Raw genomic sequence first — 43,873 nt, 5'->3', positions numbered from 1 at the left:
TTCAACAAATCTACAATTAAGTTTTTTTTTAAAATTTTTTGCCCCCCCCTCCCGCCACCCCCCCCCCAACCCACCACAACCTACACGCAACAAAAATTTGGGGGGGGGCCCCCGCTTACGCCGCGCCCCACCACACCTATTCGATGGGCGAAGTTACTCCGAGTCGTGATCTGTTTCCAGGACCTTGACCAGTTCCTCCAGTGCCTCCTCGGCGCCTTCGCCTTCGGCGCGCAGGATGACGGTGGTACCGTATTCGGCGCCCAAACCCATCAGCGAGAGGATGCTTGAAGCGTCCAATGCGTCTTCGGCCGGCTCGCCCTCCAACGCGATGGTCACTTCTACCGGGGCTTCGGCGGCTGCCTCAGCGAAGATTGCCGCTGGGCGGGCATGCAGCCCAACGCGGCTTCCAATGATTGCTTGACGTTCTGCCATGGGGTTCTCCTTTGACTAACAGATGGTGTGTTGGGTGATTCGGGCTAGTTACAGCCCGAACCGGTCTAGTTCCGGCAATTCGGCGCGGACCAGCCGACGGGCTTCAGCGGCCGACTCGGCATCCAGCGCCAGCGCCGCTAAACGTTGGGCGGTCGGCAGGTCCACCGTGCGCAGCACCGCCGCGACCGGGGACAGCGCCCGCTTGTTCATGGACAGGGTCCAGACCCCCAGCCCAACCAGCACCACGGCCAGGGCCGGGTCTGCCGCGGCTTCGCCGCAGACACCTACCGGCTTGCCGCCGGCGCGTTGTGCTCCGTCGGTGGTGGCTTTCACCAGGTGCAGCACGGCTGGCTGCCAGGGGTCATTAAGTTCTGCCATGGACCCCAGCTGGCGGTCGGCCGCCATGGTGTACTGCGTCAGGTCATTGGTTCCCAAGGAAACGAAGTCGCAGCGATTAAGGATGCCGCCAGCCAGTACCGCGGCGGAAGGCACCTCAATCATGGTGCCAGCGGTGGGCAGGCCAGCTTCGGAAACCATGGAGGCAAAGGCTCCCGCCTCCGCCGGGGTGGAAATCATCGGGGCCATGGTCCAGACCTGGGCCTGATGCTCACTGGCAGCCTGGGCAATTGCCGCTAGCTGGCGGGCCAGTACCCCGGGGCTGGTGCTGTCGGTTCGGTAACCACGCACCCCGAGCGCGGGGTTCGGTTCGGTGGTATCGGTGAGGAAGGGCAGCGGTTTATCCGCGCCGGCGTCCAACGTGCGGACCACCACCTTCTTTCCTCCGAAGGCTTCGAATACCGCACCGTAGGCCTGGACCTGCTCCTCATGGGTGGGCTCGGTATCCCGGCCCAGGAAACAGAATTCGGTGCGCAACAGTCCAACACCCTCTGCTCCCGCGGAGGCCGCGGCTTGGGCGTCCGCGCCGCTGCCGACGTTGGCGAGCAAGGGGACCAGGTGACCGTCGGCCAGGACGCCGGTGCCGTCAAACTCGGGCAGCGGCTCGCGGTTCGCATAGGTTACCGCCAGGTGTTCCTGCTCGCTCCCGGGATGGGTGATGACCGTTCCGCTGATCCCGTCAACAAACACCTGCATCCCGTCATCCAGGGCGGTGGTCCCGCTGGCCGCCACGATGGCCGGCAGGCCCAGCGAGCGGGCGATGATGGCGGTATGAGACTGCGGGCCGCCATCCGAGGTGACCAATGCCAGCACCTTGGCCGGGTCCAGGGTGGCGGTATCGGCCGGAGCCAGGTCCACCGCGGCCAGCACAAATGGCTGATCCGAATCCGGGATGCCCGGTGCAGGGACTCCGCGCAGCTGCGCCACGATACGAGCCCGCACATCCAACACGTCGCTGGCGCGTTCTGCCATGTAGCCGCCTAGCGCGCTCAGCTGGGTCGCTACCGCATCGGCTGCCTCCCAGATGGCTGATTCAGCGCAGGTGCCGCCGGAGACCAGCTGGTTGGCGGATTTGAGCAGGCTGCGGTCGCTGGCCATCAGCGCGGTGGCCTTCAAAACGTCCCTCGCGTCCCCGGTAGCGGTCGCCGCCCGGGCCTTGAGCTGCGCGGCGACGCTCCCGGTGGCCTCTTGCAGCCGTTGGATCTCATCCTGCGCGGTGCGTCCCGCCGGCAGCGGGGCTCCATCGGTTGGCGCAATGATGGGATCCGGCATCCGCAGCACCGGCCCGATCACCCGTCCTGCGCTGACTCCTACCCCATGGTAAACAAGCTGCTGCGTGCTCATGCTGCAACTCCTGCCGATTGCGCGGTTGCCGAGGAGGCCTGGGCGACCGGGGTTTTACGGACGAACTTCTTGAGGATGATCACCAATAGTGCTGAGATCACCGTACCAATCACGGTGGCTAGCAGGAAGAGCGGCCAGGTGTTGTTCATGGCGAAGAAAACAAAGATTCCGCCGTGCGGGGCCTGGCTGACCACGTTGAAGGTCATGATCAATGAACCGGTGACGCCGGCGCCGACCATGGACGCCGGGATGACCCGCAGCGGGTCGGCCGCGGCGAATGGAATGGCGCCCTCGGAGATGAAGGCGGCCCCCAGCAGCCAGGCGGCCTTGCCGTTTTCACGCTCTGCCCCGCTGAACAGCTTCGGAGCGATGACGGTGGCTAGGGCCATCGCCAGCGGAGGCACCATGCCAGCGGCCATCACGGCGGCCATGATCATCAGCGGCGCCGGGTTTTCAACCAGTGAACCCGCACCCAGGCCGGCCACGGCGAAGGCATAGGCCACCTTGTTGACCGGTCCACCAAGATCTACGGCCATCATCAGGCCCAGAATCAGCCCCAGGCCAGCTGCCGCCACACCGGACATTCCCGAAAGCCAGTCGTTCAGGGCCAGGGTCAGGCGCGCAATCGGTCCGCCGAGCACCAGGAACATCAATCCGGAAGCGATCAAGGAACCCAGCAACGGCACAATCACCACCGGCATCAGTCCGCGCAGCCAGCGTGGTACGGCCCAGGAATTGATCCAGCGGCAGGCCAGGCCGGCAATCACGCCACCGACGATTCCGCCGATGAACCCTGCGCCCATGAACCCCGCCACCGCGCCGGCGGTGAAACCCGGGGCGATGCCCGGGCGGTCAGCGTACGCATAGGCGATGTAGCCGGCCAGCGCAGGGACCAAAAAGCCCATGGACAGCGAACCGATCTTGAAGGCCACTGCACCCAGGTAGGCGCCTAGCCCGGCATCTGGCAGATTCCACAATGAATTGTCGCTGAGGTAGCCGTCCGCCACATCAGTGATGGCGTAGCCGCCCAGCAGGAAGCCCAGGGCGATCAGCAGGCCGCCGCCGGCGACAAACGGGATCATGTAGGACACACCGGTCAGCAGCGCACGCTTGAGTCCCGCGCCGAAGCTTTCACGTTTGGTGTCCTGGCTGTCGGCGGCTTCGTCCGAGCTTGCCGCCGGAACCCTGCGAGCGTTCGGGTTCGAGGAGGCTGCCACCGCATCGGTGAGGAGCTTGGCTGGCTCGTCCACACCGCGTTTGACCGGAACCTGGATCACCGGCTTGCCGGCAAAACGGCCGCGATCGCGTACATCCACGTCCACGGCGAAGATCACCGCGTCCGCGGTGCGGATCAGCTCCGGGTCCAGCGGGGTGGAGCCTGAGGAGCCTTGGGTTTCCACCGCGAAATCGATGCCGAGCTCCTCGGCGCTTTGCGCCAGCGCGTCGGCCGCCATGTAGGTGTGGGCAATGCCGGTCGGGCAGGCGGTGACGGCAACAATCTTTACACGCTTCACGGCAGCTGGTGTGCTGGCCGCACCGCTCGTCGCAACGCGGCTGGCGGCCGGGGTGTCAGAGGTAACCTCGGTGACCAGGTCGACAATCTCTTGATTGTTTTTGGCCTCGCGCAGCGCGGCGGTGAAGCTCTTTTTCACCAGTGCGCGGGCAAGTTTGGAGAGCAGCTTCAGGTGGTCCTTATCCGCTCCTTCCGGGGCGGCGATAAAAAAGATGAGATCCGCAGGTCCGTCTTTGGCGCCAAAATCCACCGGGGTGGCCAAACGGGCCATGGCCAAGGTCGGTGCGGTGACCGCGGCTGACCGGCAGTGTGGAATCGCGATGCCGCCGGGCACCCCGGTGGCGGTTTTCGCTTCGCGTGCCAGCGCATGTTCGGCAAGTTCCGCCGCGTTCGTGGCGCGGCCCTGCGCGGTGATTTGCTTGGCCAGGTGGGTGATGACGTCGTTGGTGGTGGTGCCCAGGAAGGCATCCAGGGTGACGAGCCCGGGGGTGATCAGATCACTCATGAGTGGGATCCTTGTCTTGGCGTGAGAGCGGTGACGGCAACAGCGTCCGTGCGCAGGTGATGGCGGGTGGGAATGGTTGAGCCGGGCAGCGATGCCGCGGCCGTTCCGTAGGCGATGGCCAGGCGCAGCTTCTCAGCCGCGTCCGCTCCCGCCGTATCTGCCAGCAGATAGCCGGCCAACGATGAATCTCCGGCGCCAACGGTGCTGCGCACCGTGATGGGGTCGTGGATTCCATGCCAGGCGCCGTCCCGGGTGGAAAGCACGGCACCGGCGGCTCCCAGCGTGGCGAGCACCGCCTGCGCTCCGCGTTCCAGCAGCATCGCACTGGTGCGGGCGGTGAGCTGGGGCGAGGCCTCGAGCTCCGCCTCGCTGACCGTAGAGCCGGTGAGTTCGGCCAGCTCTTCGGCGTTGGGTTTGAGCAGATCGGGTACGTGCAGCGGTGAGTGGGCGAACAGCTGGCGCAACGGGGCGCCGGAGGTATCGACCGCGATCTTGGGGCACCGCGAGCCGAGGTGCTCACGCAGCCGGGCGGTCAGCATGGCGTAATAGTCATCCGGCACCCCCGGAGGAAGCGAGCCGGCAAGGACCAGCCAGCTGGTTTCGGTACTGGCCAGTTCGGCAATGATCAGTTCTTGGAGCTGGGCCAAGGCCTCGGCACCGAGCACCGGACCGGGCTCATTGATTTTGGTGGTGACACCCAGGTGGTCAACCAGGGTGATGTTGGTGCGCAGCGCCGCGGCGATGGGCAGCGAACGGTGCGGGAGGTTGTCGACGGCCAGCGCCTGGATGAGCGGGTCGCTGGCATCACCGGGCAGCAGGGCGAGGGACTTCTCACCGGCGGCAATGATGGCGCGGGTGACATTCACTCCCTTGCCGGCCGCCTGCAGGTGGCTGGACTCGGCACGTTGCACGGTTCCCGGGCTCAGCGCGGCGGCCAGTTCCACGGTTTTGTCCAGTGCGGGATTACAGGTCAGGGTGATGATCATGCCACGATCACTTCAACATCTGCGGCTTCAAGCGCGGCGGCAAGCTCGGTGCCGGGCTGGCTGTCGGTGACCAGGGTGTCGATTGCATCCAAGGAGGCGAATCGAACCAGGGTTTCCTGATCAAATTTTGAGCCGTCGGCCAGCAACACCACACGGCGGGCGCTGGCGACCAACGAACGTTTGACCGCTGCTTCCAGCGGATCCGGGGTGCTTAGCCCGAAACTCGGGTGCAGGCCGTTGGTGCCGATAAATGCAATATCAGCCCGGTAGTTCGCGTATTCCTGGGCGGTCCGCGCACCGCTGGCCGCCCCGGTAATCCCGCGGACGCGTCCGCCGATCAGTTCCAGGGCAATCTCTTGGCTCTGCACCAGCACCGAAGCGATGGGTAGTGCGTGGGTGATCACCAGCAGGCCGCTTCCGGCGTTGGTTTTGAGCATCCGTTCGGCCAGGATTTCGGTGCTGGTGCCGGCGTCAAGAATGACCGAAGCTTCGGAGACCGGGATCAGGTTCAGAGCCCGCTGCGCGATGCGCGCCTTGGCATCGGCATGGATGGCGGTGCGTACAACGTAGCTTTCCTCGCGGGTGCTTGCTTCACTGGTAGCTACCGCGCCACCGTGCACTCGACGCAGGTGGTTTTCGGATTCAAGCTGCGCCAGATCACGGCGCACGGTTTCCCGGGTGATGTCGAATCGTTCGGCAAGCTGCGCGACGGTGACTTTTCCGTCGGCGGCCAGCTGTTCAACGATCAGCCGGTGTCGTTCTTCGGCGAACATTTCTGCCTCCGCTGGGTTTCATGACCTGCAACACATCAATCTGTGTTTAGATGACTTTATGCCCGATTGTGTGGGTAGGTCAAGTGAAAAGCCGAGGAAGTTTTGGATTTATCTGTGTTTGAGTGGGTTTTGCTGGCTATCTGAGGTTTTTGATGTATTGCACAGTGAAAGCGGCTCAGCGAATCTGATTGCGGCGGCTATACGCCGTGGAGCTGTTGAACTCTTGGCCGTCAAACAGTTCGTCGACGGTCACCGGGGTGTATCCCTTGGCCTTCAGCTGCTTGATGAGCTCGGGTACGGCCTTAACGGTGCTCTGGTGGATGTCGTGCATCAAGATGATCGAACCGTCGCGGACCTGACTCATTGCAATGCTTGCAACCTTGGCGGAGTCGCGGTGCTGCCAATCCAAGGTATCCACATCCCATAACACCAGCGGCGCATCGATTAATGAATCAACCTCGGCGTTATGCGCGCCGTAGGGAGGGCGCACGGTGCCGGGGTAAACACCGGACACATCCTTGATGATGGAGGCGGCTTCATCGATTTCGTGGGTAATCTGCGAACGGCTCAGGGTGGTTAGCGAGGCGTGGTCTTGGGTGTGGCTGCCTAGCTGGTGCCCTTCAAGCACCATGCGGCGCAAGGCGTGGGGATACTTTCCCGCATTCTGGCCCAACAGGTAAAACGTCGCCGGGACATCCGCCGCCGCCAGCGAGTCCAGCAGGGTTTCGGTGTAGCGGCCGGGCCCGTCATCAAAGGTCAGGGCCACGCATTTGGCCTGATCGCAATGCACCTCGGGGCGCGGATGCAGGCGTAGCGGGCCAGCTGGTGCGGTCACCGCGGCGACAGGTTCGACGTCTTGGGCCGGCGCGGCCGTGGAGCCTTGGAGCCGCGAGTTATCCTGTCCGGGGGTGAGGTAGGAAGCGGCCTGTCGCGCGAAGCTTGAGTCGGCTCGGGAGTCTGAGCCGCAGGAGGTTAACAGCAGTACTGAGGCAAGGCAAGTCAATGCAGCGAAACGGTGAATGGGGGAGGGCATCTAACCACCATCCCGCGTTGGGCCCGGCGTTTTCAAACTGAGGGGCCAGCTCACGGCAAACTCCACCCAATCGTTATGAAAACCCGCGAAAAACACCGGAAACTCGCGGAAAAATGTGCCTCAAGTCTCAGCGTGGCGTATTGCTGCTAGCCGCGCACGCGCTGCGTGCCGCGATTAAGGAGGTACACCAGATAGATTCCGCCGATGCAGACGGTCACAACTCCAACCGGCAGCTGGATTGGGGCGAAAAGCCTCTGGGCCAGCAAGTCGCCCACGGCAAGCAGGAACGCGCCGGTCAGTGCGGTGGGGATCAGGTTTAACGAACCCCCGCCGACAAGTCGTCGGGCCAACTGCGGGGCCACAAGCGCAACAAAAGCGATTGGACCGGCCAAGGCTGTCACTGCGGAAACCAGGAGAACTGCCAACGTCACCAGCACCAGTTTGGTCCGTTCGACCTTCATGCCCAGGGCACTGGCCAAATCGTCACCCATCTGAAGCATCTGCAACGACTTCGACCCGATCAGCACCGCGGCCAGCGAACCCAAAACAACGACGCTCACCGGGATGACCCCGGCCCACGTCACACCATTCAAGGTTCCCGCGCCCCACACGGCCGCGGCCATCGCCACATCGAGTTCGGCGCGCAACACAAGGTAGTGGTTGAAGGAAGCGAGCACCGCTGAGATGCCGATTCCCACCAGTATGAGGCGGAATCCATGGGTCCCGTTGCGCCAAGCGAGGAGGTACACCACGAATGCTGTCAGCAATCCCCCGGTGAGGGCACCCAAACTGGTGGCGAGAAAACCGCCGCCGAGGATTGTCAGCACCAGCAGTGCGCCGGTATAGGCGCCAGTGGAAAACCCGATGATGTCCGGGGAGCCCAGCGGGTTGCGTGTCAGGGTTTGGAATATCGCACCGGATACCGCAAGGCCGGCGCCAAAAACCAGTGCGGCGGTGGCTCGGGGCATACGCCATTGCCAGATCACCGTCGTTTCAAGTCCTTCGCCGCCGCCAAAGAGGATCTGAATCACGCGCCACGGGGTAATGGTGTATTCCCCGCCGGAGACTGCGAACACCGTGGCCAGCAGGGCCGCAAGCGCCAGGGCTAGGCCGACTGCACGGGAACGGGGGTGGCGAACGAGGCGTCGGTGTCCAATCGCTGAAACACTGCTCACAGGGCCACCGCCTTGGGGCTGCGGGCCAGCATGATCAGCAGCGGAGCACCGATGAACGCGCAGACCACACCGGCCTGCAACTCGCCGGGAAGCATGATGCGACCGAGCATATCGGCAATAAGCAGAAGCATGGGCGCCAGCAAACAGGTGTAGGCCATGACCCAGCCGGTCCCGGACCCCGCCAATCTACGTGCAGCGTGAGGCGCCATGAGCCCGATGAAACCGATGGCTCCCACTGCGGCGGTGGCGGACGCGGCAAGCACGGTAAGCGCCACCAAAACCAGAACGTGGGTGTTGCGGACGTTGATGCCCAGGGCCGTGGCCGCATCATCGCCCAGTGCCAGCCCGTCGAGGGACCGCGTGCAGAGCGCGGCAATCAGGATGCCGAGCAACGTCAGTAGTGCCAAGGGGAAAATGACCGAGGTGTCTCGACCTTGGAGGGAGCCGATCGTCCAGGCGCGCAACTGGTCGAATGCCTGCGGCCGGACCAATGAGAGGGCCGTTCCGAGGCCCGTGAAAATCGCCCCGATAGCCACCCCGGACAAGACCAGGCGCACCGGGTCTGAAGAGCCTGCCCGGGGGCGTCCAATCAGGTAAACCAATGCGGCCGTGAGCAGGGCGCCGAGGAACGCGAACGAGACGTATCCGGCAAAGCCTGAAACTCCCAAAAATCCGACGGCCGTCACGATGGCTAATGAAGCGCCGGCATTAACGCCAAGGATGCCAGGTTCGGCCAGCGGATTGCGTGTTAATGCTTGGGCGAGCAGCCCGGCCACTCCAAGGCCGGCACCGGCGAAAATCGCCAGCAGTGCGCGGGGTAGTCGTGAGGAAAGGATGAGGCTGCGCTCAACAGATTCTTGCGGGTTGGCCAGGGCCGAAAAAATGGTTTCGAGGCTCAATGAGCGCGAGCCTACGGTCAATGAGAAGGCGGCGAGGGCCACCAGAAGCGCCGCTAGCACCCCGAGAACCGCTAGGTGTTTGCTCGGGGATTTGCTTGACTGCAAATCCTCTGGCGAGGCTAAAGTCTTCACGGGGATAGGGGCCGCACTTTCACGCTGAGAATGGTGACCGAACCATATTATCGCGACTGTTCTGGGAGTCGACGTAGCGCAACCAAGCCACGGAAACGAATACGGTATATTAGCGTTGTGAATTTATTAAAAACTCGTACCGCATGGAGTCGAGCCTTGCTCGGCGCCACCGCCACTGTGCTTGTGGCGGTCACCGCTGGTTGTGGCGCGGCCACCAACTCAACTGATTCCAACGCTGGCAACAAGGACGTCGCTATCGGCGGTCAGAGTTTTACGACTGCAGATGAAGAAACGGCCAAGTTCGGTTCGGACGCCGAAGCCGGCCAGTTCCCGCGCACCGTGACCCATGCCAACGGAACCACCGAAATCCAAGCCAAGCCGCAGCGTGTGGTGGTGCTGGATACCGGCGAACTGGACGCCGTGTTGTCTCTGGGGATCACCCCGGTCGGCATCCCGGCGACTGAAGGCGTGAACTCTGTTCCGAGCTACCTGGCGGACCAGGTTAAAGATGCGAAGACCGTGGGTACCATCCAGGAACTCAACTTGGAGGCTATCGCCGCATTGAACCCGGACCTGATCATCGGTTCGCAGTTGCGTGCAGACAAGCTGTATGGGCAGCTCAACGAAATCGCGCCGACAGTCTTCTCGATCCGCCCAGGATTCCCTTGGAAGGAAAACTTCTTGCTAGCCGGTGAGGCACTGGGAGAGGAAACTGCCGCGGTTTCGGTATTGAATGACTATCAGGCCAAGGCAACGGCGCTGAAGGAAGACGTCCAGGGCGACCCGAAGATCTCTTTGATGCGTTTTATGCCTGAAAAGATCCGACTCTACGCGAACAAATCGCTGATCGGTGTCATTCTCAACGACGCTGGGTTCACGCGTCCGGAGAACCAGGACATCGAAGACCTGGCCGTGGAAATCTCCGCTGAGAACCTCGCCGAGGGAGACTCGGATTGGCTGTTCTACACCTCTTACGGAACACCGGAAGCTACGGGGGAAAAGGCGGCCGTTGAGGGGCCTCTGTGGGGTCAGCTGCAGGCGGTTAAAGATGGACAGGCCATCCGCGTGAATGATGACGTCTGGTTTTTGGGTCTAGGCCCGACCGGCGCCAACCAGATCCTGGACGATCTGCGCAGCTACCTGGTTAAGTAGCCTCAATTCATAAATGGCAAAGCGGTGCCGCCCTTCGAGATGGAAGGACGGCACCGCTTCTTTGGGCCAGGGGCTGATTAGGCCAAGAGCTGGCGCTTTGACGAAATCACACCGGTGTTGAAACCGGCCAGGCGCAAACCTCCGTGGAAACGTGCGTGCTCGATCTTCACGCAGCGATCCATGACCACGTTCAGGCCCGCCGCTTCAGCACGGAGGGCTACTTCCTCATGCCAGGTTCCCAGCTGCAACCACAGGGTTTTGGCCCCGACGGCCAGCGTCTCATCCAAGACACCGGGAATGTCGTCGTGCTTGCGGAATACCTCAACCAGGTCCGGGGTCTCCGGCAGGTCTGCCAATGACTTGTAGACCGGCTGGCCAAGAATCTCATCCAGCACCGGGTTGATGAAGTACACCTTGTACTTGGAGGAAGACAACAGGTACGTCGCCACAAAGTAGCTGGCCCGGGAAGGTTTGTTCGAGGCGCCGACAATGGCGATGGTTTTGGTTTCGCGCAGGATGTTCAGGCGCTCTGCGGCTCCCGGACCCTGCCAGGTGCGTTCAGCGGTGCTCATTAGTTGGCTCCCTTCGAAGCGGCGGGAACGGCGCAGGAAGCACCGTCATAGGTGGGTGCCGCAAAATCGGCGTCCAGTGCGCCTTCCTGCGAGGCGGCCAGCGCCTGGTCCAGGTCCCACAGGATATCTTCAACGTCCTCAAGGCCAACCGACAAGCGGATCAGGTCTTCGGGCACACCGGCGGCAATCAGCTGCTCACCGCTGAGCTGCTGGTGAGTGGTTGAGGCCGGGTGCAACACCAGGGTGCGGGCGTCGCCGATGTTCGCCAGGTGGCTGGCCAGCTGCAGGGCATCGATGAATTTCGCCCCGGCTTCGCGCCCACCCTTGACACCGAAGCTGAATACCGAACCGACACCCATTGGCAGCAGCTTTGCGGCGTGTTCGTGCTGCGGGTGGGATTCCAGGCCGGCGTAGTTCACGTAGGTGACACGTTCGTCGGCTTCCAGCCAGGCGGCAACCTGCTTGGCGTTGGCCAGGTGGTTGTCCATGCGCTGCGGCAGGGTTTCCAGGCCCTGCAGCAACTGGAACGCGGACTGGGCCGGCAGGGCCGGTCCGAAGTCGCGCAGCTGTTCGCTGCGCAGCTTGGTCAGGAAACCGTATTCACCAAAGTTGGCCCACCACGACACGTTGCCGTAGCTTGCCACCGGCTCGGTCATGCTGGGGAACTTTCCGTTGCCCCAGTTGAAGGTGCCGGACTCGATGACCACACCGCCAAGGGTGGTGCCGTGCCCGCCAATGAACTTGGTGGCCGAGTGAATCACAATGTCGGCACCGTGCTCGATGGGGCGCAGGATGTAGGGAGGAGTCAGGGTCGAGTCGACCACCAGCGGGATATCGTGGCGGTGAGCGACCGCGGCCAGGCCGGCGAGGTCTGCAATGTCACCCGACGGGTTGGCCACCACCTCGGTGTAGACGGCCTTGGTGTTTTCCTGGATCGCAGCCTCGAAATCGGCTGGATCATTGGAATCAATAAAGGTGGTGTTGATGCCGAAGCGGCGCAGTGAGACATCCAGCTGCGTGATGGTTCCGCCGTAAAGCTTTGAGGAGGCCACAATGTGGTCCCCGGCCTGGGCCAGGGCGGCAAAGGTGACAAATTCTGCGGCCATGCCGGAGCCGGTGGCTACCGCGCCGATGCCGCCTTCCAGCGAGGCCATACGTTCTTCGAACGCCGCCACGGTGGGATTGCCGATACGCGAATAGATATTGCCGTACTTCTGCAGGGCAAAGAGGTTCGCCGCGTCGTCGGCGTCCTTGAAAACGAATGAGGTGCTCTGATAGATCGGCACCGCGCGGGCGCCATGTTCGGCATCAGGGGTGCCGCCGGCGTGTAGTGCGCGGGTGCGGAATCCAAACTTGTGGTCTGCCATGGTGGCTTTTGACTCCTTGTCGATACGTCCTTGGCTTCCGTGCGGGGCACGGATGCCATCGAGGCAGGAATCCCGGTTTCAATGTCGCTTCAACGCCAAGCTTGGCGAAAAGCAGCTCCATCGTTTCTGGCGGTAGCACCGTATCCACCGGCTGTGGCAGGTTGCTGCGGCGTCATCGAACCAGATCTCTCGGCCGCTCGGGATGGTTGTAACAATCTTCGCAACATGACCGAAAATGACCCAACTATGAGTCGTAACGTTGCGTATTTCTTTTTTCACCGGAGATTATTCGATAGTGTTCGGCTGCGCCTATGCTCGAGGCATGGAAACCGCACTGGCACTGGTACGACATGGGCAAACCGACTGGAATGTTGCTGGGCGCCTGCAGGGCCGAACGGACATTGAACTTAATGAAACCGGACGGGATCAGGCCCGCCGGCTTGGGCGTTACCTGCGCAACAAGAATTGGGATCTGGTTCTGGCCTCCCCATTGGGGCGTGCCCAGGAAACCGCGGCGTTGATCGCGGAGCAGACCGGTGCCCAGACCGGTGTTGCCGTGCCCGAACTGATTGAACGAAGTTTCGGGCCGCTGGAGGGCCGGATCATGGGTGGGGTCAGTGACGAAGAAGCCGCCCTGGTGAATCACGAACTGGAGACCCACGCCGCCATCTTGGACCGCGCGCTGCCGGCGCTGGTTGACCTTGCACAGCGTTATCCGGGGCAACGAACCCTGGTTGTCAGCCACGGAGCGACCATGCGTACCGTTCGCGATGCCTTGGCAGGGCAACGGATTGATCAGTCGGTGGAAAACGGCGAAATCATTTCCATTGATCTTCAGCGTCTGCACCAGTTGCACCAGCAACGCCAGGGCGCCCAAGAGACGGCGGAAGTATCGCGCTAAGTATCCACCAGTTTTTGGCTATCCCGCTTGCGGCCAGTGGGGTCTGACGGGTCGCAAGCGGTGAAACGCCGAAGGGCGGGCTTCCTTCGGGAAGCCCGCCCTTTTGGGTGATTGCAGTGGAATTAGTTCCAGAAACCCAACGCGAATTCGGCAATGATCGTGGCGAGGATGAATGATGCAGTAATCGCGACCAAACCGACCGGGACAATCTTCCAGCCGATCTTCTTAAGCAGCCCGATATCCTTGCCCAGGGAGAGGCCCGCGCAGGTCAGTACCACGGTAGTGATGGACAGGAATGGCACTGCGCTGAGGGTCTGAACAAAAAAGTCGGCCACCGGTGAGATGGGGCTGCACAGGAGCGCAACTATAGTTGTCAGCCAAATCAAAGATGGAATCTTGTTTTTGGTCAACTTGGCTAGGTAGGCGCCGACGACGATCAGTGCACAGATCACCACGTAAGAGAAAACCAATTGGAAACTGAAGCCTTCGGAGATGCTCGCAGTGGCTATTCCCATGATCGAAAGCACCGGCAAGGAAACCCAGAGCGGCACATTCTCCACCGCGCCAACCTCTGAGGCGTCCTGCGCGAACTGAGCGTTGTCTTCTTCAAGTTGAGTCAGGGCGCGATCTTGATCTGGCAAGGTGCCTTCTTGCTGCGCTACCGTTGCCGCCGCTGCCTTGCGTTTGGCGCCCGTGAGGACGTTGTACACCTTGTTAGCCAGCGGCAGTGCTACAAACATCCCCACATAAGTTCCCATAATGGTGGTGATGAGGTTGGAGACGGCTGCCATGGAAAGAATTGCCTGCTCGGCATCAGGGTAGACCGCCGAGATGCTCGCGGCGGATGCGGCCATCATGGAACCTGAACCGACACCTGCGCCCATCGCCATAGCCAAGGGATCAAAAATTCCCCAGCTGGCTACCACGGAGGTGACCAGCGAAATGTAGATCGCACCAAAAATGGTTCCGAAAACATACATGGCCAGCACACCACGGTATTCGTCCGAGTTTGACCCGAATCGGGCTGAAACCATCGCGAAGGACGATTCGCGGTCAATGGAGAAGGTGGCGCCCACGGTAGAACGTCCCATTTTCAGCAGGACAGCCAATGGCAAGGCAAGCACGATGGTGCCGAGCATATGCCCGATTTCTTGCAAAAACAGTGCAGGCCCAGCGGAAATCAGTTCAGGAATATGCGGGCCGATGTCTGCGGCAAGTCGAACCACCAGCAAGAGCACCGCAATGGCCGAAAACCCGGCAGCAATCTTCTGGGAATTAATTGATACTGGTTTGACCTTCTGAAGCGTCAGCACCGCGCCGATGATGAGGCCCCAAACCATGGGGAATATCAGCAGGGTGCCAATCCCAATATCAAAGGTCTTTTTGCCGATGATTTCGGCTATGACGGTAACCAGCAGCGCCAAGGCAGAAATTGGCAGCGCGTGCTTCGCGCCGATCTTGGCGGTGGGTGACAAAGTTTTCATGTGGTGTCCTGTTGCAAAGGGAGGGGTGCTATCCGCGTGAGTAGGCTGCGAAGATGAAGCGGTCACGGTCAGCAAGCACTGCAGCGCCGACGGTCGCAGCAAGTGACAACCCTGCGTCGGTCATGACCTTGTAGGCGGCTTCGGTATTCGCTGAAGCAGTGAACCCTGCCGAATGCACCGGCGCGGTAGCGCCCGGTACGGCGAACATTGGGTGGATGGAGGGGATGACCTGTGAAATGTTTCCCATGTCGGTCGATCCTCCGGAGCTATCGCGAGGATCTACGGGGCTGACGTCATTGCCGCGGGCGGCCATAGCGTCGTTCCAGAACGAGGCAAGCAGCTCATCTTGGACAACCGGCTCATACAGTGGTTCGGTCGCCTCGAATTCGAGTGTCGTGCCAGTAGCCAAGGCCGCACCTTCAAAGCAGCGGCGCACCTTTTCCAGCGACTGCTTGTACTCTTCGAGTTCGAATGCACGAACCTCAAAGTGAACTACCGAGAAGTCGGGAATGATGTTGGTGACGTGCCCAGCTTCCTCGATGAAGGAAGCGACGCGGTGGGTGTCGGGCAGCTGCTGGCGTAAAAGTCCGATGGCTACCTGTGAAAGCGTTGCCGCGTCGGCAGCGTTGACTCCACGGTGCGGCATTGCTGCCGCATGAGCTGCCTGGCCGGTGAACATCGCTTTGAAGCGGCCCACTGCCTGGGTGCTGGTTCCCAATGGATTGCTGGTACGCCCCTCATGCATCGGATGGGCCATCAAAGAAAGCCCTACGCCGTCAAAAGCGCCGCGCTCAAGCATCAGTACCTTGCCCCCGCCGTGCTCCTCGGCCGGAGTGCCGATTGCTTTGAGGGTAATACCTAGCTCATCAACCAGCGGTGCAAGCGACAGTGCGGCACCAATCGATGCGCCTGCGATCAGATTGTGACCGCAGGCGTGTCCGACCTGAGGGAGGGAATCGTACTCAATGCAGATGCCGACCACCAGATTTCCGGTGCCGACGCTTGCCTCAAAAGCGGTGGGTAGATCGCAGATGCCCTCGGTGACCACGAAACCCTGTTGGGCAAACATGGCGGTGAGGTTGGCGGCGGCTCGGTGTTCCTGGAAAGACAACTCCGGATGCGCATGAATGTCCTTGGCAAGTTCTTCAATGAGCTCGCGCTTGGACTCCCAGTTTGCCGAGAGCGCTTCAGAGAGCTCAATGTTGCCGGTGATCAGTTGTGACAAGGAAATACCCCTTTAGGATTCGTAGAGTTCTAGTTCGTTCCACAGTTCGTGGACATTGATCAAGCGTGGTCGGATGGCCCGAGATTCGTGGTTTTCCATCCCGGCGAGCAGGCCGTAGGCTACCGAGACCGCCGCTGTGGCCGATTGGAAGGTGAAAACCCCTTCGCTGGGCACTGGCAGGACATGATCGCTGTACTTGGCCAGGGTGCTGGTCGTGAGGTCGGTGATGGTGATGATTTTGGCTTTCGAGGTCGCCGCGATGCGTGCGGCGATTGTGTACTCCTTGAGCGGACGCCAGAGGTGAGAGATCAGCAGGACGTCGCCTTCGGATAATGTATTCAGGATGGCCGCCAGGTGGACCCCGGTACGTTGCTCGAAACTCGCTGGATAACCCATGACCGAAGCCAAATGGGCAAAAACCATTGAAGGTGCTGCGTGGGAGCCCTGGCCGAGGCAAATGATACGTTTTGCGTTGCAGAGAACCTCGATGCACTCGGCGACTCGTTCAGCGTCGATAAGGTTTCGTGTGAGCTCCAAATTTTTTGCGTCATGGGCCAATGAATCATGGACCGGCGACTCCACGACCACTTGTTGGCCGAAATCGGCCTCGCGGGAGATATAAACCAAGAATTGTGCACGCAACTCGCGCTGCAGATCGGGCCAACCGGAGTAGCCCAATGTTTGAGCGGTTCTTACCACCGTTGAACTATTGACTGCAGAGCGTTCCGCAACTTCAGCAAGTTCCGCGTAGGCTGCAAATTTAGGGTTCAGACTCAGGCTGTCGACCACTCGTTGCTGGGACTTGGTGAGCCTGACGTTGCTGAAGAGTTCACCGTGCCAGGGTGTTCCCTGCATCAGCTCTGGTTCGGTGCTCATATGTCTACCTTCCACGGTCGCCCGGTTGTGATCTGGGGCATATCGAATCTCTCAAAATGCAATAGTAGATGCAAAAATCTAGTTTTGCATCAGCTGTTGCAGAAATTTCGGTATCGCGAACCTCTGATGATTCGCGCATTGGCGATTTTTTGAAGACCCTAGATTAAATCTGCGCTTGCTCATTGGGCTTAGGTAGTTGTTCTCGAATCCGTGAATCGATACCGTTGGTTCGAAAAAATTTTGCAGAATCTCTGCGTTTGTTTGGCGCACAGGGTGGGCGCTCGGTGCTGGGTGGAGGCACGAGAGGTTTTGACTGATCTGTTTTCGTCTCGCTAGCGAGCATCAGGGGTATCAAAACTTTGGATTGAGATGGGGTGCAATGGAAAATATCCGACCCCGCATTGCGTGTGGACCAGTCCAGGGGTGTTTGAAATGCAAAAAACTTTGAACTCGACCTCACAAAGTGGGCCTGCGGTACGTTTACCTTGTGGGAGCGCATCAGTCCTAGAACCTTCAGGAGCATCATGCAGATACCGTTCGAGCGGATCGTTCAGCAACATGGATTAACTGTGTTGCGAGTTTGCCGCGCGCTGCTTGATGAGCATCGTGCGCAAGATGCGTGGTCTGAAACCTTTTTATCGGCTCTGAAGTCCTATGCAGAGCTCCCGGACGGTGCAAATGTCCAAGCGTGGCTGGTGAGAATTGCTCATCGCAAGGCCATTGACGAACTGCGCAAACATCAACATGAGGTTGTCGCTGACGCGCTTCTTGAGAACGAACCTAGTTCGGAGCCCTTGCCGGAGACTCGCATCGTGAACGGTGAACTGTGGCAAGCGGTTAAGGTCCTGCCGAACAAGCAGAGGTTTGTGATCGCCTACCGCTACCTCGGAGGTCTGAGCTATGCGCAAATTGCTGAGATTCTGTCCGGGACCGAAGCCGCGGCCCGTCGGGCAGGTAGTGACGGAATCAAGAATCTGCGTTCAACATGGAAACACGCACAGCTGTTGGAGGAGATGTCATGAGCGAAAAAAATGCCGCCACCCTGGCGACGCAAGATGAGGGGTCTGTGCTTCAAGAATTGAACAAAAAATTTGTTCAGGATGCTCATGACCAAGGTTTGGTCGAGATCTCTTATCGCATTGTTGAGAGCCCTATTGGTCGATTATTGATTGCTACCACCGAAGCCGGGCTGGTCCGTGTCGCGTTTGAGACTGAAGGCCATGAATCGATCTTGGATACGCTGGCGCAAAAGATCGGGCCACGGATTTTAAAGGATCGCGGAGCGTTGGATGATGTTGCGCGGCAGCTTGACCAGTATTTTGACGGCTCGTTAAGGAACTTCAGCCTTTCTCTGGATCTGCGGCTTTCGACAGAATTCCGGCGACAGGTCCAGGTTGAGCTCGGAAACATCGCCTATGGGCAGACACTGAGTTATGCCCAGATGGCGCAGCAGGTTGGTAAACCCAAGGCAGTGCGGGCGGTGGGAACTGCCTGCGCGACAAATCCGCTGCCCATTGTGCTTCCGTGCCATCGGGTCCTGCGATCCGACGGTTCGTTGGGAGGCTACCTCGGTGGGCTCGACGTGAAATCTCGGTTGTTGCATCTAGAGAATCCGGACTACCTGGGTACGGGAGCAACACTCTTCTGACAGACAAAAACCGGCCATGAAGGCCGCCTTTACTGCCGTGGAGACGGTCTGGAAATCCAATATTCAATTTATCTTATAACCACCAGATTCACACTGTGACTGGTGGTTATTCGTTTGCACTTGGTTGTTGCCACTCTGTCACGCGCCCAGTTTGAGGTGCTGCGGTTTTTGCCGTGGCCCGGCGCCCGAATAGTGATGCACCACCGAGACTCAAAAAAGAATTCAAAAACCCCTTGCGTGATATGTGATCACAAATTACAGTTGATGTGAGCGCCGTTACAGTAGGTTTTCCAGGGACCGCCGTGAATGACGCACCGTTGTCTCGTTGGCACACGGACCGCACCTCGGTGCAGATTCCGCGCTGCTGTAGCAATGCACTTTCAGCGTTGCCGCTTACCTCCAAACTCCGCGCCGTCATGGCGTGTACTTTGTCATCCCTGAAACCAAGGAGCAGAAAACTGATGAAGGACGTAATTATCGTCGGTGCCGGACTGGCAGGACTATCCGCTGGATGGCGGTTGCGTCATTGGGACACCTTGCTGCTCGAAGCAGACGAGCGCGTTGGCGGTCGAATCAAGTCCGCACGTCGGGGGGCCTACTGGCTGAACTGGGGTGGGCACGTCTTTGCAGGCGAGGGCTCATCAACCGAGTCGCTGCTCAACGAGGTAGGCGTTACCGCGGTAAACATCCCGGGTTCGCTTCAGGGAATGTCGATGAACGGAAAGTTCCTCAAGAGCGGGCACATCGCAACCTACCCGCTGCGCCTGCCAATGAGCTTGGGTGACCGGATTGCTACCTTCAAAGCCGGGCTCAAGGTCGTTTCCGGGGTTGCCAAGTACACCTCGGTGGTGCGCAAACGCGCCGGCGAATCCGGCGCCACCCGCCAGCAGCGAATCTACGACTTTGAAAACAAGCGCAGCTTCCAGGACTTCATTGGCGACCTGCCCGAAGACGCGGCATCCCTGTTCAAGACCACCGTGACCCGCTCGGCCGGTGACATGGACCAAATTTCCGCCGGCGCCGGCATCGGCTACTTCAGCCTGGTGCTTGGATTCGGGCAGGGCCTGAGCAAGGGTATTGTCGGCGGCCCCTCGACGCTGACCGAGAGCATCGCCGCGGCCCTGGATAACCGGATTCAGCGCGGAGCCGTTGTCCAGGAAGTTGTCCACAAAAAGAACTCAGTGGTCGTTCGGTACCAGCAAAACGGGCAGACACACGAGGTCGAAGCCCGCACCGTCATCCTGGCGACCACCGCAGATGTATCGCACCGGGTCGGTGTGGACCTGCCGGAAAACCTTCGTGATGCGCTGAGCCAAATCAAATACGGACCGCACGTGAGCACCGCGTTTTTGACCAACGAAACCTCGGCGCGGCCATGGGATGACATCTATGCAATCGCCGCTCCAAAACGCTCCTTTGCCATTGCACTGAACCAGGCGAGCATTGTGCGCGGATCCGAGACCGAGCGTCAGCCCGGTGGCAGCATGATGACGTTCTCCCCGGCAAGCCTGGGCCGGGCACTGCTTGAAAAGAGTGAAGAAGAGGTCATCCAAACCCACCTGAAGGATCTTGACGAGGTCCTCGGCGGCAAGTTCGCCGACTCGGTGATCGAAGCGAAAACCGAACGCTGGAAGAACGCTTCGCCGTATTCCTTCCCGGGACGCGCCAAGCTGCAGTCCACCTTGATGCGCGGTTCGGATCGGGTCTTTTTGGCCGGCGACTTCATGGGAACGCTGTACACCGAAAGCTCCATTACCTCAGGATTCTCTGCCGCTCAGGACGCCGCCAGCGTGCTGGCCACCCACCGCCAGAGCCCGGAGCGCACCATCCGCGAGGTGGCCTAGCCAGAGAAAGTCCGCAGAAGAATCCGGCGTTTGCACGCGGGGACTTGTGCTTGAGCACGACCATGCAATTTTCATGTAGGTAGTTCCATATTTTCTGTACTCACCATCTTTGAAGAGAAAAATAAGGAGGGGTTACGATGGGAAGCTTTGACTTCGCAGAACTCCTGTCCCAGGTCTCCGATGCCATTTGGGGTCCGATGGCCTATGTTGTTCTAGGCCTCGGCGTGGCGTACTCGGTCGCCACCAAGGGCGTGCAATTCACCCGGATTCCAGACATGCTCCGGCAGCTTCGTGAAAACGACGGCAGCCAGGGAGGCCTGTCCTCGTTCCAAGCGCTGGTCCTGGCGCTCGCCTCACGTGTCGGTGTGGGCAGCATTGCCGGCGTGGCCACCGCGATTGGCGCCGGCGGCCCGGGCGCGCTGCTGTGGATGGCGGTCACCGGCCTGGTCGGCTGTACGGTTGGCTACGCGGAGGCGACCTTGTCCCAGGCCTTCAAACGCCAGGTCCTGGACGAGGATCGGCGCAAGGCCAACGAGGATATCGGTGGTATGCCGTACTACATCAAGTACGGGCTCAAGCTTCCCAAGATCGGTGCCTTGGTCGCGGTGCTGGGTGTGATTGGCTACGGTGTTGTTTTCCCGGGGTTCCAGGTCAATACCATTGCCGCGAGTGCCAAACTCGCCTTTGACGTACCGACCTGGGTTCCAGCAACCTTGGTCACCGCGTTGATCGCCGCCGTCATTTTCGGCGGCACCACCCGCCTGGTGAAGGTTACCCAGTTCTTGGTGCCGGTGCTCGCCATTGGCTACCTGCTGCTGGCCCTGACGGTGATTGCGCTGAACATCCAGCAAGTTCCCCAAGCCTTCGCGCTGATCGTGCAGTCGGCACTGGGAATCCATCCAATGCTCGGCGGCATCGCCGGCGCGGCCGTGGCCTGGGGAGTGCGCCGCGCGGTATTCGCTTCCTCCAACGGCTTGGGTGAAGCGACCTTCGCCGCCGCCGCTGCCCGCACCTCCCACCCCGCCAAGCAGGGACTGGTGCAGACCTTCAGCATCTACATCGATGTTCTGCTGATCTGCATGGCAACGGGCCTGATGATGGTGGTCTCCGGCAAGTTCAACGTGTCGGACGGCTCCGGAGGATTCTTCATCAACAATGTCCCGGGGGTGGATGCCGGAGCGAACTGGGTTCAGGAAGCCATTGACACCGTGATTCCCGGATGGGGTGCAGGATTTATCGCCGTTGCGGTTCTCCTGTTCGGTTTCGCCTGCCTGCTTGCCTACTTCTACGTGGCAAATTCGAACCTGCTGTACCTCTTGAATGGTCGCAATGGACACGGCTGGAAGCTCGCGCTGAAGCTGGGAACAATGGCCATTGTTTTCATCGGCTCCATCGCCAACGCGAAGCTGATCTGGGCCGCCGGTGATATCGGACTGGGCCTGATCGCGTGGGTCAACCTGATCTGCCTGGTCTTCCTCTTCCCAACGGTGCGCAAGATCCATGCAGACTACGAACGCCAGCGCAAGCTCGGATTGAACCCCACGTTCAACCCTCTGGAGCTGGGCATCGACGGTGCGGATTTCTGGGTCGAATCTGGCGAGAAAGATCGTGTCAGCAAATCCTAAACAATGAAACGGATACTCCCGCAAGGTGCGACCATTAGGCAGCTAAGCCTGTGGCCGCACCTTGCGGGGGTAATTTTGTCTCAATTCCGATCGATAGAATGACATCATGACGTTGAACAAACTTGAGCCAGGTGCCCTGGTCGCGGACCAGGTCTTCGATGCAATTCACCAGGGGATCATCAACGGTGATCTTGTGGCCGGAGCACGGCTGCGCATTCGAGACCTTGCCGACCAGCTGGGCACCAGCGTCATGCCCGTCCGAGATGCGATTCGGCGTCTGGAAGAAAGCGGCCTGGTTGAAACGGTTCCGTACCGCGGCGCCGTGGTTCGCGCCTTCACCGCCGGTGAACTGCTCAACGTCTACGCGGTCCGACGCCTGCTGGAGATCGAAGCCGCGAAGCTCGGGGTGGTGAACCTGACCGAATCCGACGTTGCGGTGCTGCGTGATCACTATGAGTCCATGACCGCCGCGCTGAAACTGGGCGACGTGGCTGCCTGCCTTGCCTATGACGAGAAATTCTTGAGCACCATCTACCTGGCCTCGGGGAACCCGGTGTTGTTTGAAAGCATCGAACGCTTATGGATTCAATGCCGTGCCTATAAACTCATCGGCGCGCGCCGCGCTGTTGCCGGAGGCAACTCCCAAATGCTGTGGGAGTATCAGGCGAAAATGCTCGATGCTGTTCAGGGCAGAGATGTGCAGCGGATGGCTGAATTGACTGATCAATCCATCCTTGCGGCGATGGAACGTATCCGGCAGGCGCTGCCTTCGGCCGCGGAGGCCTAAACCTCCGGGGTTGCTGGCAGTTGAGGGTTTGAGCGGGTAGGTAATTTTCTTTACGGAGAAGTTCCGTAGCCTCTTGTGTGATTTGTGATCACATATTACTCTTGAATGAGACCGCCGTTACATTAAGCGCATCGGTGGTGCTCCCACTATTGGCTACCTGCCAGGCTCGGCAGAACCCGACAGGTAGCAGAGAACTGATAAGCCGGATCATTCTACGGCTTTCCCCCACGCCATATTCTCGGCCAATCCTTATCCAAAAGTTGAAGGAGACCCCACGATGTCTGTAAACCTCCACGGTATTCTCACCGCACTGATCGCCCCATTCGCCGCTGACGGAAGCATTGATGAGCCAGCGCTGAAGGCACTGGTCGAGCGCAGCATCCAGGGCGGTGTCGACGGCCTGGTGACCTGTGGGTCCACCGGCGAATTCAGCGCCATGACCCACGAAGAGCGCAAGCGCATCGTTGAGGTCGTTGTCGAAGCCGCCGCCGGCCGGGTGCCAGTGGTAGCCCAGACCGGTGCCACCACCGCCCGCGAAGCCATTGAGCTCACCCGCCATGCCGAGCAGGTTGGCGCGGACGTGGTCATGCTGGTGACCCCTTACTACGAACCAATTTCGGTTGAAGAACTGGTTGACTACCTGAAGACCGTCAGCGCCTCGGTGTCGGTACCGGTAATGCTTTACAACATCCCGCCAGCTACCGGACTGAACCTGGACCCGGAGCTGGTTGCACGGTTGGCCACCGAAATCCCCAACGTCCGCTACATCAAGGACTCCAGCGGAAACATGGAACAGGCATTGCAGCTGATCCACCACCACGGGGACAAAATTGAAACCTTCATCGGCTGGGACGCACTGACCCTGGCCGGCCTGGTTGAAGGCGCGGCGGGAATCGTCGCCGGCGCCGCCAACGTGGTTCCAGAAGAGCTGGCAGCGGTGTACGCGGCCGTCAAGGCAGGGGACTTGAAGACCGCCCGCGAAGAATGGAACCATGTCTACCCGGTGATCGACGGTCTGCTGACCGAACCGTTCATCCCAGCGATCAAGTACGCGCTGAGCCTGAAGGGCGAAAACTACGGCGAGCCACGCCTGCCAATCCACCCGGCCAGCGAGCAAACCGCGGCGCGGATCAAGGGCCTGCTGGACGACCTGGCCAGCACCACCGTGCCCGCAGGCAACTAGGAAACCTGGGAGTCCAGATGCAGACCGCACATACTTTTGAGATTCGCCGCAGCGCGCAGAGAACCTCCTTCAACCCGGAGATCCTGCCACCGGGCAAGATCTTTGTCGACGGAGAATTCTCCGCAGGCACCGGGACCGCTTCATTTACGGTGGTGGATCCCAGCACCGAACAGGACATCCTCACCGTGCCGCGGGCAAGCGTCAACGACGTGGACCGGGCCGTGGAAGCCGCCAAAAACGCATTCACGCTCTGGGGACGCACCGTACCGGCCGAACGCTCAGCGGTGCTGCTGAAGATTGCGGACCGGATGGAAGCCAACCGCCAGGTCTTGGTCGATCTTGAGTCGTGGAACACCGGCAAACCCGCCGCCGTGGCCGAGGACGATGTCGATTCGGCGATTGATTCATTCCGTTTCATGGCCGGCGCACTGCGTGCCGGGACCACGCTGGCGGCCGGTGAATACGCCAAGGACCACACCTCGGTGATCCTGCGCGAACCGTTGGGTGTTGTCGGGGCGGTGACCCCGTGGAACTACCCGTTGCTGATGGGTGTCTGGAAGATTGCGCCGATCCTGGCCGCCGGGAACACCCTGGTGCTCAAGCCCTCGGAGACGACCCCGCTGACCACCCTGAAGCTCGCCGAGCTGACCGCAGACCTGCTGCCGGCCGGCGTATTCAACATTGTCACCGGACAGGGATCGGTCATTGGCGACCGGCTCTCGGCGCATGAAGACATCGCGATGATCGCCCTGACCGGTTCGGTGGGCAGCGGCCAGTCGGTGGCCGCCGCGGCCGCGCCGACCGTCAAGCGGGTCCACCTTGAACTGGGTGGCAAGGCCCCGGTCGTGGTGTTCGAGGACGCGGACATCGAGGCGGTAGTCGCCGGGCTGCGCACCGCCGGGTACTGGAATTCAGGCCAGGAATGCGGGGCCGCCTGCCGAGTGCTGGTTCACGAATCGATTGCCGAAGAATTCACCCGTGCCTTGGGTGAGTCTGTTGCTTCCTTGGTCCCGGGTGAACCCGGCGCGGGTCAGGACGTTGAAATCGGCCCGATGATTTCAAAGGCGCACTATGACCGGGTTCTTGAGCACCTGCGCAAGGCCGAAGAAGAAGGCAATGAATTTGTCACCGGCGGGCATGCGCTGCCGGGTACCGGATTTTTTGTGGAACCAACGGTCATCAAGGCCGCGCAGGGCGCCTCGTGCACCCAGGAAGAGATTTTTGGCCCGGTGATCTCGGTGGAGACCTTCGCCGAAGAAGCCGAAGCGATCTCCCGCGCCAACGAGGTTCCCTTCGGCTTGGCGGCCTCGGTGTGGACCAAGGACGCGCAGCGCAGCCACTACGTTGCCGCCCGCCTGGATGCCGGCACCGTCTGGGTCAACGCGCACCTGGTGCTAGCCACCGAAATGCCATGGGGCGGGTTCAAGGGTTCGGGTTACGGCCGCGACCTGTCGGCCTACGCCCTGGATGACTATTCGCGCACCAAACACATCATGCACAACACCGCCCGCTGACCCGGGTAAATCACAAGTATCACACCGCTGGCCGCAGCTTCCTTGGGGAAGTTGCGGCCAGTGCCGTTTTGCCGAACGGTTCCACTGCACAAACAGGCTATAAAAGAGTTGGCCCCCGATTCCATTGAGGAATCGGGGGCCAACTACCGTGGGCTAGAAGCTAACGGCTAGGAAGTTCCTAGCGTGCCAACTCGAAGCGGTCTGCGTCCATGAGCTTGGCCCAGGCGGCGGCGAAGTCCTTGACGAACTTCTCCTTGGCGTCATCCGAAGCGTAAACCTCGGCTACCGCACGCAGCTCGGAGTTCGAGCCGAAGACCAGGTCCACGCGGCTGCCGGTCCAGCGGCCGTCGGTGGTGCTGTAGCTGCTCTCATCTGCCGATGGGGTCCATTCCAGGCCCAGCTCCAGCAGATTCGCGAAGAAGTCGTTGGTCAGCGCGCCCGGGGTATCGGTGAAGACACCCTGGTTCGAGCCATCCCAGTTGTTGCCGACCACACGCAGGCCACCGAGCAACACGGTCATCTCCGGAGCAGACAGGCCCAGCAGGTTCGCGCGGTCGATCAGCAGGTACTCGCTTGGCAGGTTCAGGAAGCCCGAATCGTAGTTGCGGAAACCGTCGGCAACTGGCTCAAGCCAGGCGAACTGCTCCACATCGGTCTGCGCCTGGGTAGCGTCGACACGACCCGGGGTGAAGGCAACCTCAACCTGCTGGCCGGCGGCCAGGGCCGCCTGCTCAACACCGACGTTACCGGCAAGCACCACAACGTCGGCGAAGGACGCCTTGATCTCAGAGGTGGCGTTGAACTGGTCAACGATCTCTTCAAGCTTGGCGATGACCGGCTTGAGCTGCTCCGGCTGGTTCACCGACCAGGAAACCTGTGGTTCCAGGCGGATACGGCCGCCGTTGACGCCACCGCGCTTGTCCGAGGAACGGAAGGTCGAAGCGGCCTTCCATGCGGTGGAGATCAGCTGCTGCACCGACAGGTCGGAGTCGTTGATCAGGGTCTTCAGCTCGGCAATCTGAGCTGCACCCAGGGTGACCTCAGGTGCTGCCGGCAATGGATCCTGCCAGACCAGCTCTTCAGCCGGGACCTCGGCACCGAAGTAGCGGGACTTCGGGCCCATGTCGCGGTGGGTCAGCTTGAACCAGGCACGAGCGAAGGCGTCAGCGAACTTGTCCGGGTTGGCCTTGAAATCCTTGGAGATCGGGCCGTAGATCGGATCGAAACGCAGTGCCAGGTCGCTGGTGAGCATACGCGGTTCGCGGTGATCCAGCGAGTCGAATGCTGGCTGGACCAGGCCGGCGCCGCCGCCGTTGACCGGGCGCCACTGCTTCGCGCCTGCTGGGGATTCGAACAGTTCCCACTCGTAGGCGAACAGGATGTGGAAGAACTCGTTGTCCCAACGGGTTGGGTGGTAGGTCCAGGTGACCTCCAGGCCGGAGGTCACGGTGTCCGCGCCCTTGCCGGTGCCGTGGCCGTTCTTCCAGCCCAGGCCCTGCATCTCCAACGGAGCGGCTTCCGGATCCGGACCGATCTTGTCATCGGCGTGCGCGCCGTGGGTCTTGCCGAAAGTGTGGCCGCCGGCAATCAGCGCCACGGTCTCTTCGTCGTTCATGCCCATGCGGCGGAAGGTTTCGCGGATGTCGATGGCCGAGGCCAGCGGATCCGGGTTGCCGTCCGGGCCCTCAGGGTTAACGTAGATCAGACCCATCTGCACTGCAGCCAGTGGGGCTTCCAGGTCGCGCTTGCCGGTGTAACGCTCGCTGTCCAGCCAGACCTTTTCCGGGCCCCAGTACACGTCGTCGTCGGCTTCCCAGACGTCCTTGCGTCCGCCGCCGAAGCCGAAGGTTTCAAAACCCATGTCTTCCAGAGCCACGTTGCCGGCAAGCAGAATCAGGTCGGCCCAGGAGATCGACTGGCCGTACTTCTTCTTCACTGGCCACAGCAGGCGACGAGCCTTGTCCAGCGAAACGTTATCTGGCCACGAGTTCAGTGGAGCGAAACGCTGCTGGCCAGCGCCGCCACCGCCGCGGCCGTCGTGGGAACGGTAGGTGCCGGCGGAGTGCCAGGCCATACGGATGAAAAACGGTCCGTAGTGACCGAAGTCTGCTGGCCACCAGTCGTGCGACTGGGTCATGATCTCGACCAGGTCGGCTTTGACGGCAGAGAGATCAAGGGCGCTGAATGCTTCGGTGTAGTTGAAGTCTTCATCCAACGGGTTCGAGACCTGCTGGTTTTTTGCCAGAATCTTCAGATTCAGCTTGTTTGGCCACCACTCGGTGTTGGCGTTGCCCTGGGTCGGGTGCACACGGCCCGCTCCAACTACCGGGCACTGACCTGCTGTCGTTTCAGACATATGCTCTTCCTTCTGGTTTAAGGGGGTGGGACAGCATCCATCAACTGCTTTCGAAGCCAGCCGACGGGGCTTGGGAACTAATGGGTGCTTCTCAGCTGCTCTTGGCCTGGCAATCCGGGCAAATGCCCCAGTAGATCACTTCTGCTTCATCTATATGGAAGCCGTGGTCATCCGAGGCATGTAAACACGGGGATGCTCCGACCGAACAATCGACATCCGCAAGTTGTCCGCATTGGCGGCACACCACATGGTGGTGATTGTCGCCGACGCGGGTTTCATAACGGGCAATGTGTCCCTGAGGCTGGATCTGTCGCACAACTCCCAAGCTCGTGAAGAGTTTGAGCGAATCATAGACGGCCTGGTGGGACACCTGTGGATGCTCCCGATGCACTGCCGAAATAATGGTTTCGGTGTCGGCATGCGGGTGTGCAGTCACCGCCGCGAGTACCGCAACACGGGGTTGCGTCACTCGCATGGATGCCTCTTTCAGCACCTGCTCGATCCCTGCCTTTGATGTCATGTTCCAAGCATGCCTGCTTATTTTGAATGAGTCAAGATAAGAATCGGGATGTTGTGGGTTACTTTTTGGTGAACTTGCACCCCGGGCCATGTAGACCTCATTGACTAGTATTTATGTGGCTAAGTGAATATATGGAAGTTAGGCTTGCTGGAACGCTTGAAATGCCTGCGGTGCGGGCGTGTGCCGAGTGCGGGGCTGCTTGCGTCCGGCGGAGCCGAGGAAATCTTCATTAAAGTAGAAGTAATTCGCCTCTAATGAAGCCTACGCGCCTTGCGAAATTCTCCCATAAATATCGGGCGTTATTCTAGGAAAGTAAACTCATTTACCGCACCAATTGATTATGAAATCATGCTGGCGACGAAGGTCACAAATTTTGTGGGAACCCCTGAATGCACGGGGCTGGATCGCGCATCAAGCCTCGGGTTTCGGGGTGATAATTTCTCAAAGTTTGACCTCGCAACGGATCTCGCCAATGATGGAAAGGCCCGAAATGGGTCCACTTGAATCAAGATTCGACGATAATTATCCGCCATAATACTCAGTCTGTCAGTAGACTACGAAGAGCAGCACCAGAGCTGAGATCGTGTGTAGCTGGTCGATCTTGGATTCAACGAACCGAAGCAATCAAAGCAGTCCTCAACCAAATGCACTGGCCGGATGGCGTTCCCACGCAGGGAGCTTGCGCCCCCGAGAGTTAGGTCGCCGTTAACACGGCGCCTGCCTGGCTGGTGGGGAAAGAACGCAATGAAGCAGAGTGACCAATCTATTGAAGAGATCGTTGGCGAGCTGCATTCAGCTCGGCAGCAAAAACCGAAGAAGTACAAACTAGAAGGAACCGACCCCTGGGTCTTCGGCATTGCCGGTGTACTCGTGGTGGCCTTTATTATTTGGGGTTTTGCGACCCCCGAAGGCCTGGGCAGTTTCGCTGATGCGGCCCTCGACTGGGTTATCACCAACACCGGCTGGCTGTTCATCATCGCGGCCTCGGTCTTCGCACTGTTCGCCATCGTGGTCGCGGCCAAAAATTTCGGGCGTATCCCGCTGGGTAAAGACAACGAGAAGCCGCAATTCAGCACCGTTTCATGGATCTCCATGATGTTTGCAACCGGTATGGGCATCGGCCTGGTTTTCTACGGTGTCGGCGAACCGCTGTACTTCTACCTCTCACCGCCACCTGGCACCGTTGAGGGGCAAACCGACGCGGCGCTGAGCACCGCCATGGGTACCACCTTGTTCCACTGGACCCTGTTCCCGTGGGCCATGTATGCCATCGTTGGACTGGGAATGGCCTACGGCAGCTTCCGGTTGGGGCGGCCCCAGCTTTTCTCTTCGATGTTCACCCCGATTTTCGGCGACCGCGCTATCCATGGGTGGGGCGGCCGGGTCATCAACATTTTGGCGATCATGGCGACCCTGTTCGGCTCTGCCTGTTCCCTCGGTCTGGGGGCGCTGCAGATTGGCGGCGGAATCCAAGCCACCGGCATGATGGAAAAGGTCGGTTCAGGCGTCCTGGTGGTCATCATCGCGATCCTGACCGCGCTGTTTGTCGCCTCGGCAGTCTCCGGCATTGAACGTGGTATTCAGTGGCTGTCGAATACCAACATGGTGTTGGCGCTGCTGCTGGCCTTGATTGTGTTCATCGGTGGACCCACCCTGTTCATCCTGAACGTCATCCCCAACGCGATTGGCGCATTTATCGGCGACCTGCCTCAGATGGCGTCCCGTACGGCAGCCTCAGGCGATGAAGCGGTCTCCTCCTGGCTGTCCTCCTGGACCGTGTTCTACTGGGCCTGGTGGGTGTCATGGACCCCGTTTGTCGGCCTGTTTATCGCCCGTATCTCCCGCGGCCGCACCATTCGCCAGTTTGTCACCGGTGTCCTGCTGGTACCGTCCACCGTCACGTTGGTATGGTTTGCGATCTTCGGCGGCGGCGCCATCGGTATCCAGGAGCGCGCCGAGCGCGCGGGGGATACTTCCGCGCAGTTGGCTCAAGTTGTCGACGGCGTCCCGGACATCAACTTCGACTTAGCGCTCTTCGACCTGCTGGATCAGCTGCCGGTGGCCGGGTGGGTTTCGGTCGCCCTGATGATCTTGTCCGTTTTGCTGATTGCCATCTTCTTTGTGACCGGCGCGGACTCGGCCTCCATCGTGATGGGAGCGCTCAGCGAGAAGGGTGCCGAGAACCCGACCCGCAAGTCGATCATTTTCTGGGGTGTCGCCACGGGAGCGGTCGCCGCGGTGATGCTGCTGGCCGGTGGAGACCATCCGGCCGAAGCGCTCAATGGCCTGAAGAACATCACCATCGTCTCAGCCCTGCCGTTTGTCGTAGTGATGCTGTTGCTGTGCGTCGCTATCTGGAAAGACCTGAGCAAAGACCCGTTGGTCCTGCGCAGCACCGTGGCACGCCAGGTGCTGGAAAACTCTGTTTCGCGTGCGGTAGATGAACACGAAGGCAGTGGGTTCAGCCTGATGACCACCGAAATTCCGGTGGTCGAGGCGAGGAAGCTGGCACCGGATGCCACCGAAAAGGCCCAAGAGACACCGCAGGTGCGGATCCTGACCGAACCGGTGGATACCGAGCCGGAGGACCGCGAGAAGTCTTAACCTTCAGGGTATGGCAAGATCCATATATTAAGGCTGGCCGGGCCTGTGCATCATGCACGGGCCCGGCCAGCCTTGATGGTTATCGAGCTTTGTGTGTTCAGCCGCGGGCGCGGCAGATCTCATTGATCTCGGGGATGCATGGCTCATTTTGCAAGCTGGTGGTGTCACCCAGCGTGCTTCCCTCAAAAAGCTGGGTCAGCAGGCGGCGCATGATCTTCCCGGAGCGTGTTTTGGGCACGTCGGGAACCAGTACCACATCGCGCGGTTTGGCGATCGGGCCGATCTGTTCGGTGACCGTTGCGCGCAGCTGCGTGATGAACTGCGCCTGCCGGGCGGCGGTTGCCTCGTCGGGGTCCACCGCGATCAGGGACTTGTCCAGCGGAACCACAAATGCGGTGGCCGCATGCCCGGTTTTGGCATCCGGAGTTGGGCAGACACCGGCCTCCACGACCCCCGGGTTGGTCACCAAGGCCGATTCGATCTCGATGGTCGACAGTCGGTGGCCGGAAATATTGATCACGTCATCGGTGCGGCCAAGGATGTAGATGTCCCCATCCTCATCGAAGCGCGCGCCGTCGCCGGCCAGGAACCAGCCCTGGGAGACATACTGCTGCCAGTAGCTGGTGTAGTAACGCTGGGGATTGCCCCAGACCGTCCGCGCCATCGACGGCCCGGTTTCGGTGATCACGATGTTTCCCTGCTGGTTCGCCGGCACCGTGTTGCCCTCGGCGTCCACGATGTCCACACTCACCCCGGGCAAGGCCCGAGCCGCGCAGCCTGGTTTGAAATGGCTGTCGGTTGGCAGCGGGGAAAGCACCGTGGCCCCGGACTCGGACTGCCACCAGGTGTCAACCATGGCGATGCCTTCAGGGGTATCGCGCCCCACCTGGGCGCGCAGCCAGCGCCACGCTTCGGGGTTCACCGATTCACCCACCGTGCCGCCAAGCCGGATGGAGGACAGGTCGTACTCGGCGGGAATCCCGTCCGGGAACCAGCCCATCAGGGAACGCACCAGGGTAGGTGCGGTGTAGTAGCTGCTCACCCGGTAGCGTTCAATGATTTCGAAATGGCGTGCTGGGTGCGGCGCGTTGGGCACACCCTCGTAGATGACCTGGGTGGCGCCGTTGGACAGCGGCCCGTAGATCTCATAGGTGTGCGCGGTAACCCACGCCAAGTCGGCGGTGCACCAGTGCACATCATTCTCACGCTGGGACTCATCCGGGTTGGCGAACAGCAGGTTGTAGCTGAAGACCGCCTGGGTGAGGTAACCGCCGGTGGTGTGCACCAGCCCCTTGGGCTGTCCGGTGGTGCCGGAGGTGTACATGATGAACAGCGGGGTTTCGGAATCGAAGTACTCGGCGCGGTGTTCGGTGCTCTGTGTTTCAACAACCTCATGCCACCACACATCGCGTTCGGCGTTCCACGCGATCTCATCACCGGTACGGCGGATGACCAGCACCTTTTCGATGCTGTTCTCACCGGAGACCGCGATATCCGCATTGTCCTTCACCGGGACCGAACTTCCGCGGCGGAACTGCCCATCCGTGGTGACCAGCAGCTTCGCCTGGGTGTCTTCCACCCGGAACTTCAGTGCCTCGGCAGAGAAACCGCCGAACACCAAGGAGTGGATGGCGCCAATGCGGGCGCAGGCAAGGGTGATCACCACCGTTTCGATAAGCACCGGCAGGTAGATGACCACCCGGTCGCCCTTGGTGATGCCCAGTTCACGCAGGGCGTTGGCGGCCTGGGAGATCCGATCCTGCAGGTTCTGGTAGGTGACCGTGATGCGGTCGCCCGGCTCGCCCTCAAAATACAGTGCGACTTTCTCACCCTGGCCAGCGGCCACATGCCGGTCGGCGCAGTTCACCGCCGCGTTGAGTGTGCCGCCGAGGTACCAGGAAATCTGGGGTCCGCGCTGGGCCTGCGGATCGGCCGGGATGATCTGGCTGGTGGTGTGCCAGGGGGTTTCCCAATCGAGAAGGTTTGCTGCCTCGTCCCAGAATTCGTGGCGGGCTTCCTTGGGTGCGGCTGCGGTGTTGGATGCCAATTCGGTGGTCATTGCAGTTTTCCTTGAGTTGAAAATGGGCGGTGAGAAATGGATTAGTGAGGGGGTAGTCCTGCAACCGGTTTTAGGTCCAGCGCCGGATGGCCCAACGTTCGGCGACCGAAAGCAATGCGTCGGTGATCTTGCCGAAGATTGCAAGCAGGATGATGGTCAGGATCAGCCGGTCAAGCCGTCCGTTGTTCTGCGAATCGGTCAGCAGGAAGCCAAGCCCCATGGAGGCGCCGAGCAATTCGGCGGCCACCAGGAACAGCCATGCTTGGGCCAGTGCCAGCCGGAGTCCGGAGAAGATCGAGGGGACCACCGCCGGAAGCTGAACCGTGCGCAACAGCCGGAGCCCCTTGAACCCGAAGGAACGGGCCGCCTCCACCAGATGCGCGTCAACGTGGCGCAGGGCCAAGGAGACCGTGGTGAAAACCGGGAAAAATGCGCCGATGATGATCAGGGTGACCTTCGAATCCTCACCCATCTTCATCCACAGCACCAGCAACGGAACCCACGCGAGTGAAGGCACCGCACGCAGCGCGCCGATGCTCAGGCTCAGCAGCGCATCGGCGAGCTTGGACAAGCCAACCAGGGCACCGAAAAGCAACCCGAGCAATGAACCGATCGCGAAGCCCAACAGCACTCGCTGGGTGGAAATGCCGATGTGTTTGCTCAGGTCCCCGCCGTCAAACAGCTCTCCGCCGGCCGCGATGACCGCTGCGGGGGTAGGAAGGGACCACGGAGCCACAATGCCGCTGACCGTGACATACTGCCACACCGCAATGATCACCACGGGAAGAATTAATGACAGCAACCACTTGGGAGCCTGCAGGATCTTGGCGGCAAAACCGGGTTTATCCTGCGCGGATCGTTTGCTGGTGGTGCCAGCTGGTTCGGAGAGCTGGGTTGGACTGGACATGGGGATTATTCTCCGGAGACGTTTTCGGCGTTGGCCTTGGCGGCGAACTGGTCGTCAACCAGGGTCTGAAGCGCCTCGTCAACGGATTTCTGCTCGGACACGTCGCCGCTGGCCACCAGGGTTGGTCCGATGTTGCGCAGCACCGTGGTGAAGGCTTCGCCCGGAACGGTGTCGACATCCAGGTTTGAACGCTCGCTGATCACGGTTTTGGCGACTGCGGTATCCAACCCTGCAACCTCGGCCAGGATGTCTGCGGTTTCATCCGGGTTTGCGACAGCCCATTCACGGGCCTTTTCATAGGAATCAACCACCAGCTGGGCCAGCTCCGGGCTCTCTTCAATGAAGTCCGCGCGGGCATTGAGGGCACCGTAGGTGTTGAAATCCAGGTTGCGGTAGACCAATTTGGCGCCGTCCTGCTCAGCGGCGGCCATGATCGGATCCAGGCCGGACCAGGCATCCACCGAACCATTGGCCAGGGCGGTGCGGCCATCCGCGTGCTGCACGTTTTGCAGCGTGATGTCCTTTTCGCTCAGCCCGGCCTCTTCCAAGGCCTGCAGCAGGAAGAAGTAGGGGTCGGTGCCCTTGGTCGCGGCGACCGACTTGCCCTTCAGGTCTGCCGGGCCGGTGATATCGGAATCCTCATTGACCACCAGCGCAGCCCACTCGGGCTGGGAGTACAGGGCGATGGTTTTGATGGGGGAGCCGTTTGAGCGAGCCAGCAGCGCCGCCGAGCCGGCGGTGGAACCGATCTGGACGGCATCCGCACGCAGTGCTTCGTTGGCCTTGTTGGAGCCGGCGGACTGGATCCATTCGATGCTGACGCCCTGTTCCTTGGCGGCTTCATCCAGCCAGCCCTTTTCCTTGAGTACCAGGCTCAGCGGGTTGTAGGTGGCGAAGTCGATGGACAGTGTTTTGCCGTCTGCGGCGGCGTTCTCGCCGGCGCAACCGGTCAGGGCCAGGGCGCCAACTGCCAGGGCGGTCAAGGTGAGGGCTGAGCGGCGGGTGAAACGGTGTGCGAACATCAATAATTCCTTGATTTGTGCGTGCGAGTGTAGCGGTTGTGCGAACACAACCGTGCAAAAAGAGTCAGTGCGGGGCGAACGCCCGGATTAATGGTTGGTGGGATCTACACCCAGCAACCCGAGCAGGTGCGCACGGTGCGCGATGAACTTTTCATCGCTGTGGCTGCGTGGGTGGGAGGCCGCCAATTTCAGATCCTCGATCACCGTGGCGCCCTGTTGTCCCTCGGGTCGTCCTAGGACAATCACGCGGTCCGCGAGGGTCAGCGCCTCGTCGACATCGTGGGTCACCATCAGCACGGTGGTGGGCAACGATGCATGGATGGACAGCAGCAGATCTTGCATTTTCAGCCGGGTCAGTGCATCCAGCGCTCCGAAGGGTTCATCCAGCAGCAGCACCCCGGGGCGGCGGGCCAAGGCCCGGGCCAGTGAAACTCGCTGCGCCATACCACCGGAAATTTCGCGTGGCCGCAGGTCCGCGGCCTGGGTCAGCCCGGTGAGTTCCAGCAGCTGGTTGATCAGTTCGGCACCATCGTGTTTGGCGGTTTTCGGTGCCAGGCCCAGCGCAATGTTTTCGCGAACCGAACGCCAGGGAAGCAGGCGCGGCTCCTGGAAGGCCACCGCGCACAGCTCGTTGATTCCGTTGACCTCGCGGGACCCGGTGAGCACCGCGCCACCCGTGGGATGGTCCAGGCCGGAGACCGAACGCAGCAGTGTTGACTTGCCGCAGCCGCTGGCGCCGAGGATTGCCACAACCTGTCCTGCCTCGATGTGCAGGTTGACCTCGCTGAGCACCAGACGCTGTTCCTTCTTGGTGGTGAAGGTGCGCGAGACATTGTGGAAGTCAACGGACAGCGCGCTGGATGTTCCGGTGGTAGCCGTTTGCTGAGGCAAGGCATAGGCAGTAGCCATGATCATCTCCATCGGTCCTGGCGGTAGCACCGGCCGTGAATCCGTGAATCCAACGGTGGTTGCTGCGGCGTCATAGAGCCAGATCTCTCGGCCGCTCGGGATGGTTACGTATCTATTACACGCATTCGAACGATTTTGATGCAAATCTTGCGTAACATGAAAATTCTTCGATCAACCGGCGAAAACTGTGAGAAATTTCGTTATTTATTTCATTGAATGCTGGTTTGATCGATTTTTTCGCCTCACGTGTGGCTCATCTTCGGCGGTTTGTCGCTATGGGCGTTAGCCGGGCTGGAGAGTTTGGGTCTTTTCCGCGACGAAATATGACTTCGGGGCTTGGATTAGCCCGAATATTACGGCTACAAATGATTACGACCCATCCAGAGCGGCCGAGAGATCTGGCTCGACGACGCCGCAGCAACCACCCACCCTAGGGACGGTGCTACCGCCAGGATCGATGGAAAGAATCGAGGACTTTTGTATGTCTTTTGGCGCACCCCAAAACGATTTTGAGGTGGACTTTAACGCGCTGAGCACGCCGGGGGCCGGTAATGCTCTGGAGCTGGATCAGTTCACCGAGGAACGCCCGACCCGTCAATTGCTGAAGGTGACGCCGGGTCCGGGAGCCGACGAGGACTACGAGCGTCTGGCAGCAATCTTCCGCCCGGTATTCGCGCACATCGCCTCCGGGGCCAAGGATCGGGACAGCAATCGCATCCTGCCCTTTGAACAGGTTGGACTGCTTAACCGAGACCGATTCGGCGCATTGCGGCTGCCGGTCTCGGAAGGCGGCCACGGCGCCCGGCTCAGCGACGTTTTTCGCCTGCTGATTGAACTTTCCGAGGCCGACTCCCACGTGGGGCAGCTCTGGCGGGCGCACATCGCATTTGTTGAAGACGTGCTGCGTTTGGAAGACCCGGAACTGCAAGCCAAGTGGTTCGCCCGCATTGCGGCGGGGCAGATTGTCGGCAACGCCTACACCGAAAAGGGCGGAAATGCGCTGGGCGCCCTGAACACCAAGGCAAGCCAGGTGGACGGCCGCTGGGTAGTCAACGGTGAAAAGTTCTACTGCACCGGAACCATCTTCGCGGACTGGACCACCGTCGCGGTGGCCCACCCCGAACGCCCGGGGCGGCAGATCGCCGTCGTTTCAACGCAGCACAGCGGGGTCAAGATCCTGGACGACTGGGATGGGTTCGGCCAGGGACTGACCGGCACCGGAACCACCGAATTCCACCAGGTTCCGGTGGACAGCTTCATGCCTGAAAACCCCAATGATCCCGAAGCCGCAATTTTCCAGCTGGTCCTCATGGCGGTGCAGGCAGGCATCGGCCGGGCGGCGCTGAACGATATGCGCAGCTCCGTCCAGTCGCGCACCCGCAGCTTCAGCACCGGCACCGGTGTTCCGGTGCACCGCGAACCGCAGGTCTTGCAGTTGGTGGGGGAGGTCTCCGCGGAGGTGTTCGCCGCGGATTCGGTGGTCATCGGCGCCGTCCTGGAGGTCGAATCGGCGTTGAATGATACGCACCTGAACGCCGAAGAGCGTTTTGCGGTGTGTGAACTCGCCGCCAACCGGGCGCAGACGATTGTGCAGCCGCTGGTCATCGGCGCCACCAGCAAACTTTTTGACGGTTTGGGCGCCTCCTCCACACGCAGCAGCTGCAATATGGACCGGCACTGGCGCAACGCCCGCACCATCGCCACCCACAACCCTGCCATCTACAAGGCCCGCATCGTGGGCGACTATGAGATCAACGGGGTTCAGCCCCAGCGGCTTTCGGTCACCGGCGAACTCGGCGGCCCATCCCAGGCCTACACCATCTAGCCGTCACGGCACACCCAACAAACTTCTACCGCAGAACTACGAATAAGGGGCACCACCATGAGTGAGAACCAGCCAACGAACCCGCAGCGTGAAATCCTCTTTAATGCCTTTGACATGAACTGTGTCGCCCACCAGTCCCCGGGGCTGTGGCGCCACCCGCAGGACAAGGCCGCGGACTACAAAACCATTGGCTACTGGACCCACCTGGCCAAGGTGCTGGAAAAGGGCAAGTTCGACGGGCTGTTCATCGCCGATGTGCTGGGCACCTACGACGTCTTCAACGGCACCAACGAGTCTCCGCTGCGCACCGGCGCCCAGGCTCCGGTGAATGATCCGTTCCTGCTGGTCTCTGCCATGGCGGCAGTCACCGAGAACCTCGGTTTCGGCGTGACCGCCGGCACCGCCTATGAACACCCCTACCCGTTCGCCCGCCGCCTGGCCACCTTGGACCACCTGACCAACGGCCGAGTCGGCTGGAATGTTGTCACCGGCTACCTGCCTTCGGCGGCCCGCAACATGGGCCAGGAAGACCAGATGGAGCACGACGAGCGTTACAACCACGCGGATGAGTACCTCGAGGTCATCTACAAGCTGCTCGAAGGTTCGTGGGAAGACGATGCGGTGCAGGCGGACAAGGAAACCGGGATCTACACCGACCCGGCCAAGGTGCACCCGATCAACCACGACGGCAAATACTTCAAGGTCCCGGGCATCGCCATCACCGAGCCGAGCACCCAGCGCACACCGGTCATCTACCAGGCTGGCACCTCGCCGCGCGGACTGAAATTCGCGGCCCAGAATGCAGAGGCTGTTTTTGTCACCAGCCCGACCCGCGAAATGCTCAAGTCGACCGTCACCAAGATCCGCGACCATGCAGAGGCCGCCGGTCGCGACCGTTACGACGTGAAGATCTTCGCCATGCAGACCATTGTGACCGCCGAGGATTCAGCAGCGGCCCAGGCAAAGTACGAGGACTACAAGTCCTACGCCGACATCGAGGGCGCGATGGTGCTGATTTCGGGCTGGATGGGTATCGACCTGTCGACCTTCGACCCGGATGACGTGATTGGCAACGACGTGAAGTCCAACGCCATCCAGTCTTCCGTGGCGACCTTCCAGAAGGCCAGCGGCGACGAGGGCAATCCGTGGACCATCCGCCAGCTTGCCGAGTGGGTTGGTGTGGGCGGTTTCGGTCCCATCACCGTGGGCTCGGGCGCGGAGGTTGCCGAGAAACTGATCGACTGGGTGGATTACACCGACGTTGACGGCTTCAACCTGGCCTACGCCATCACCCCGGGCACCTTCGAGGACATCGTGGAGTTCGTGGTCCCGGAGCTGCAGGCCCGCGGCGCCTACAAAACCGAGTACGCCGCCGGCTCGCTGCGCAACAAGCTGTTCGGCGCAGGCGACCACGTGAAGGACAACCATCGTGCAGCTCAGTTCCGCGTCTCGAACCGTGTGGCGTTGCAGCCCTAAGCATTCGCGTCGCTAAGCCTTTGGCGTGGCGAAAGCACCAAGAAGCCCCAGTTCACTTGTGTGAACTGGGGCTTCTTGGTGCTTTGATTCGGTGGCTGGACGTCCGTGGCCGGTTAGGGCAACACCCGAAGGACACCCCGAGTCGCTAAGCTGCGGCGCCAAGAGGGCTGGGCGCCAAACACGCCAACGTAGCCCGCACTCTGCGTCAGCTTAGGCGGCGGCGAGGTGCTCCTCTGAAGCCTGCAGCAGTTCCCCGAACATGGATTTGTTCCACTGGAATCCGCGTTTTGCTTCATCCAGCAAGGCTTCTGCGCGGGTTTCGTCCTGGCCGAAAGCATCCAGCTGCAGACGGTAGCCGTCTTTGTAGAGTTTTGGCTTCTCGATGTCTTCAAAATTCCACATATTCAGCGCTTCGGGCTGAATATCGTAGTGGCGCGCCACCAGCTTGCCAATAGCCAGGCCGCCGGACAGGTCGCCAAGGTAGCGCAGGTAGTGGTGGGCCACCAGCCGTGCTGGTTCGGCCGCTGCGGCATGAATGGCCGCAACATAGTTTTTGGTCGATTCAAGGGCCGCTGGCGCCTGATCGAAGCCATTGGCTGGGAGCAGGACCGCGAGGTCCTTCTCGATATTTGCCGAGCGCTCCAGTGCGAGGTTGAAGATCGGGGCCAGCTCAGGGTCGTTTGCCAGCTTGCGCACCTCCTCCTCCAGCGCCGCGTAAATGTAGCGGTACTGCGCGATCAACAGGGTGTAGTCGCGCGCGGAGCGTTCGCCGCCCATGAGCGTCGTGATGAACTTGCTGGACTCTGCCGACTGGTGGTCATCTTGCGTGACTTGTCGTAGCCGAGCGGAAAATTGTGATTGATCGATAACTGTCATGATCCCCATGGTCCTTAGATGCGAAGTGATTTCAAGGATTTGGTTAAGGCTACCCTAATGCTTTCGGGAGCATGAACCGTTTAGAAGTGTGACACAGGTCATGATTAGCATAACGCAATATGGTGGTCTTTTGGTGCGTTCACTTGGGGATTTTGGAAAGGTGCTGAAATATTTAGTTGACATGGCAATATTTCGACTTCAAGCTCTCACTTTTCGCGTGCTCGGAGATCAATAGGGTATGGGTTCATATGCGAATAAGTGCGCGTCGAGAGACTGAAAAAAAGATTTATTGCGATATGCATTAGTTCTTTAAGCTAGGATCTAGTGCTTAGGTGAACTTAACCTAAGTACACGGGACGCATGTGGGAATGCTGCCTGTGTGCTAAACACTCTCGCATCTAGGATTTCTGTGTCTCGCAAGCAAAATAACTCTGGCCGCTTGAAGCTGACTGCCCTGACCCTGGTGGGTCTGCTAGTCCTGACGGCGTGTGGAAGTGGCGATGCCAAGAACTCCGTTGACGGCAGCGGCAAGGCACTGTCCTCGGTTCAAATTCTTGACGATCCGAAATCCTATGAAGGACCTTCGACTGCCGTTCTCACCGGTGCAGACATTGATCCCGTAGCCAAACGACCAGAACCCAAACTGCCAGCAAGCATCGTTGATGCGCAGGACAACCAGGTCACCGTCACCGACATTTCGCGGATCTTGCCGATCGACCTGTACGGGACGTCCTCGCGAGTCGTTTTCGACCTCGGACTGGGCGACAACGTCATTGGCCGAGACACCTCGACCACCTTTGAAGAGGCCCAGGAGCTCCCGCTGGTAACCCAGAACGGGCACGAGTTGAACGCCGAAGCCATCTTGCAGCTCGCCCCCTCGGTGATCATCACCGACACCTCCTTGGGCCCATGGGACGTTATTGAGCAGATGCGCCAGGCCGGAATCCCGGTTGTTGTGCTGGATGCCGAACGCAGCCTGGAAACCTCCGCCGAAATGATCGAGCAGATCGCTACGGCACTGGGGGTGCCCGAAGAGGGCAAAAAACTGGCCGAACGTACCGAAGAAGAGATCGCCAAAATCACCGCGCAGATCTCTGACATCGCACCCGAGGGCGATCGACGCCTGCGCATGCTGATGCTCTACGCACGCGGCCAGTCCGGAATCTACTACATCTTCGGTGAGGGATCCGGTGCGGATTCACTGATCACCTCACTCGGCGGTATCGACGTGGCTGAAGAAATCGGTTGGAACGGAATGAAACCGATGACCGATGAAGCCATGATCAAGGCCGAACCGGACCTGATCATCATGATGACCAAGGGTTTGGAATCGGTTGGCGGAGTTGAGGGGATCGCGGACTCTGTTCCAGCCATTGAACTCACCCCGGCCGGCAAAAACCACCGAATTGTCGACATGGACGACTCAGCCTTGCTGAGCTTCGGCCCCAACTCCGCCGCGGTACTCGAAGCGATGTCGGTCGCGGTTTACGCGCCAGAAGCCGGGTCGCAGCCATGACCGCAACGCAGAACGCCCCGCTGCGCCTTGAAACCGCCGATGTGAAAATTGATGGCGGGATGCCGAATCCGGCAGAGTTCAAGGCAAACTCAAGCTCGCGCACACGAAACGTCTTGGTGCTCAGCGCACTGGGCATCGCGGTGATCGTGATGGCTCTGATCAGTGCCGGAGTCGGCCAGATGCAGATCAGCGTCTCAGAAATTCTTGCCAGCATCGCCCACCGAGTGGGGCTGGACTGGGGAACCCTTCCGGAACATCAGTTTGCCGAGCAAGCACTGTGGACGATCCGCTTCCCGCGTGTGGTGATGGCAATCATCGTTGGCGCAGCGTTGGCCGCCGGCGGTGTGCTGATGCAAGGTGTGTTCGGCAACCCGCTGGCCGAACCCAGCGTGGTGGGTGTTTCCTCGGGTGCCGCGGCATTCGCCTGCACCTCGATCGCTTTCGGCCTGAGCATCTTCGGCAACTGGACCACCATCATCGCCGCATTTGTTGGCGGGCTTTTGGCGACCGCGCTGGTGTATCTCACCGCGAGGCATGGCGGACGTACCGAAGTGGTGACCCTGGTGCTCACCGGTGTCGCCATCAACGCGATTGCCGGCGCATCGATTGCCTTGATGACCTTCCTGTCGGATACTTCGGCCCGCGAGGAAATTATCTTCTGGCAGCTCGGTTCGCTGAACGGCACCATGTGGAACAACGTGCTCAGCGCCGGTCCGATTACCTTGATCGGTATCGCCTTGGCCATGACCCAGACCCGAAAGCTGGACCTGCTTGCCTTGGGCGAACGCCCCGCACGACACCTCGGGGTGAACGTGGAGCGGTTGCGCAAGGAAGTGATTGTCATCGTGGCCTTCCTAACCTCTGCCGCCGTGGCCTTCGCCGGCGTGATTGGTTTTGTGGGACTGGTGGTACCGCACATCCTTCGTATGGCACTGGGCCCGGGACACCGATTGCTTTTGCCCGCGTCAATCCTTGGCGGAGCGTTGCTTCTGCTGATCGCCGACACCGTGGCGCGCACCCTGGTGCCGAATGCGGACCTGCCGATCGGCATGCTCACCGCCCTGGTGGGTGGCCCGTTCTTCTTCTGGCTGATTCGCCGCACCCGTCGCGGGGCTGGAGGCTGGTCCTGATGCCTCAGCCAATCATGCAGGTGATCAACGCCAGCCTGTCCTTGGGCGGTCGGCCGATTCTTGATTCGGTGAATCTGGAGCTCTACCCCGGTGAAGTGGTGGCCTTGGTCGGTCCCAATGGAGCCGGAAAATCCACCCTGCTCTCCGCACTGTGCGGTGATGAGCCACTCGAGTCGGGTCAAATTCTGCTTGATGGGCAAGATATTCGCCATCGCTCGGCTAAGGACCTGGCTCAGGTGCGAGCCGTGCAGACCCAAGAATCACGTGTGTCTTTTGCCTTCAACGGTGAAGACGTGATCCGTATGGGCCGTGCGCCATGGGCTGGAACGGAAGAAGAAGACCGGGATGAGGAAGTGATCGCCGCAGCGGTGGTAGCCACCGAATCCCAGTCACTCACTTCCCGCCCGGTGCAAACCCTCTCCGGTGGCGAGAAGGCACGGATTTCCTTCGGTAGGGCGCTGGCGCAGGAAACCAAGGTGTTGTTCCTTGACGAGCCGACCGCCGCCATGGATATTCGCCACCAAGAACAGCTGATGAGCACCGTACGATCACGGACTACCGCGGGAGTTACCGCGGTGGTTGTCCTGCATGATCTCTCCCTGGCTGCCGCATACGCAGACCGTGTGGTGTTGCTTGACGCCGGCCGAGTTGTTGCTTCAGGCAATGCCCAAGACGTGCTGACCGCAGAAAATCTGGAAAACGTCTACCGCTACCCGGTCAGCGTTTTTGAACATCCGGACCACGGAGGTTTGGTTATCATTCCACTGCGCTCCCACCTTAGTACCCAACGTTTCCGAGAAGGAGAACTGATATGAGCTCTCAGAGCGGAATAAACCAACGTGCGTTGGGACTGGGGCGTCGTCTCACAGGACTGCTGATCGCGTTAGCGGTTGCGCTGATGCTGAGTTTTGGGATTTTTGCGGCTCCTCCGGTTCACGCCGCGGGATCATTGAGCGTTACTTCCAGTGAAGGTTCGGGCAAAGCGTCCGCCAGTGGTGCAACCACTGTCACCGTCAAAGGCTCAGGCTTCCAATCGGTCAAAAACGGTTTTGGCGGCATCTATGTCGTTTTCGGCTACATTTCCAGCAGTTCCGGCTGGAAGCCCAGCAAGGGCGGCACCAGCGGGAAAGACTTCTTCTACATCGCCGACTCGCAAACCAAAAGCAACAAGGGATACCAGCGATTTGTCGCCTTCCCCGGTTCAAGCACCGCGGACAGCGCCAACGGCGGAACGATTGCCGCCAACGGAACCTTCAGCACCACCATGGTGATTCCGGGCCCGACTTTTAGCGCTGCCACGGCGTCGG

The 43,873-nt window shown here is 60.5% G+C and carries 36 protein-coding genes and 3 riboswitches (1 of these 39 running past the window's edge); of the genes, 16 read left to right on the top strand and 20 right to left on the bottom strand.

Annotation, left to right across the window (positions count from 1 at the left end):
* Nucleotides 1-153: 153 nt before the first annotated feature.
* The 8 genes from ACIOWL_RS11880 to ACIOWL_RS11845 form a co-directional block, all read right to left on the bottom strand.
* Nucleotides 154-432: an HPr family phosphocarrier protein gene (locus ACIOWL_RS11880; protein ID WP_400385084.1), complete on the bottom strand. Its 279-nt coding sequence runs from the start codon at nucleotides 430-432 to the stop codon at nucleotides 154-156.
* 48 nt (nucleotides 433-480) lie between these two features.
* Nucleotides 481-2,172 (bottom strand): phosphoenolpyruvate--protein phosphotransferase, encoded by a 1,692-nt coding sequence (ptsP, locus tag ACIOWL_RS11875; protein WP_400385082.1) that lies wholly within the window; start codon nucleotides 2,170-2,172, stop codon nucleotides 481-483.
* The gene (locus tag ACIOWL_RS11870; protein WP_400385079.1) at nucleotides 2,169-4,190 is read right to left on the bottom strand and encodes a fructose-specific PTS transporter subunit EIIC; all 2,022 of its coding nucleotides are present in this window, start codon (nucleotides 4,188-4,190) and stop codon (nucleotides 2,169-2,171) included. Before ACIOWL_RS11870 ends, ptsP begins: the two co-directional genes overlap by 4 nt.
* Nucleotides 4,187-5,176, bottom strand: a complete 990-nt coding sequence (locus ACIOWL_RS11865) for a 1-phosphofructokinase family hexose kinase (RefSeq protein WP_400385076.1) — start codon at nucleotides 5,174-5,176, stop codon at nucleotides 4,187-4,189. The genes ACIOWL_RS11870 and ACIOWL_RS11865 overlap by 4 nt, the downstream gene beginning before the upstream one ends.
* A complete protein-coding gene (locus ACIOWL_RS11860; RefSeq protein ID WP_400385073.1) occupies nucleotides 5,173-5,949 on the bottom strand; it encodes a DeoR/GlpR family DNA-binding transcription regulator in 777 nt (258 codons plus the stop codon). Before ACIOWL_RS11860 ends, ACIOWL_RS11865 begins: the two co-directional genes overlap by 4 nt.
* Nucleotides 5,950-6,124: 175 nt before the next feature.
* Nucleotides 6,125-6,982, bottom strand: coding sequence for a polysaccharide deacetylase family protein (locus ACIOWL_RS11855; RefSeq protein ID WP_400385070.1), 858 nt, complete (start codon nucleotides 6,980-6,982; stop codon nucleotides 6,125-6,127).
* Between the two features lie 146 nt (nucleotides 6,983-7,128).
* A complete protein-coding gene (locus ACIOWL_RS11850) occupies nucleotides 7,129-8,157 on the bottom strand; it encodes a FecCD family ABC transporter permease (protein ID WP_400385067.1) in 1,029 nt (342 codons plus the stop codon).
* Nucleotides 8,154-9,188, bottom strand: a complete 1,035-nt coding sequence (locus tag ACIOWL_RS11845; protein WP_400385064.1) for a FecCD family ABC transporter permease — start codon at nucleotides 9,186-9,188, stop codon at nucleotides 8,154-8,156. The genes ACIOWL_RS11850 and ACIOWL_RS11845 overlap by 4 nt, the downstream gene beginning before the upstream one ends.
* A gap of 117 nt (nucleotides 9,189-9,305) precedes the next feature.
* Here ACIOWL_RS11845 and ACIOWL_RS11840 point away from each other — a divergent pair, with 117 nt between their 5' ends.
* Nucleotides 9,306-10,340 carry an ABC transporter substrate-binding protein gene (locus ACIOWL_RS11840; RefSeq protein ID WP_400385061.1) on the top strand — a complete coding sequence of 345 codons (1,035 nt, stop codon included), beginning with the start codon at nucleotides 9,306-9,308 and terminating at the stop codon, nucleotides 10,338-10,340.
* A gap of 77 nt (nucleotides 10,341-10,417) precedes the next feature.
* On the opposite strand, the gene ACIOWL_RS11835 is transcribed toward ACIOWL_RS11840, so the two are convergent.
* Both ACIOWL_RS11835 and ACIOWL_RS11830 read right to left on the bottom strand, forming a co-directional pair.
* Nucleotides 10,418-10,912, bottom strand: a complete 495-nt coding sequence (locus ACIOWL_RS11835; protein ID WP_400385059.1) for a CoA-binding protein — start codon at nucleotides 10,910-10,912, stop codon at nucleotides 10,418-10,420.
* On the bottom strand, nucleotides 10,912-12,279 hold the full coding sequence (locus tag ACIOWL_RS11830) for an O-acetylhomoserine aminocarboxypropyltransferase/cysteine synthase family protein (RefSeq protein WP_400385056.1): 1,368 nt from the start codon (nucleotides 12,277-12,279) through the stop codon (nucleotides 10,912-10,914). The genes ACIOWL_RS11835 and ACIOWL_RS11830 overlap by 1 nt, the downstream gene beginning before the upstream one ends.
* Before the next feature lie 114 nt (nucleotides 12,280-12,393).
* Nucleotides 12,394-12,488: riboswitch (SAM riboswitch) on the bottom strand.
* A gap of 113 nt (nucleotides 12,489-12,601) precedes the next feature.
* On the opposite strand from ACIOWL_RS11830, the gene ACIOWL_RS11825 reads away from it, so the two are divergent.
* Entirely contained in the window at nucleotides 12,602-13,180 is a 579-nt protein-coding gene (locus ACIOWL_RS11825) for a histidine phosphatase family protein (RefSeq protein WP_400385053.1), read from the top strand.
* 122 nt (nucleotides 13,181-13,302) lie between these two features.
* Here ACIOWL_RS11825 and ACIOWL_RS11820 read toward each other — a convergent pair whose 3' ends face one another.
* The 3 genes from ACIOWL_RS11820 to ACIOWL_RS11810 are packed head-to-tail and all read right to left on the bottom strand — an operon-like array spanning nucleotide 13,303 to nucleotide 16,765.
* Nucleotides 13,303-14,664, bottom strand: coding sequence for a DUF3100 domain-containing protein (locus ACIOWL_RS11820; RefSeq protein WP_400385050.1), 1,362 nt, complete (start codon nucleotides 14,662-14,664; stop codon nucleotides 13,303-13,305).
* Between the two features lie 28 nt (nucleotides 14,665-14,692).
* The gene (locus ACIOWL_RS11815) at nucleotides 14,693-15,889 is read right to left on the bottom strand and encodes a M20 family metallopeptidase (protein WP_400385048.1); all 1,197 of its coding nucleotides are present in this window, start codon (nucleotides 15,887-15,889) and stop codon (nucleotides 14,693-14,695) included.
* Nucleotides 15,890-15,901: 12 nt separating this feature from the next.
* Nucleotides 15,902-16,765 carry a MurR/RpiR family transcriptional regulator gene (locus ACIOWL_RS11810; RefSeq protein WP_400385046.1) on the bottom strand — a complete coding sequence of 288 codons (864 nt, stop codon included), beginning with the start codon at nucleotides 16,763-16,765 and terminating at the stop codon, nucleotides 15,902-15,904.
* Nucleotides 16,766-17,289: 524 nt separating this feature from the next.
* Here ACIOWL_RS11810 and ACIOWL_RS11805 point away from each other — a divergent pair.
* From ACIOWL_RS11805 to ACIOWL_RS11775, 7 genes are all read left to right on the top strand, one after another.
* Nucleotides 17,290-17,787, top strand: coding sequence for an RNA polymerase sigma factor (locus ACIOWL_RS11805; protein ID WP_400385044.1), 498 nt, complete (start codon nucleotides 17,290-17,292; stop codon nucleotides 17,785-17,787).
* Complete coding sequence (locus tag ACIOWL_RS11800) at nucleotides 17,784-18,413, top strand: methylated-DNA--[protein]-cysteine S-methyltransferase (RefSeq protein WP_400385042.1); 630 nt, start codon at nucleotides 17,784-17,786, stop codon at nucleotides 18,411-18,413. The genes ACIOWL_RS11805 and ACIOWL_RS11800 overlap by 4 nt, the downstream gene beginning before the upstream one ends.
* 461 nt (nucleotides 18,414-18,874) lie before the next feature.
* Nucleotides 18,875-20,257, top strand: a complete 1,383-nt coding sequence (locus ACIOWL_RS11795) for a flavin monoamine oxidase family protein (RefSeq protein WP_400385040.1) — start codon at nucleotides 18,875-18,877, stop codon at nucleotides 20,255-20,257.
* 137 nt (nucleotides 20,258-20,394) lie between these two features.
* A complete protein-coding gene (locus tag ACIOWL_RS11790; protein ID WP_400385037.1) occupies nucleotides 20,395-21,882 on the top strand; it encodes an alanine/glycine:cation symporter family protein in 1,488 nt (495 codons plus the stop codon).
* A gap of 106 nt (nucleotides 21,883-21,988) precedes the next feature.
* Entirely contained in the window at nucleotides 21,989-22,669 is a 681-nt protein-coding gene (locus ACIOWL_RS11785; protein WP_400385034.1) for a GntR family transcriptional regulator, read from the top strand.
* A gap of 277 nt (nucleotides 22,670-22,946) precedes the next feature.
* Nucleotides 22,947-23,852 carry a 4-hydroxy-tetrahydrodipicolinate synthase gene (gene dapA, locus ACIOWL_RS11780; protein ID WP_400385031.1) on the top strand — a complete coding sequence of 302 codons (906 nt, stop codon included), beginning with the start codon at nucleotides 22,947-22,949 and terminating at the stop codon, nucleotides 23,850-23,852.
* A 17-nt stretch (nucleotides 23,853-23,869) separates the two neighbouring features.
* Nucleotides 23,870-25,366 carry an aminobutyraldehyde dehydrogenase gene (locus tag ACIOWL_RS11775; protein WP_400385028.1) on the top strand — a complete coding sequence of 499 codons (1,497 nt, stop codon included), beginning with the start codon at nucleotides 23,870-23,872 and terminating at the stop codon, nucleotides 25,364-25,366.
* A gap of 178 nt (nucleotides 25,367-25,544) precedes the next feature.
* On the opposite strand, the gene katG is transcribed toward ACIOWL_RS11775, so the two are convergent.
* Both katG and ACIOWL_RS11765 read right to left on the bottom strand, forming a co-directional pair.
* Complete coding sequence (gene katG, locus ACIOWL_RS11770; protein ID WP_400385026.1) at nucleotides 25,545-27,722, bottom strand: catalase/peroxidase HPI; 2,178 nt, start codon at nucleotides 27,720-27,722, stop codon at nucleotides 25,545-25,547.
* A gap of 91 nt (nucleotides 27,723-27,813) precedes the next feature.
* Entirely contained in the window at nucleotides 27,814-28,242 is a 429-nt protein-coding gene (locus tag ACIOWL_RS11765; RefSeq protein WP_400385023.1) for a Fur family transcriptional regulator, read from the bottom strand.
* A 744-nt stretch (nucleotides 28,243-28,986) separates the two neighbouring features.
* On the opposite strand from ACIOWL_RS11765, the gene ACIOWL_RS11760 reads away from it, so the two are divergent.
* Entirely contained in the window at nucleotides 28,987-30,846 is a 1,860-nt protein-coding gene (locus ACIOWL_RS11760) for a BCCT family transporter (RefSeq protein ID WP_400385020.1), read from the top strand.
* Between the two features lie 97 nt (nucleotides 30,847-30,943).
* Here ACIOWL_RS11760 and acs read toward each other — a convergent pair whose 3' ends face one another.
* From acs to ACIOWL_RS11740, 4 genes are all read right to left on the bottom strand, one after another.
* Nucleotides 30,944-32,905: an acetate--CoA ligase gene (acs, locus tag ACIOWL_RS11755; protein WP_400385018.1), complete on the bottom strand. Its 1,962-nt coding sequence runs from the start codon at nucleotides 32,903-32,905 to the stop codon at nucleotides 30,944-30,946.
* Between the two features lie 70 nt (nucleotides 32,906-32,975).
* Nucleotides 32,976-33,812 carry an ABC transporter permease gene (locus tag ACIOWL_RS11750; RefSeq protein WP_400385016.1) on the bottom strand — a complete coding sequence of 279 codons (837 nt, stop codon included), beginning with the start codon at nucleotides 33,810-33,812 and terminating at the stop codon, nucleotides 32,976-32,978.
* A 5-nt stretch (nucleotides 33,813-33,817) separates the two neighbouring features.
* On the bottom strand, nucleotides 33,818-34,834 hold the full coding sequence (locus ACIOWL_RS11745) for an aliphatic sulfonate ABC transporter substrate-binding protein (RefSeq protein WP_400385013.1): 1,017 nt from the start codon (nucleotides 34,832-34,834) through the stop codon (nucleotides 33,818-33,820).
* A gap of 87 nt (nucleotides 34,835-34,921) precedes the next feature.
* Nucleotides 34,922-35,743 carry an ABC transporter ATP-binding protein gene (locus ACIOWL_RS11740; protein WP_400385010.1) on the bottom strand — a complete coding sequence of 274 codons (822 nt, stop codon included), beginning with the start codon at nucleotides 35,741-35,743 and terminating at the stop codon, nucleotides 34,922-34,924.
* A 5-nt stretch (nucleotides 35,744-35,748) separates the two neighbouring features.
* Nucleotides 35,749-35,850, bottom strand: a riboswitch (SAM riboswitch).
* 266 nt (nucleotides 35,851-36,116) lie between these two features.
* A riboswitch (SAM riboswitch) is annotated at nucleotides 36,117-36,207 on the top strand.
* 17 nt (nucleotides 36,208-36,224) lie between these two features.
* Between ACIOWL_RS11740 and ACIOWL_RS11735 the strand changes: the two genes are divergently transcribed.
* The gene (locus tag ACIOWL_RS11735; protein WP_400385007.1) at nucleotides 36,225-37,568 is read left to right on the top strand and encodes an acyl-CoA dehydrogenase family protein; all 1,344 of its coding nucleotides are present in this window, start codon (nucleotides 36,225-36,227) and stop codon (nucleotides 37,566-37,568) included.
* 57 nt (nucleotides 37,569-37,625) lie between these two features.
* On the top strand, nucleotides 37,626-39,044 hold the full coding sequence (locus tag ACIOWL_RS11730; protein ID WP_400385004.1) for an LLM class flavin-dependent oxidoreductase: 1,419 nt from the start codon (nucleotides 37,626-37,628) through the stop codon (nucleotides 39,042-39,044).
* Nucleotides 39,045-39,254: 210 nt separating this feature from the next.
* On the opposite strand, the gene ACIOWL_RS11725 is transcribed toward ACIOWL_RS11730, so the two are convergent.
* Complete coding sequence (locus ACIOWL_RS11725) at nucleotides 39,255-39,920, bottom strand: heme oxygenase (biliverdin-producing) (RefSeq protein WP_400385001.1); 666 nt, start codon at nucleotides 39,918-39,920, stop codon at nucleotides 39,255-39,257.
* Nucleotides 39,921-40,329: 409 nt separating this feature from the next.
* Between ACIOWL_RS11725 and ACIOWL_RS11720 the strand changes: the two genes are divergently transcribed.
* The 4 genes in view from ACIOWL_RS11720 to ACIOWL_RS11705 are tightly spaced (at most 59 nt apart) and all read left to right on the top strand, a layout consistent with a single transcriptional unit that may run on beyond the window.
* Nucleotides 40,330-41,436, top strand: a complete 1,107-nt coding sequence (locus ACIOWL_RS11720) for a hemin ABC transporter substrate-binding protein (RefSeq protein ID WP_400384998.1) — start codon at nucleotides 40,330-40,332, stop codon at nucleotides 41,434-41,436.
* Between the two features lie 59 nt (nucleotides 41,437-41,495).
* Nucleotides 41,496-42,566 (top strand): FecCD family ABC transporter permease, encoded by a 1,071-nt coding sequence (locus ACIOWL_RS11715; protein ID WP_400385130.1) that lies wholly within the window; start codon nucleotides 41,496-41,498, stop codon nucleotides 42,564-42,566.
* Nucleotides 42,566-43,381, top strand: a complete 816-nt coding sequence (locus ACIOWL_RS11710) for a heme ABC transporter ATP-binding protein (RefSeq protein ID WP_400384996.1) — start codon at nucleotides 42,566-42,568, stop codon at nucleotides 43,379-43,381. Before ACIOWL_RS11715 ends, ACIOWL_RS11710 begins: the two co-directional genes overlap by 1 nt.
* Nucleotides 43,378-43,873: the 5' portion of a hypothetical protein gene (locus tag ACIOWL_RS11705; RefSeq protein WP_400384994.1), read on the top strand. The gene runs 989 nt beyond the window's last position; 496 of the gene's 1,485 nt are visible here — the first part of the coding sequence; its start codon is at nucleotides 43,378-43,380; the stop codon falls past the right edge of the window. Before ACIOWL_RS11710 ends, ACIOWL_RS11705 begins: the two co-directional genes overlap by 4 nt.

The sequence above is a fragment of the Glutamicibacter sp. NPDC087344 genome (genome assembly GCF_044744225.1).
Taxonomy (GTDB): domain Bacteria; phylum Actinomycetota; class Actinomycetes; order Actinomycetales; family Micrococcaceae; genus Glutamicibacter.
Note: the sequence above shows the minus strand (reverse complement) of the source record. Positions and strands in the feature narration are given on the sequence as shown.

Excerpts from the sequence above, each read along its gene's own strand:
- ACIOWL_RS11880 (WP_400385084.1), bottom strand. The coding sequence starts at position 432 with ATGGCAGAACGTCAAGCAATCATTGGAAGCCGCGTTGGGCTGCATGCC.
- ptsP (WP_400385082.1), bottom strand. The coding sequence starts at position 2,172 with ATGAGCACGCAGCAGCTTGTTTACCATGGGGTAGGAGTCAGCGCAGGA.
- ACIOWL_RS11870 (WP_400385079.1), bottom strand. The coding sequence starts at position 4,190 with ATGAGTGATCTGATCACCCCCGGGCTCGTCACCCTGGATGCCTTCCTG.
- ACIOWL_RS11865 (WP_400385076.1), bottom strand. The coding sequence starts at position 5,176 with ATGATCATCACCCTGACCTGTAATCCCGCACTGGACAAAACCGTGGAA.
- ACIOWL_RS11860 (WP_400385073.1), bottom strand. The coding sequence starts at position 5,949 with ATGTTCGCCGAAGAACGACACCGGCTGATCGTTGAACAGCTGGCCGCC.
- ACIOWL_RS11855 (WP_400385070.1), bottom strand. The coding sequence starts at position 6,982 with ATGCCCTCCCCCATTCACCGTTTCGCTGCATTGACTTGCCTTGCCTCA.
- ACIOWL_RS11835 (WP_400385059.1), bottom strand. The coding sequence starts at position 10,912 with ATGAGCACCGCTGAACGCACCTGGCAGGGTCCGGGAGCCGCAGAGCGC.
- ACIOWL_RS11830 (WP_400385056.1), bottom strand. The coding sequence starts at position 12,279 with ATGGCAGACCACAAGTTTGGATTCCGCACCCGCGCACTACACGCCGGC.
- ACIOWL_RS11825 (WP_400385053.1), top strand. The coding sequence starts at position 12,602 with ATGGAAACCGCACTGGCACTGGTACGACATGGGCAAACCGACTGGAAT.
- ACIOWL_RS11820 (WP_400385050.1), bottom strand. The coding sequence starts at position 14,664 with ATGAAAACTTTGTCACCCACCGCCAAGATCGGCGCGAAGCACGCGCTG.
- ACIOWL_RS11810 (WP_400385046.1), bottom strand. The coding sequence starts at position 16,765 with ATGAGCACCGAACCAGAGCTGATGCAGGGAACACCCTGGCACGGTGAA.
- ACIOWL_RS11805 (WP_400385044.1), top strand. The coding sequence starts at position 17,290 with ATGCAGATACCGTTCGAGCGGATCGTTCAGCAACATGGATTAACTGTG.
- ACIOWL_RS11800 (WP_400385042.1), top strand. The coding sequence starts at position 17,784 with ATGAGCGAAAAAAATGCCGCCACCCTGGCGACGCAAGATGAGGGGTCT.
- ACIOWL_RS11795 (WP_400385040.1), top strand. The coding sequence starts at position 18,875 with ATGAAGGACGTAATTATCGTCGGTGCCGGACTGGCAGGACTATCCGCT.
- ACIOWL_RS11790 (WP_400385037.1), top strand. The coding sequence starts at position 20,395 with ATGGGAAGCTTTGACTTCGCAGAACTCCTGTCCCAGGTCTCCGATGCC.
- ACIOWL_RS11785 (WP_400385034.1), top strand. The coding sequence starts at position 21,989 with ATGACGTTGAACAAACTTGAGCCAGGTGCCCTGGTCGCGGACCAGGTC.
- dapA (WP_400385031.1), top strand. The coding sequence starts at position 22,947 with ATGTCTGTAAACCTCCACGGTATTCTCACCGCACTGATCGCCCCATTC.
- ACIOWL_RS11775 (WP_400385028.1), top strand. The coding sequence starts at position 23,870 with ATGCAGACCGCACATACTTTTGAGATTCGCCGCAGCGCGCAGAGAACC.
- katG (WP_400385026.1), bottom strand. The coding sequence starts at position 27,722 with ATGTCTGAAACGACAGCAGGTCAGTGCCCGGTAGTTGGAGCGGGCCGT.
- ACIOWL_RS11765 (WP_400385023.1), bottom strand. The coding sequence starts at position 28,242 with ATGACATCAAAGGCAGGGATCGAGCAGGTGCTGAAAGAGGCATCCATG.
- ACIOWL_RS11760 (WP_400385020.1), top strand. The coding sequence starts at position 28,987 with ATGAAGCAGAGTGACCAATCTATTGAAGAGATCGTTGGCGAGCTGCAT.
- acs (WP_400385018.1), bottom strand. The coding sequence starts at position 32,905 with ATGACCACCGAATTGGCATCCAACACCGCAGCCGCACCCAAGGAAGCC.
- ACIOWL_RS11750 (WP_400385016.1), bottom strand. The coding sequence starts at position 33,812 with ATGTCCAGTCCAACCCAGCTCTCCGAACCAGCTGGCACCACCAGCAAA.
- ACIOWL_RS11745 (WP_400385013.1), bottom strand. The coding sequence starts at position 34,834 with ATGTTCGCACACCGTTTCACCCGCCGCTCAGCCCTCACCTTGACCGCC.
- ACIOWL_RS11740 (WP_400385010.1), bottom strand. The coding sequence starts at position 35,743 with ATGGCTACTGCCTATGCCTTGCCTCAGCAAACGGCTACCACCGGAACA.
- ACIOWL_RS11735 (WP_400385007.1), top strand. The coding sequence starts at position 36,225 with ATGTCTTTTGGCGCACCCCAAAACGATTTTGAGGTGGACTTTAACGCG.
- ACIOWL_RS11730 (WP_400385004.1), top strand. The coding sequence starts at position 37,626 with ATGAGTGAGAACCAGCCAACGAACCCGCAGCGTGAAATCCTCTTTAAT.
- ACIOWL_RS11725 (WP_400385001.1), bottom strand. The coding sequence starts at position 39,920 with ATGACAGTTATCGATCAATCACAATTTTCCGCTCGGCTACGACAAGTC.
- ACIOWL_RS11715 (WP_400385130.1), top strand. The coding sequence starts at position 41,496 with ATGCCGAATCCGGCAGAGTTCAAGGCAAACTCAAGCTCGCGCACACGA.
- ACIOWL_RS11710 (WP_400384996.1), top strand. The coding sequence starts at position 42,566 with ATGCCTCAGCCAATCATGCAGGTGATCAACGCCAGCCTGTCCTTGGGC.